A 57,671-nucleotide genomic window follows, 5' to 3' on the forward strand; every position below is an offset into this window, starting at 1 on the left:
GTGGATCCGGCCGGGCTTCGCATAGGCATCAGCTTCGATTTCAACAATTAATAGTAGTAAGGGGAAATAAAGTTTGCCCCTTTAAAAGAGTCCTAACAAAAAGCACTGATATTTCTTTTGAAATATCAGTACTTTTCAGTTAAAACATATATACTTCTCAGATGGAACATCAATACCTTTTTCAATAGAGACTCCGAATATCCGGATACAGTTATAGATGAGACAAAAGCATGAATAAATATTTTCATCCTTTCTGATTCGTTCCACGCAGACAAAACTCTATAAGCGTGTTGCTTATACCACAAATCATCATGCCGATCTAAACTATCGGACTGAAATGCAGAATAAAGTTCATTATCTAAAAACTCAAAAAAAAACGCTTCTTCGCACAACTGTGCAAAGAAGCGTTGATACCCGAAAAGGAGTTACTCTATTTACCTAAAGTGAAAGAGATCTGCCCAATTATAGCACCATCCGAGAAAAAGTCTGCCCTGTAACGTCCCTCCAAGAGGGTTTCATTCACATTCCAAAAAAGAGAGACCGGCAATGTTTCTCCGCCATACTCAATCTCTCGCGAAGCCGTAGCAGTAAGAGTCGTTCCTTCAAATTTAAACTGCTCTCCCTGAGGACCGGCGATAGGCTGATCATAGGGGTTAAGGATACGCATATAGATGCGCCTTGCACCTGGCTCTGCTGTAATATTCTTACCAATTATCAGATCAAATCGGAGCGTAGCAATCCGGTTGATTCGTCTTGTAGTCTTACCATGCCGGTCAAGTGTAGCACAGCTTAATTGAGTGGCCTCCAAACGGGCTGCACGGGTAACCTGCTCGCTAAGTTTTCCTTTTTCTGCTTTGAGTTGATTTGCCTTCTGCTCAGAAGCTACATACTGAGTTCTTATTTCTTCGTTTTCTCTTCTTAGGGAGGCGTTAAGTTGCTGCAAGGAGTCTACTTGTACTATATAGCTTCGTAGCACTTTGCGTAGCGATGTTATCTCACTGCTAAGCTCTTTTATTCTCTTGTTATCAGTTGCTTTGGTTTGACGAAGCTCATCAGCAAGTCGCTCTACACGAGCTCTTTCACGAGAGAGTTGCACCATGAGAGAGTCACTGGATAGATGCATAAACTGCTCTCCGTAGCTCATTTCATCTTGTATCTTATCCATCTGAGCTCCATAGTCAGCCTGTAGTTGCTCAAGCTCTTCCTCCATTCGCTCCTTCTCAAGGGCTGCAAAGTCTGCACGCTCTTTTGTAAAGCGGCTGCGCTCTAAATGAAGAAAAATACCGCCTGCCGCTAAAATGAGTAAAACAGCAGCACCTATAATTATCAATAGTTTGGTTTGCTTAGTCATAGTGCTTTTCTATTATTTTACCTGCTTAAATGCTCTTCTTTTCCATTTATATACCACCCTATCCCCTGAATTTACAAGTCCTTCATAACTATCCCGAAGTTGACTATTTGTGCACTCTTCCGGGTGGGCGGTGATAATCATTAATTTTTCTTTTTCATTCCACGAGAGAGCCAAGGGAAGACTGACTCGTAACGACTCTTCGGCATCAGGAAGAAATATACTACCATCCAATTCCGGCAATCCCAAACTTTCCTTGATAGGCGCTCCCTTTGCATCATAAAAACCCACCACTCCAATTCCTTGAGCAGTTGAAATAAGCATGAGTATGGGACGTCTTCTAAACTTCAATTTAGCAAACTGAATTTTCGTAGAAGAGCCTTTATATCGTACCGCAAGCTGGTTCTCTGTGCGTGCCTCTACTATCAATTCTCCGGTTCCCCTAGGAAAGTCGATAGAAGCACCTACAGGCTTCTCAAAAAGCTGTGCCAGTACCCCATCAGCAGAAATAAAAGGTATTTCTCCTTGAGGAAGCTGCGCCATCATCTCCCTAAGATTCTGCGCCTGAAGAAAAAGAGGGGAAAAGAGCATACAGCCTATCAGAATAGGTAAGTGTACCCAACGGAAATATGACTTGTTCATCACATTGCTAAAGCCTTATCACTCATACAAAGATAATGAAATCACCCCGAAAGGAAACGCTTACGGGGTGACACATTTATAAATGAAAGCAATAGGTCTATTTGGAGTATATACGGTGAAGATGAATAGTAGCTCCCTGTATGTGTGCCTTAAAAGGAGGAGTCACCTTCGTTACATCAATCTCTGCCTCTTTTACTTCAGGGGAAAACTCGGCTCCAATACGGGATAGTATCCGACCGGCTAAATGCTCCAAAAGCTTAGAGGGCTGCGCATTCTCTTCTACCACAATTCTGTATAAATCGGCATAGTTAACCGTTGTGGTTACATCGTCTGTAGCTGCGGCTAAAGAGAGATCCAGATAAACCTTAAGTGAGAAGGTAAACCAATTGCCCACCACGCTCTCTTGAGGGAGTACCCCATGATACCCCCTCAGCCGTATATGGTCCAAAGAAATAGAGTCCACTACTCTTCAGGCGCAAACATAGGATCCCAAGGCGGAAGCATAATGGGCTTACGCTTTGTCAGAGCTTTTGCCTTCTCCGTAAGGAAACGCTTCTCCACAACAATACGGAAGGTATATTCATCAAACCATTCGTCAGTCATTATGAGATGCCCCTTGTAACCGGATTCTGCGCCCCAACTATTTTCTACCATCCACTTCGTAGGCTTACCATTAGCATCCAGATCCACGGCGACTAAGGTCATCGCATGGGTGGAGCCGCTTGCCCCTGTGAGAATACGCTCTCTTTTGTCCATATTAAGCGGCATTCCTGCCATAGAGGAATAATCAAAGTTATCCATTGACAAAATACCCGTCTTACGATCCAACTGCTTACCCACATCACAAGAATAGTAGAGCATTCTATTCTCTTTCAGTGAGGCAATAGCCATTTCTTTAAGTTCTTCAATCGGGAGATTCAAATAAGTCCAATTCTCACCATCATAGACATGTCTATCATATTCGATTTCATAGCACTGATTGAATTCCTTAGAGGGATCGTTCATTATCATTACATACTCCTTGCATAAGTCACGCCCGATCAGATCATGATAAAACGACTGCGGAGTGTACTCCTTAGAGGCAATAACTTTCCCTGAGGCATCTTTGAGTGTGTAATTAAACTTAAGGGGAGGCTCACCCAAGTTAAGTACGAGAATACGGTAAACGGCTTTCAGAAGCTCTTTTTTGGTATCCATTAGCTGCTGCTGAGAAGCCCCCTTTGAAGCAGCATCGCGCATACGTATTCCGCCTTGACGCAGTATGGTTGCAATCAAAGAGGACATGCGAGATGTATTATTGCTGGCTGCTGTTTCAGGCATTACATCAGAAGGTACAACCCCATACTTCATAATATTGTCTGAAACACCGGTGAACTGTCCGCCATCTCCAATCGGATGATTAAACAGCCAAATAACTGTTTGGTCACTCATAGGCTTGCTCCTTGTATCAATAATAGCTTGCAAGAAAAGATTTGCTTTCTCAAGCTGATCATAGAAGAAGGAGTAACAATGCGAAAAATAAAAAGGAGTAGCTAAATCATGCTTAATCACCGCCTCACTACGAAGCACATTTAGACCGGTAAACAACCAACAACGTCCCGACTGCTTTTGATCAGTAATACCTACTTGCGGCACACGATAGGTAAAGACATCGTTGGGTTTAGCTCCTCGAACAGCATTGTCAAAGGTCATTCCATTGACTACCAGTATATTTTGTAAAGCTCGATCCGTAGAGCTTAAGGAAGCTGTTTGACGGAGTTCCTTGAGTAATGCGTCATCTATTCCCCCATGCTGGGCACTCAGACTACAAATCGAGAGTACTAAGCACAGAGCAAAAGATGAAATCAGGGTTATTCGTTTCATATTATTTCTATTAATTAATGATCGTCATTTTGATATAATGTGGCATCTTAGTTTCCGGGTCGTACAGTGCAATCAAATAGACTCCAGACGGCAGGCGCTCTCCATTATCTCCTCTCGCATTAAACTTGTAAGAAGCCCCATTGGATACCGCAGAGTGAAGAAGCCTACCTGACACATCTGTAACCTTTATCTCCATTCCTGCAGTAAGCCCCACTATGGTGATTAGATCAGGATCTTCAGGACGAAGAGGATTGGGATATACATGCATCTCACTACGCTTCTCTTTGTCAAAGCGACGACTCCCTGTTTGATACGTGACCAATCCCACATCAGTGCCAATGAAAAGCAGACCGGTCTCATTGTCTATATCAAGGGTATTGACCGCATTGGAGGGTAAGATACTATTCTCTGCCGTAAAGTGCTCTAATATCTCAGAAGCATCCTCATTGACCAAATAAATACCCTCTCCTTCAGTAGCGAACCACTTGTTATTATTTTTATCAATTGCGATATCTATAATGGGAACATTGTCGAGCATGTAATATAAGTTTGGCTCGACTCCGCCAATAGGACGAACTGCTACAGGTATAGTATTTCCCTTAACAGCTGCTTGATAGTTGTTGATAAGAAGTGGTCCCTTATTAGAACCGATCCACAGTCCTCCTGCGTTATCCAACTTCATGCAGTAGTAGCGCGTAGCCTCAATCAGCTTACCATTACGATCAGAAAACTGACTGATATAATTGGTAAAATCATCACTGAGATCATTGGGTGTTCCCTTGTCATCAAATATGAATATACCCTGCGAACCATCTATTCCACCACCTCGGCGATTGATACATGTCCACTTGCTGCCTCCGGGTAGAATTACTGTAGACAGGAAGCTATTAACTCCGGCAATGGGTTTACTGAAATAATTATGCCACTTCTTATCCTTATCGTAATAGTAAATATTATTTTGCACACCACCCTGCATCATCCACAGGCCACCCTTTTCATCAAAAACCAAGCTCCCTACACGAACGTATCGGTTCAAATGCTCGGTATCATCCGGCAAGGCAGATTGTAAGGGGCTATTTAACGTATTATAGAGGGCGACGAATTGATAAGAATTAAATTCATACAAGCCCTCTCCCCATGCTCCGGCGTATATATGCATCGGGTCGTTAGGGTCAGGAACTACCGAGACTAAGTCATAAAAAGAGTGGCGAAACTCTTCCGGCAATTCGCGATAGGTAATGGAGTGCCAAACCCCATTCGGTTCACGAACCTTTACGCTTCCGGGTGTCCAATAGCGATCAATTCCGCGGCCACCTCCAACAGCATAGTAATAGCCCTTATAGAGCATAGCATCAAAGAAGTGATTGTCTGCCGGTCCGTTCCAGGAGGGTACAGAAGTGCTAATAGAGCCATCCTCAGAATCAAGATGAAGCGTCAAGACAATAGAATCTCTCACTCCATAAAAGAGGTGTGATTCGTTATTCACCGAACCATCCAAGAGTGCATCGCCTTCAAAAGAGAAACGCTTGACACCCTCATTTGGACTATACCGAACTATTTCATTGTTTTTGAGTAGGACAAGACTCGTACCATTAGCAATGCCTCTTTCCACATACCACTCCCGTGGTTGCAGTGTATGTGTTTCGTACGCATATTCATGGAGCGTCTTCTCTTTATCTAAGAGCATCAACACGCCATCTGAGGAAAAAATATTGGTAAAGCTATTCGCTTCGATACTTGTCTTGAAGCTCACTGTCGTCCAAGCTTCAGGATCTTGCAAATTAGCATTCAGAGAAGCTACGATGAGCTCTCCCTTCTGCTTGAGTGCATAAATACGATCCCCACATATAGCAATGTCCATAATTGGGGTCATCATCATATAGGTAGCCACAATAGAGGCGTTGGCAACGTCTAACTCTAATATGCCAAAGTGCGTGGAAAGAAAAGTTCTCCCGTTGTCAAATACCATATGTGTAATGGCACGATCTTGAATAACAAGATTCTCATAGACTGCAGAGATGTTTCGCACCTTTCCATCTGCATTAATAATATCAATATTACCAGATTTGTAGTAGACGATAAGCGAAGAGGTAGCTCGATCGTAGCCTATTTGCAATATGTTGGTATCCGAGAGTCCTTTCTCCTTACCAATAGAGACTACTTGCTCCAAAGACTCTGGACTAAGGAGAAAAAGCCCACCCTCAGAGAGAATATACACACCACCCGGAGTATCCTCTACAGAGGTTATATCCCCTAAAGCAGGCATAGACTGCCACAAATCTTCCTGAGAGGAGACAAGAGATACAAAAGAAACCGATAGTAATAGTAAATAGAAGAGTTTCTTCATTGCAGAAGGAAAGACTTAAATTGAGCTAAAGCACGAGCACGATGACTAACAAAATTTTTTTCGATGTCGGTCATCTCCGCAAACGTTGTGCTATATCCGTCCGGTACAAATAAAGCATCATAACCAAACCCATTTGTTCCCCTCTCCTCGTTAATGATCCTTCCTTCCACTATTCCTTCGAAAAGATGCTCCTCACCCTTAGGGTCAATGTATGCGATGACTGTTCGGAATCGCGCAACATGTGGCTGATCAAAAGTACTGAGCTCAGCTAATAGCTTCTGCCGATTAGCTTTATCATCATGATCTAACCCTGCAAAACGAGCCGAATGAACGCCTGGTGCTCCATTCAACTGCATTACCTCTAAGGCTGTATCATCTGCAAAACAAGGCAGGCCGCACTGTTCATACCCATGACGTGCTTTTATAAGCGCATTTCCCTCTACCGTATCGGCATTTTCTTCGGGAGAATCTTTATAATTAACCTCCGAAGGCGAAATAAGGGTTATCACAGGCGCCAAAATAGCAGCTGCTTCCTCCTGCTTGTGACGATTGAATGTGGCGAACAAAAGTTTATGCATACAGTATCGATGGTGCTAATACTCTAAGTTGGTAATGGAGCCATATGGAGGCAAGTAAGCAAAGGCATCTTCCAGAGAAGCGCCTAATACAATACTACGTGCGCAATTAATCACTCCCCCATGACAAAAGACTAGAATTTGTCCATAACCTTTCCTCTTTTGGTCATCTAAAAAACTCTTAACCCTATTCTTCTGGTCGGTCAACGACTCTCCGTTCGGGGTAGGCTGATCAATATAGGATCTAAAAAAACAGGAAATGTCATTTGTAGTAAGTATTTCACTCCATGGTTTCATCTCCCAATCGCCAAAATCCATTTCTTTTAAACGGTTATCTTCTACAGCTGTAACATAACCGCAGTGATGTGCCAAACGCTTAGCACGAAGTAAAGGACTGGTAAAGATTACGTCCGAGTTCCTTGCTATCGGAGCTACCTCAAGAGATACAAGTGCTGCCTCTTCCTCAAAAGTATCGCGCAAGCCTACATCAGTCACCCCATAGCAAACAGTTACTACGTCCTTGACGACCGCTGTATGACGCACTAAACTAACCCTCATTGATTTCCCGAGCGTCTTCCACCGTCCTGCTTATTACCCCCTCTACGGTTGGCTCCATGATCATCATGATTGCGGTTTACAGTGCGATAGCCACTACGATGATCATCGTTAGAGCGTGCATTACGACTACGTCGCTCTTCACTTCCTCGATAGGGATTAGAAGATCGGCGACCGCCCTCTTCATCATGAGAATAACGGTTATTCCTATACTTATTGTTTTTACGAGCTATATCTGTTTTTCCTTCGTCTGAAAAGGACTCTTTATTTCGTCTACTATGATCGGTTGGTGCGTATCCGCTCTTTTCCTTGTAGCGATAGGAATCAGCTTGTCGTTCCCTCCTTTGGAAAGTGGTTTTTCTATCCCCACCAACGTTTTCCCTCCTATCAGAAGTATGATCGCTGTAGTCAGAGTCATATGTTTGAATCTCGCTATCAAACTGAGCTCTTCGAGGACGCTTGGAAGGTTTAGAGGGCGAGGAATCTCTGCGCCTCCTTCCTCCGTAGGAATTCATGGATTCCTCCTCATTGAGAAACTTCTTGAATTTAGCCGGTTCTGACGAGCGTCTTGCTTCTCCGCCTCGCTTAAAAGAAGAAGCACGGCCTCTCCTTGGGCTATCCTCATAATCTTCATCATCAAAGTAGTCTTCGCCTGCAATACGTAGCCCTACCGTTTGCTCATAGAGCAACTGCTTCTGCTCTGCATTGTACTGCGCAATCAGCTCGGCTACAGGGAGATCTCCACCATTGACGGTTACTTCATCGTCTGGCTCAACCAGATCGGAGAGCTCAGCTTGTATACCGTTTATTTTAACCTGCCCCGAGACAATCAACTCTTCTACCTCGCGTCGTGAACCAAGCCCGGCATTGGCCAAGAGCTTATTTATTCTCATATTCATCTATTTGTTTACTGAGGCTTCAAGGCCTCTGAAAGGAGTTAATATATAGCTTTCTATTTGTTCTTTTTCTTGTGGCATCTCATGCAAATAAACAACAGGGACACCTACTAACTGAGCCATTTGAAGGCGTGAACTATCTACTCCAACTACCATTCGCAAACGGCTTAGCATACTCAATTCTTCATAAAATGAGACATAAGGATACACGTCTTCACGCAGGGGATCCGTAGTTCTTATCTTTTCAGAAAGGGACTTATCTAACCCTATGACAACACTATTCAAAGAAAAAGATTCCTTTAGAATAGCCTTAGTACGCAAAGCGGCATCTAAATTAGCCACCGAGTGATCCGCTTTACTAAAAGGGACTAAACCTATTTCATAGTGAGCATCCTCTCTGCCCAAATAGATCGGTACTTGCATCACAGCCTCATGGTAAGAAAGGCTTTCTTGTAGCAATCCGGCTTTTTGGAAACAGGCTTCAAAAGCGTGTAAGTAACGCTCACTCTCTACAAAAGAAATATGGTCACCACTCTGCCTATGCAAAGCCTCCGGACGACTTATACGATAAGTCTTTACTCTCCCATAAGTACGCAATACATGTGTAATATAACGGCTCCGCTTACTCCGTTCCAAATCTATCACCCCGGAAAAGCGTTCATAGAGAAGTTTACGCGAGAAACGAAATAGCCCTACAATGCTCTTGTCCGTATTATCCAGATCTATCACCATAGCCTCCAAATTGGATGGAGCATTGACTAAGATGCCGGTTATAGAGGGTTTCATCAAGAAAGTGAATCGAACATGCGGATTCATACGCACCATAGGATATACCACCCGTAAAGAGAGTGCTACATCAGCTAAAGAAGATGTGCGTATAATTAAGAAATGAGGCCGTTTCTTCATTATCCCATGCGTATTAGTATGGTAGCCCTTATTCGTTACTTCTCTTTAGAATAACTCCATGTGTACGCTTTTATGGTATTCATCATGAGAGAAACAATGGTCATGGGACCTACCCCACCGGGTACAGGGGTTATATAAGAGCACTTAGGCGCAACTCTATCAAAGTCTACATCTCCGGTGAGCTTGTAGCCACTTTTCCTTGTTGAATCAGGTACGCGCGTAGTTCCCACATCAATTACCACAGCCCCTTCCTTAACCATATCTTCCTTCAGGAACTCCGGTTTACCCAAAGCTGCTACGATCAGATCTGCACTCTGACAAATCTCCTTCATATTCTTGGTAGCACTATGACATACCGTTACCGTACAGTTACCGGGCTGCGCCTTGCGCATCAAGAGCGTAGCTATAGGCTTTCCTACTATATTACTACGCCCGATTACGACCGCATGCATTCCATTCGTATCGATATGATAACGATTAAGTAACTCAAGGATTCCTTGAGGGGTAGCAGAAAGAAAAGAAGGTAACCCTATCGAGGTTCGACCTACATTAATGGGATGAAAGCCATCCACATCTTTTCTAAAATCAATTCTCTCCATCACCTTCTGCTCATCAATATGCTTAGGCAACGGAAGCTGTACTATATACCCGTCTATATCAGGATTATTGTTGAGGCGATCTACTTCTTGTAGTAATTGCTCTTCTGTGATATTCTCATCAAAGCTAATCAGTGAAGATGCAAAACCCACCTCTTCACATGCTTTTACTTTTGAAGCAACATAAGTCTCGCTGCCACCATCATGTCCTACTAAAACAGCAGCCAAATGAGGTCTGCGTCCTCCTTTAGCAACTATTTCTGCTACACGCTGGCGAATTTCTTCTTTTATTTCAGACGATACTTTTCGTCCATCCAATATCTGGTACATATGTATTGTTCGTATAGTTTATCTCCTCCTGGCTTGCTTACGCTTATTCTTTTTCTCCGCTTTGACACTCATAGTTTGAACCTGCTTCATCATCTTACGCATTTGATCAAATTGATGCATCAAGCGGTTCACCTCTTGCTGGGAAGTTCCACTTCCCTTGGCAATACGTTCTTTACGAGAACCATTAATGACTGAGGGTTTAGTACGCTCTTCAGGGGTCATTGAATATATAATGGCCTCAATTCCCTTAAAGGCATCATCGCTTATATCAATATCCTTTATAGCCTTACCAACGCCCGGGATCATAGATGCAAGTTCTTTCAGATTACCCATACGTTTAATCTGATGAATTTGTTTTAGGAAGTCGTTGAAATCAAACTGATTTTTTGCAATTCGTCTCTCCAGACGCCTTGCCTCATCCTCATCAATTTGCTGCTGGGCTCGCTCAACAAGAGAGACGATATCGCCCATGCCCAAGATTCGGTCAGCCATACGGGAAGGATGGAATTGATCCAACGCTTCCATTTTTTCTCCGGTACCGACAAACTTAATAGGTTTATCAACTACCGCTCTCACACTCAATGCTGCACCGCCTCGGGTATCCCCATCCAGCTTAGTGAGTACGACTCCACCAAAATTGAGCCTATCATTAAATGCTTTTGCAGTATTTACTGCATCCTGACCGGTCATTGAGTCTACCACAAAGAGTATTTCCCCAGGATTGACAGCTTCTTTTATTGCAGCTATTTCCTGCATCATTTCTTCGTCTACTGCAAGACGACCGGCGGTATCTATTATTACTGTATCGTACCCATGTTGGCGAGCGTAATCTACTGCATGCTGTGCTATTTCTACAGGCTGTTGGTTTCCCTCCTCTGTATAAACAGGCACAGAGAGCATTTCTCCAAGTACTTTCAACTGGTCAATAGCAGCAGGTCGATATACGTCGCAAGCCACTAACAAGGGTTTACGATTACGCTGAGTTTTGAGCCATTTGGCAAGTTTGCCGGAGAAGGTTGTCTTACCACTTCCCTGTAGACCGCTCATCAAAATGATGGCAGGCTCTCCTTCTAATGTAATATCTACGGCCTCACTACCCATGAGTTTTGTAAGCTCCTCATGGACTATTTTGACCATCATTTCGGAGGGCTTTACGGCAGTCAATACATTTCTACCCAAAGCCTCCTCTTTTACTTTTTCTGTAAACTGTTTCGCTACATTGTAATTAACGTCCGCATCAAGCAAAGCTCGACGCACATCTTTCATTGTCTCAGCAACGTTAATTTCAGTGATACGACCCTCCCCTTTTAGTGTCTTAAAGGATCGTTCAAGGCGTTCGCTTAGATTCTCAAACATTTAAACTTATACGGAGTCTATTCTATGAAATTAAATGATTGGTAGCTGTATCCGGGAATACGACCTTCGGTTTGAAGGTCATTGCCTCCTCGGGTGTCATTTGAGCATAGGTCATAACAATAATCACATCTCCTACTTGAGCAAGACGCGCCGCAGCTCCATTAAGGCATACCATACCGCTACCTGCAGGGCCCTCTATAACATAGGTATCAAGGCGTGCTCCATTATTGTTATTGACAATATATACGTGCTCTCCGGGTATGATACCCGCTGCCTCTAAAAGCAACTTGTCAATAGTTATACTACCAATATAATTAAGGTCTGCTTCAGTCACACTAAGGCGGTGTAGCTTTGACTTTAGTACTTCAACGAGCATAACAAATCAGTAAATTCTAACCAAGGCAGTGTAAAGTGCCTACATTTACATACATCTTTGTACAATTTGTATCGTGTTGTCAATATCTATCAACGTAGATCTATAACCTCTGCTGTAGGATAATCAACTGCTCGCTGAACAAAGTCTTTACGAGTAAGCTCGCGGGCAATTTGCTCCTTCGTAATGGACACAACTGTCGTGATCCCATCTTTAGAAACAGACTCAATTCGGGTAGGCAGTACTCTTCCTTGCTCAAAGGTAACAATAAAACGTCTTACCGAACTCTCTTTATCGAGTGTTGACAAAGCATAAACTTGCTTTCCTCCTTTAGAGGAGATCTTTTTTCGTGGATAAAGATTCCACGATGAGAGTATCAGGATAGGGTTCATATCTGATATGCGCTCCTTTTTACCATCAAAAAGCACATAACTATTATTCTTGCTATCGTAATAGGTGTAGCTCCTCTCTCCGTCAAAATTGACATCTAATGCATCAAAGCGGAGCCTAAAACTACGATCCAACAACTTCACACTTCCTGTAGTGTAATACAAAACCTCGCCTTTGTTATTTATAGTCTCGCTTTTAAAGTCAACGATTACACCGTTGCGTATACGCTGCAAAGCACCCTCAAAGAGAGCCTTTTCATCGGACTTATTCTGAGCGGATACAGGTAGCCCAAGCAGGACAAATAGGGTACCCAATAAGAACTGCCGTAGCGTCAACATAGTCTGATTCATCATTATCCAATCTCCAACAACTACTCCGAGAGCATCTTATTCAAAGCGTATAAATCCGGCACCAGCACATCTCTGGGGCGACTTCCCTTTTGCTCAGATACTATACCCGCCCGCTCTAACTGGTCCATAATACGACCGGCTCTATTAAAGCCAACCTCAAAATTACGCTGTACATCACTTGTAGAGGCCCGTTGCTTTTCTACTATCATCTCGGCAACTTGCCTAAAGAGAGGATCGAGAGGGCCGGAAGAAGCATCGGCACGAAGTGTGCCATCAGATGAAGTTTGCTCTGCATCCGGCAACTCATAAGGCGTAAAAGGAAATTGCTGAGCTCCCACAAAGTCTACTATTCGCTTCGTTTCCGGAGTATCAATAAAGGCACACTGCAAGCGCTGCATCTCTTTGCCTTGATAAAAGAGCATATCCCCACTACCCACTAATTGATTGGCACCGGTAGTATCCAATATGGTGCGGGAATCGATTTGAGAGAATACCCTAAAAGCGATTCGCGAAGGAAAATTAGCTTTAATCGTACCGGTAATCACATCTGTAGAAGGACGCTGCGTAGCTAATACCATGTGAATGCCGGCAGCTCGTGCCTTCTGCGCTATTCGGGTAATCGGCTTTTCTACCTCCTTACCAAGTTGCATGATAAGATCTGCGAACTCATCCACAATGAGCACGATATAAGGGAGTTGCCGGTTTTCTTCGCCCTTTTCGGTTAGACGCGGCAAACGCCCTGATTGATACATTTTATTGTATTCCTTTATATTACGCACTTTAGCCTCTGATAGAAGCTCGTAGCGTACATCCATTTCCTGACAAAGAGACAGAAGCACAGGGACTACCCTTTCCATCTCAACAATTATGGCACTACCTTTATCCGGCAATGACGCAAAGAAGAGACGCTCAATAGGCTTGTAGATAGAAAACTCGAGCATCTTCGGGTCTATCATGATAAACTTCAGCTGCGAGGGTTCCTTACAATAAAGCAGTGAAGTAATCAACACATTGAGCCCAACACTTTTCCCCTGTCCTGTAGCACCGGCTAACAAAAGATGAGGGGTTTTGGTGAGGTCAAACATAAATACATCGTTCGTAATGGTTCTACCCATTGCGACCGGAAGACTCATCGTGCTTTCATTATACTTACGCGATGCCAGCAGCGAGTGAATACGCACGATTTGTGACTTTTTGTTGGGCACTTCAATCCCGATAGTACCCTTACCGGGTATCGGGGCAATGATACGAATACCGCCTACTGACTTTAAGTTGAGGGCAATATCATCTTCCAAATTACGGATACGAGATATCTTAACTCCTGCATCGGGCTGTATTTCATAGAGGGTTACGGTAGGACCCACAGTAGCCTTAATAGGGACGGCTCTTATTTTGAAGCTCTCAAGTGTCTCTATAATCTTTTGTTCTTTAGCCTTAATATCCTCCATATCAGGCCCCTCTTCCACAGCATCAACTTGATCCAATAGGTCTAACGAAGGAAACTCATAGCCACTGCTCTCAGAGGCTTCTTTCGGCACCTGACTTTCCACGGCAGCAGAAAGGGCATCCCCTTTAGCTTGCTCCACTACTAAGCATGACTCGGTTGTATTGGGTGAGGGGGTTGTCGTAGCTACCTGAATAGGTTGATCCGACTGTGCGTTTTCTACTGTATCGGAGTTAGGTTGAGTATTCTCTTTAGTGGTCTCGTTCTTCTCAACGCTCTTAGCCTTACGTTTCCAGCGAAAAATACTCTTTACAGGCACCTCGTCACCGGGAGTAAAGCTTTCTTCTTCGGCCGCTTCTTCCTGCTTATCAGTTGTTAACTGTTCACGAATAGACTCTAATGCTCCTGTGGCTGAATTCTCCTGCTGTGGCTCCTCAGGAATAGATGGATCCTGCTTCTCCTTTCTGCGCCCCAGAGAGAAAACCTTACGAAACCAAACTACCGAACGAGGGTCATAAATAACCACTATCGAAACAGCTCCAAATAGGAGAAAAAACACAACACCCACTATACCAATATTAAGCATAAGTGCATCACGGAGCCAATCTCCATGTAAGCCTCCTATTCGAAAAGTCATTTGCGAGGGATCGAAAAGAAGCGATATAGAGGAAGCAAATAATGAGATCCAAATTGCTGACAAAGCCGCAACAATGAATAGGTGCCAGGCATTTCCTTTTTTTACCACCTTCATTAACTTGAGTGATAGGTAACCGGCATAAAAAAGCAAAACAAAGCTCCCCACTCCCAAAAAGCAGTCAATCAATCCGTCTGCTATAAAGGCCCCTCTTAAACCAAGTGGATTGAGCGCAGAAGTGCCATTTCCCATTACGGTACTAAAGGAGCTGCTTTTCACAATACTGTAGTCACTCCCGGCAGTAAACAAATAACCGGCAGAAGCGATTGTAATCACAATTACAATAACGAATAACAATAAGCTCAGTAAAAAACTGATCCAATCCTTACGCACTGCCGAAGTAAGCTGCCCTGCGACCTTAAAACTCTTATTGGTAGCGTTTTGGCTCTTACCTTTTGATGAGTGCTTATAATGCAGACGTTTCTTGTTTTCTGCCATTATAATACATTGATTAATTCAAAGTCCATTCCGTTGCAAAGGTAACCAATCTGCTTTATATCGGTAAAAAATATTCGCTTCTTTTATTGGTCAATTCATGAGATGCTAAAGGGGGATACATTTTATCCCTATCTTTTACTTGAAAGATCAGAACCTTTCAGCAGAAACATCTATACCTTTTAGATAAAACATCTGTACCTTTCTAAAACAGCTCATTCTACGACTCCCCCCCCTTTTTAGCGGAAAAGAGAGCTTTTGTACTTCAAATTCCGACTAGCTTATTTGGAAAGAATTGCCGACATTTTATTTGGATTATTCAGTAGCGCCACCGCTGCTTTTATCTGTGTATCCTGAGGCAACATATGAGCATAGAAGCCTTTTCGATAAGCTCTTCGCAATACAATCTGTGCCTCAATATACTCCTTGACATCTTTTTTATTACGCTCTAATTCCGTTTTAATGTCAGGGGTAATGCGCTTGCGGAAAGCGCTAAGCGCTTCCTTATTATACTCAATAGACCCCTCAGAGGTAAGCACTTTCTCTAACATATCGAGCACATACATGCTGTAGGGTTTATAGTTATAGGCCCTCTCTATAAGCATCTTTCCGAAGGAATTATACTCATCCTCAGTTAGGGAAAATGAACCGGGCACGATAGGTCGAGTAGCCTCTTTTTCGTATTGCACAATCCAATCAAAGACCAATGTATCGGCTGCCAAATAACCCACGAACGCCTTTAAGGAATCCGCCACAAGGGAAATATCCGGCGTAATACCTCCTGAAGAGTAAACCTTTCGTCCGGCTAAGGTGAGATAGGGAGCACCAAGCGAATCTGCCTGAGTCAAAATAGAATCACTCTTCCCCAAATGGTCGTATTGGACTTTCTGTATTGAGCGTCCACTGGGCGTATAGTAATGTGCTGTGGTAAGCTTGAGCATTGCATCATCGGGCATGCGAATCGTCGACTGCACTAAGCCCTTACCATAACTTCTTGTTCCCATGATCACAGCCCTGTCCAAATCCTGGAAGGCTCCGGCTACAATTTCAGAAGAGGAGGCTGTTTCCTCATCAATCAATACAACCATGGGTATGTCCGGAGCAACGGGATTAGAGGTAGTCTTATAGACGGCATCTGAAATATTTTCCGCACCTTTCCTCCCTTTTACGGAAACGACAGCGGTGCCACGAGGTACAAACATAGATACCAGTTCAACAGAGCTCTGCAATACTCCACCTCCATTGCCTCTCAAATCCAAAATAAAAGCTTTTGGATGCTCCTTATTGAGAAGGTCTGTAAAGGTTTTCCTAAACTCAGTCCCTGCATCCTGCATAAATGAAGAGAGCCTGATTAAGGCGATTCCATCGTCTATCATACCTGCATAGGCGACCGGCGAGATATAGACCTCCTTTCGCTTAAAGTTAAAGCTAAGAGGCTCTTTTACACCCTTACGCATTACCTCCACATGGATCATTGAGCCTTCCGGTCCACGAAGCGCCTTACTTACCTCGGGAGTAAAAGCATGCGTAAAATTCTTATTGTCAATAGATAGAATTCTATCTCCTGCCTTTATTCCCGCCAAAGCAGCAGGCTGCCCCTCAAAGGGTTCATTGAAGATCACAGTTGTATCGGGGCGTTGGCTGATAATAGCACCCACTCCCCCGTAATTACCCGTAGTACTCTCACTAAAACTCTGTACCTCACTCTTTGTCATGTACTGAGTATAAGGATCTAGTAGCTCCAACATTTTATTGAGAGCTATAGCATTAATCTTCTCTAAGTCAATCGTATCTACAAAGTAACGTTGTAAATTAGAGTAAACTGCACCCGTGGTGCGAATGGCCCGTACAAATTGCTCTTCAGGAGTAATCGGACTCTTTTGCTCCACTGTATCAGTTTGTGCCTGTAGCGTGCCACATAAGCAGGTTACAGACAGCATGATCCATAATGTCTTTTTTATCCACATAATAGCTTCTTTACTACGATGTACAAAAGTAACGATAAATAAAGTTTCTTTTTCCATTCATTCTCTTTCGCTATCTACAAATACAATATAGAAAGAGGTGAATTTAGAGCACCCTATTGAAAAGCATCTTAGTTAGTCTGCTGCTTTTGTAGAGGGACTTGCAGTTTCTTAGAAAGAGAAGAAAAATAGCGTCTACGCAACAGATAGTACTCCATAACCACCGAACCGCGACCCGGAATAAGTGGATTCATTTCATCCTTAGGGGGTTGATAGATTCGACGCATCTTTTTGTATTCACTTCTTGCTTCAAACACTGCTTTACAAGCTCTTTTTTCTCCCTTAAGGTAAAACATGAGTGCTGAGAGCACGTCTAAAAAAGAGCGCACCAATAGCACTTTTCTTGATCGATTACGGGAGAGGTTTTTGTATAGCATCAGCAGGTTGTTTCTGAAATTCAATTTAACCTTCAATGCATCTCCACTCTCCAAAGTGGCCCCCCCGACATGATATACTACGCTTGAAGGAACGCAAAAAAGAGTCTCTCCTCTTCTCTGTATTCTGAGCGCTAGATCAATCTCTTCCATATGCGCAAAGAAAGCTTCATCAAAGCCTCCCACTGCCCAAAAACTTTTGCTCCTGATGAACAAGGCTGCACCGGTAGCCCAGCCGACTGATACCGGTTGCTCGTACTGTCCGCTATCCACCTCCACTGAGTCAAAGAGTCGCCCCCTGCAATAGGGATATCCATAGCGATCGATATACCCTCCGGCAGCACCGGCATATTCAAATTGTTGTGTCTGTTTATAGCTCTTTATCTTTGGCTGAATAGCAGCCACCATAGGATGTGTAGCAAAGAAAGCAAGAGGAGCATCAATCCATCCTTGTGTAACTTCTACATCACTATTCAGTAAGCAGTAAATTTCCGCATTCACATCCCGTAAAGCTCGGTTGTAGCCTCCGGCAAAACCTTTGTTATCAGGATAGGCAAGCACTTGCACTTGAGGATAGTGAACTTTAATATAGTCTATAGAATCATCGGTGGACCCATTATCTGCCACTATAAGATCTACACCCTCATAGTCAGTATAACGACAAAGAGAAGGCAGGAATTGCTCTAATAGGGTCCTTCCATTCCAATTCAAGATTACAACAGCAAGCTTTTTCATAGAGAACGGATTAATCTTTCAGCAAGGTACCCATACATTGTTCCTCATTATGAGGCAGTTGCGTGCCAATATATGCAGGTACAACTTGTGCTATGGCGGTTGGGTCGAAAGGAGCGGCTAATTTGATATAGTTATCCGTAAATCCGTGCATATACCCCTCATGCTCTGTACTCTCCCAAAGAACGGGACGACTCTGTCCACAAAAGCGTTGATAAAAAGCACTGATATGCTGAGAACTAAGTTCTTGGAGAAGATTGGAGCGCATCCGCTTTTTCGCAGGCGTTACTATATGGGGAATAGAAAGTGCATCGGTATCCTTACGCTCACTATAGGTAAAAAGATGAAGTCTTGTGAATGGGGTATCTCGAAGAAAGGAGCGTGACTCCTCAAATAAATCGTCTGTTTCACCACGCATACCGACAATTACATCTAACCCTATAAATGCATCCGGCATCATACGTACAATACGCTCTATACGATCGGTAAAGAGAGCCCGGCGATATCTTCTACGCATCAAGCGCAGCACTTCGTCACTTCCGCTTTGTAAGGGGATATGCCAATGTGGCATAAAATGCTTTGAAGCTGCAACGAGGTCAATTAGTTCATCGCTGATAAGCTCCGGTTCCAACGAGCTTATTCTGTACCGCTCAATACCCTCTACAGCATCTAATGCCTTGACTAAGTCCTCAAGGCGTTCGCCTGTGGTGCGGCCATAGTCCCCTATATTAACTCCGGTAAGCACTATTTCACGCCCTCCGGCTTCCACTACTCTCTCGGCAGCTGCTACCATAGAGGCAATAGAGCCATTACGACTTCTTCCTCGAGCTTTGGGTATAGTACAATAGCTACAAGCGTAGTTACATCCGTCCTGCACTTTCAGGAAGTGACGCGTTCTATCATCTCGGGAGCATCCCTCTTCAAATCTGTGTTGAAGCTCCTGCTCGCCTCCCGTAAAGATCTCTTTTTTACGATAAATCTCTATGCCATTTTGCTCTGCAGTAAGCAGTTCGGTAATATGCTGGGCAATTTCGCCCTTTCTGCCCGACCCAACTACAATAGAGACGCCTTCAATAGCAAGGATCTCCTGTGCGGCAAGCTGCGCATAACAACCGGTAACTACCACTACAGCTCCGGGGTTGGCTCGTACTACTTGCCGTATCAGATTGCGCCCTTTCTTATCAGCCTGAGAGGTGACACTACAAGTATTGATCACGCAGATGTCAGCACACTCTCCCTCCTCGGCTCGCTCTACCCCATAGGCTTCCAAATCTCCCCCCACCGTAGAGGTTTCAGAAAAGTTCAATTTACATCCTAAAGTATAATAAGCTGCCCTCTTCCCTTTGAGCAACCCATAATTAAGTGGTGGCAAAGCCGTTTCATATTGCTGCCTCATACAGATAAGGATTTACATGGGTTGAAAAAATGCGTCGGGAGGCATTTCCGACTCATCACCTATATTCATTCCCATTGAACTTTCACGCTGGATAAATGACCCTGTATTTAGATCTACGAACTTAGTAAATTCACCTAAGAAAGAGAGACGTATATCTCCGGTTGGTCCATTACGGTGCTTAGCCACTATAAAGTCCGCTTTCCCTTGCGTTGAGCTATTGTCATCAGGGAATGTGCGAATTCCGTACTCTTCGGGTCTGTGAATGAAGCAGACTACATCGGCATCTTGCTCAATAGAACCGGATTCGCGCAAGTCAGAAAGCTGAGGACGTTTACTATCCGCATCACCTTGCATTCGCTTGTCCACCTCACGATTGAGCTGAGCAAGCACTATAATAGGCAAATTAAGCTCCTTGGCAAGGGACTTGAGCGAACGCGAAATAAGGGCAATTTCCTGCTCGCGGTTACCAAAATAGGTACCCTCAGCATTCATCAACTGCAAATAGTCAATGACAATAAGCTGTACATTCTTTTCCCTCACCGCTCTACGGGATTTACTTCTTAGCTCAAAGATGGAGAGGCCGGTTGATTCATCCAAGTAAAGTGGTTTATTCTCAAGAAGCAGCATACGCTCTTTAAGTGTTTCCCACTCGTAATTTTCCAATTTACCACTTCTAATATGACTAAGAGGGATCTCACAGAAGTTACTGACCAAACGCTCCATCAAAGACTCATTGGTCATCTCCATGGAAAAGAACAATGTAGGGATATTTTGATCTAAGGAAAGCGTCTTTATCATTGTCATGGCAAAAGCTGTCTTCCCCATACGAGGTCTTGCCCCCACTACAATTAGTTCCCCCCGCTGCCAGCCGTTAGTCATTTTATCTAATTCATACAAGCCGCTCGGCACTCCACTTATACCATCCGGCTTGTTGGCAGCCTCTTGCAAATGATGCTGAAAAGTCTCTATAAGTTCATCGGCACGAACAATATCTTTCCGCATCTTAAACTGTGCCAGCTCAAATAGTGTCGACTCTGCCGCCTGAACTTGCTGATCCACCTCTTCAGTGTCTTCATAGGCACGCGTCATCACGCCGGAAGCGAAGCTGATCAGCCCACGGCTCATTGCCTTATCTGCTACGATATGAGCATGATACTCCAAGTTAGCGGCTCCTGCCACATTGCGAGTCAGCTCGGCCACGGCTGCAGCTCCACCGGCTGTCTCTAATTCATCTCTACGCCGAAGCTCTTCTACCACGGAGAGCATATCGAGAGGTTTATGCTGGGAAGCTAAAGAAATTATTGCATCATAAATAACCTCATGTGCCTTTACATAAAAAGATTTAGCAGATAGCACCTGAGATACCTCGTAGTAGGCCTCGGGCTCCAGCATAATAGCACCCAGCACAGCTCGTTCCATCTCAATTGCCTGAGGTGGTAACATGCCCTCCAGAGAGCCGACAGCAGCTGCGGTCGATGAAGGGGAGCTCTTAGTCTTTCTACTTTTTTTAGGTTCTGCTCCGTCCATGGCTAATCAAGCTTTAATACCGCAAGGAATGCTTTCTGAGGCACTTCAACTGTACCAATCTTCTTCATACGCTTTTTACCCTCTTTCTGCTTTTCCAAGAGTTTACGCTTACGGCTTATATCCCCTCCGTAGCACTTTGCAGTCACATCCTTTCGTACTGCTTTAATTGTTTCGCGCGCAATAATCTTAGCACCGATTGCCGCCTGCACTGCTATATCAAACTGCTGACGTGGAATCAACTCCTTCAACTTTTCACACATTCTTCGCCCAAAGGGCACACTGTTGTCCACATGGGTTAAAGTAGATAGAGCATCCACAGGCTCTCCATTAAGCAGTATATCCAATTTGATCAATTTAGAAGGACGGAAGTCTGTGATGTGATAGTCAAATGAGGCATATCCACGGGACAAACTCTTCAATTTATCATAAAAGTCAATCACAATTTCGCCCAATGGCATATCGAAAAGCAGTTCTACTCGATTTCCCATAATAAAATTTTGAGAAATCAATTCGCCCCGCTTATCCAAGCACAGTGTCATAACGGGACCAATGTACTCGGCATGCGTAATAATAGTTGCACGTATATAAGGCTCTTCAATACGCTCAATATGGGTCACATCCGGTAATCCGGAAGGATTATGTACCTCCTTACAGCCACCTGTACGGTCATACACGAGATAGGAAACGTTGGGCACAGTAGTAATTACATCCATATTGAACTCACGCTCAAGCCGCTCCTGCACAATCTCCATATGTAGCAGTCCAAGGAAGCCACAGCGAAAACCAAATCCCAATGCAGCAGAGCTTTCGGGAGAGAAAGTAAGGGAAGCATCATTTAGTCTAAGCTTATCTAATGAGCTGCGCAAATTCTCAAAATCTTTGGTATCGATTGGATAAACTCCGGCGAAGACCATGGGCTTAACCTCTTCAAAACCATCAATAGCAGCTTCTGCTGGACGCTCAGACTGTGTGATAGTATCGCCCACTCGTACGTCCTTGCTCTCCTTAATGCCGGTAATAATATAGCCCACATCTCCGGCCTTCAGCTCATGACAAGGCTCATGAGTCATTCTTAGTACCCCTATTTCTTCCGCATCATACTCTAATCCGGTAGACATGAAGCGCACGTTATCCTTTTCTCGCAACGTGCCATTCACCACCTTTACATAAGCTATAACTCCTCGGTAAGCATTGTACATAGAGTCAAATACAAGGCACTGTAAGGGGGCTTCCGCATCCCCTACCGGAGCAGGAATTCGATTGATGATTGTCTCCAATATGGTATCTACACCTTCACCGGTTTTTCCACTTGCCCGAAGGATCTCGCTGCGCTCACAACCGAGCAGGTCCATTATCTCATCTTCTACTTCATCCGGTTTAGCACCGGCAAGGTCTATTTTATTAATTACCGGTATAATGACCAGATCATTCTCCAAAGCCAAGTAAAGATTGGAAATGGTTTGCGCCTGAATACCTTGTGTAGCATCAACTAACAGCAAGGCACCTTCACAAGAAGCTATAGAACGTGAAACTTCATAACTAAAATCCACATGCCCCGGTGTATCTACCAAGTTGAGAATATAATCCTTTCCCTTGTACGTGTACTCAAGACGCACCGCATGGCTTTTAATTGTAATACCACGTTCACGCTCTAGATCCATACTATCCAAGACCTGATCCTCTGCCGTTTTTCCTTCTACGGCATGAGTTGCCTCCAGTAAGCGATCCGCCAGCGTACTCTTACCATGGTCAATGTGTGCTATTATACAGAAGTTTCTAATTTCTTTCATCTTTTACGTCTATTTATAGGATAGGCCCCAAGCTCCTTTCTCCATACGCTTAATTGTACAAAGGTAACCAAAAAGCGCATCTATAAGACAAATTAAGGAGCCATAAAATCGATATATAAAGGGTCTATCGCATACTACCGGAAGAAAATAAGCTTTAGATACATAGATTAGCCTCCATACAGAAAAGTCCACATGCGGCTAATAATGATAATTGTAAAAGAAATATAGTATCTTTGTATCTCAGTGATAGTATTACAGCCATACAGAATGATCGAATTGTTTGGTTGGCGCAATAAAGAATTGACTAATAGAAAATAGATAAACAAAATGACTCACATGAAAAGCATTCAACGCATGCTATTGGCGAGTGCTAGCGTACTTCTACTCACATGCAGTAGCCTTTGTGCACAAGAGGTATTTCCGACCACTCTCGTAGTGGTTACTCCGGAAAAGGGTACAGAAACAGCTATTGAGCTAGGTGCAATACAAAAGATTGTATTCACTGAAGGGAAAGTAAAGGTTAGTACAACAGATACAAAGCACCCTGAGTTTCTGTTTCCGCTTGAAAATAAGCTCAAAATGTACTTTTCCAAGCAGCACAAGCCTAACATGGCCGAGTTGGTAATGGACAATGACAGTTTATTGCAGTTAGCACAAGGGCCTGATTGGATTGCACTACACGGCAATGCAAACGACAGCTCATTTGCTCTACGCATCTACAACATGGCGGGCAGGCTTGTCCTCACTAATGGAAACTACCACATTGATGAAAAAGTATCCATCTCAACCTTACCGATGGGAATTTACTTTATTCAAACAGAAAAAGGAACGTACAAATTTATAAAGCAATGAAAAGGATAACTACACTTGCACTATTTACACTCTCCCTATTGTTGTTGGGTGGGGGCTTTTCACTCTCCGCTCAAAACAAAGAGTTGATCATTATCCATCGTAGTGCACAAGCAGGCGGAGATGCCACTTATGATATTAGTACTATTGATAGTATTACTGTAAAAATAATTGAGCCTGAAGATGGAAATTTAAGCTATATGTTTCCCTCATACGAATTTGGAAAACCCTTCAACGAAGGAGGTCCTATTTGGCTGTGGGAAAAAGCAAGAGGATACGATACGGAATACCTAGAGGATATTGAGTGGGGAAATTCTATGAAAGCCACTCCCAACAAGGAAACTCCCGTTGGTCCACTTAAAGTGAATAATATCTTTTACTATGATATTGAGTATGGTGCTGCCAACAACTATATTTACAAGATTAGCATTGTATCATATAGCGAAGCATTTCCCTCTGATCCCGGTGAAGGCAAGATGGCAGAGCTCATGTCGAAGATAGGATTCAAACGTGCGCCTGAAAAAGACTATGTAAGTGGAGTGTCAGGCAAAAAGATCTCTGCCTATATCAATGCAGAAAAGCTGCTGCTTGCAGAGCTTTCGTTGGATAAGGTGGGCAAAGGCGAGCTTGCACTTACTCAGATGAAAGAAGACGAAACACCCTCAACGCCCACAAGTCAGCGCAAACTAATAGAAAGCCTCCGCGCTGCTATAAAGGGTAGCAAATAAGTGCCTCTTTTCCATACTGCTACCTACAAAGCAGTAAGAAAAGATACTATTACAAAGAGGGACCTTTACTTTATGCGAGGGTTCCTCTTTCTTTTTTATAGCGTTACTATTTGCATAAACTGCAATAGAAAAGAGACTTCTACCCATTCTTTTAACAAAGGCGGTGGCTACCCTCTAGAAGTATAACCTCCATGTAATAGGAAAATGCTTACTTTACAACCACAAGGAAAACAGAATAACAAAACTACTAGCATGAATCGAACTTTTTATTATCTCACAAGTCTTGTTGTAGCTTCACTCTTCATGGTGTCATGCAACGACTCCAAAGCTCCTATCCGTAGGGGTATTAGTTTTAAAAGCAATATTCAAAGCGAAATCAACTCCTCTCCACTTCGTGCTTACGACAACCAGTGGGAGGCTAATGATGGCATAGGCGTTTTCATGCTCCGCTCCGGTGAGTCGTTGAGTAATGCCGGTGCTCGTCTCTATAGCAACCGGCAATATACCACTACGACTGGAGGAACTAACGGAATATTTACAGCTGCAAACGGACAAACTATGTTCTTTCCAGAAGATAATTCACAAGCAGTTGACTTCATTGCCTACTACCCCTACAATGCAACATTAAATAATGCACAGAACATAGCAATAAATGTAGCGACTCAACCTGCTATTGACCTCCTTTGGAGCAATAACCTTACAGGAATGAAAGCAGGAGCCACTCAGAGTGAGCTTACACTTCAATTTGCACACATGCTTTCTACAGTACGAATCAATATAAAAGATGCTGCAGGAGTGCCTATTACAAATGCGTCTATAAAGATAGAAGGCCTTTCCACCACAGCCTCATTCGATTTAAGCGATGCCTCTATCTCAAACATAGCAGATATGAATGCCATTACACTTCCTACCGGAAAGAGCGATGCCATTATCATCCCGGAAACACCGACTCAAGCTGTTATTTCGGCTGTTATTTCCGGCAAAACCTATAAATACGAGATTCCCAATAATACAACCTTCCAACGAGGCAAACGCACTACTTTTAATCTAAAGATAGCCCAAGAGGACACACTTGAGATAGAGGGTATTGGAGCTGTTATCACCGATTGGGATGAGGCAGCGCCTATCGATGGCACTCTTGTTCCCGAAGAGCAGCACACAGCTGAGTACGAGGGCGGTGTCGAATGGCTTTTTGAGCAACTTGAAGAAGCCGGCTATGGGGCTCAAGCAACTATCACTGAAGAGAAGAGCATCAGTGTAGTGGTAACCTCTAATCGCAACAATATCAATAGCCTGCGTAATCTATTTGTTTCAAATGACAAACAAGGAATGACTATTCGTTTAGCTGAAAACAATCCGGGATATGACCAAGGAGATGAACTTGTGCTAAACCTCAAAGACAGCAAAATAAGTAGATACATGGACGGTGGAATGACCCTTGAAATAGATAATGCACAAGTGAAAAAGCTTGACACTCCAGCTCATGCCATTACACCGGAAGTAATTGCTTTCAATGAGCTATTCGCAATGGACCCGAATACTTATCAAGTAATGGATTACGATAAATGGCATGGCAGGCTTGTAACGATAACGGGTGTTCAGTTCGTGAATGGTGCGAAGGGCTATGCGCTTTATGACAGCTCTAATGAAAGCGTTACCTTTAATGACCTACAAGATACCAATGCTACCATTGAACCTCCCGTCATGGGGTACAAACTTCCATCTGTAGCTATTAGCAAATATTGCCCCTTTGGGAAAACAAAGATGCCAAGTGGAAATGGAAGTGTAACAGGAGTGCTCTCTTATAACCGTATTGGAGCCATGCAGTTCACCACTGCTGCTATATGGATTCGTAGCGTTGACGACCTTAACATGGAAGCTCCGCGCAAGTAAAGATTTGCTTTGACCGCAAATATAGATACAGTTAGGGGCAGTGCAAAAGCTTTTGCACTGCCCCTTGTTTTTGATCTTACCGTTAATCCTTTTAGCGTTTGATAAAGCCGGCTGAGAGAGACCCGGAGACAACTATATACATACCTTGCGGCAGCTCTGACACATCCACCGAAGCGACCTCTCCATCCTTCAATCTTAGTATCTCTCTTCCTTCCATACTATAAATTACCGTAGGGAATCCACTTTTACTGAAAGCCTGTGAAAGATACAGACGATCCGTGACCTCTGTAGGATATACAAGAGGCTTTTCATTATTATCCGGCACCTCCAAAGAAGCACTTCCACTACCCTCGTATGGGATATATTTTCGCCCATTGAAAGCCAGCACGCTCCAATGCTTCTTAGTAGCTATGCCCACTGCCTCTTTGTTACATACGTTTTTTTCTTTAGAGTAAGTTAAGTCCAGCACCCCTATCTTAGCACCCTTTTTTGCATTCTCCTCTGCTATGGGAAGTGAGCGCATCAAGTCTGTCATATCACGCTCTTTGATGGAATTGCACTCCAAATAGATTGTCTTTACCAAAGGCGACTCTGCAAAAGAAAGTCGCTCAATAGCATTTTCATAACACCTAAGATCTTTTAGCTTAGACAGGCCGGACAAATCCAATTGAGTAAGCTTATTTGCGGAAGCTACAATAGTCTCTAAACGCTCACATCCGGTTAGACGCAGATCAGTTAGGAGGTTATTTTGGCAAGCTAAACCTCGTAAAGAGTGATTCGCTGTGAGATCAAGAGTATTAAGCATATTTCTCGCACAATCAAGCGTTTGAAGAGAGGTTAACTGCTTAATATCCAATACATTCAACTTATTATCTGCACAAACCAATATATTCAGTGACGCATTGTTACTCACATTCAAGCTTTTCAACCTATTCTCTGAACAATTAAACCACTGTAGCTGCTTACATGCCTCTACATTAATGCGCTCTAATTTGTTCTTATGGCAAAACAGCTGTCTCAAGTTCGGTGCCTCAGTAAAATCAAGTTCTGCAAGTTCATTTTGCTCACAATCGATTCGATCTAATACACTCGCATTCTTAAAGACGATCTGAGTAATTCCATTGCTGAATGTCGCTAAAAAGAGGACAGGCCCCCGCACAACGATGGTCTGACTCTTTATCTGATACTTTTTATAATCCTGAGCCAATGTGCTCTCTGAGAGTCCCTCTACACTAACAGGAGCTGCATTTTGCGACACAACTTTAATACGAACTGAATCGCCAATGGCTCGCGAAGTAGTAAGGGTAATCACTTGTTCAGCAGCCCTTTGTGCGGATGCAGGTAGGTACTGGAAGAAAGAGAATAAAGAGAGAAAGGCTATTAGGCAATAGTAATGTCTTTTCATATACCTCAAATTGTACTATTTATACAAACTGTTTTATTGATCTGTACACCAGATGAGTATATCCTGTTTATTCGCTCCCTCTTTGGAGTGGGTAGAGACTACCCTCTTACTTGAGGTTACCTAACATCTTACCGGGCACACAGATTAGTTTACTTTTATGATGATATTCACTTCATTTGGTATGGCTTACCAAATTAGGAAATAAACCCCTATAGGGTATTCTTAAACGGTCTCACACCAAACTTGAATTTATCTGAGTTATAACTGATATAGGCCATTTTAGAAATATACGCGATAGTCCAAACGAAGGTAGATTGAGTCTCATGAGGCGTAGTGGTCCAATAGTAGGCTCCGGCTCCAACAACCTCTTTATTAAACTGAGGGTGATAATAGATAGCACTTGGCAAAATACGAACCACATCAGCTTCGTTATTTGCAGTCCAGAACTCCTCTTTAGCTACATCGTCCATAGAGCCACTAAAATCATCTCCTAAGTGTCTGGCTGTGATCTTCATATGTGCATCCAGATTTCCTTCTGTCATTTGTCCCACGATCTCGTATCTATAGGCTGTGCGAAGTGAATTATCTGTTGCAGCCGGGTAGCCGGCTTCTGCTTCCTTTTCAGCTTTTTGGAAACGAATAGCATAACATACTTTACCACCCGGTGATTTATAATCGTTCAAATACGAAGCCTTCACATCCCCGACTTGAACAGCTTCCAAAGCTCCTAGGGTCTCCTTTTTCGTATCAAACCAGATATAAATCTCATATTTAGGACCAAAGAGAGGGAACAAAACTGCAGCTTCCTGCCGTGTAGGCGTGTGGTAGCCTTTAGGACAAATAGAATTCACCTCTTCAAAGGGAAAATATCCGGAAGCATCATTTTGCTGTGACTCAGCGAAAGTACCCGGAGTCTTTCCTACATTGTATTCTGCCACATACTCAAGCGGTACCATCGGGCTATTCTTTAGAGATTCAAACCGAATACTATCTATTTCACTTAAAGGTACTTGTGTGACCGTTGTCCCCCTATAAATGATTAAATGGGTAGGCTCGTGAGGAGTCTGCGCAAGAAGCAAGCCTGCAAACGCATTGAGCAGGAAGCTGATAAGCATGATACGGTTTAGCTTTAACATAATCTATTGATATTTAGTTTTTACTTTCTGTTATATATGAACCGGGAGTGAGAGTTTTATATATGCATTCTACCATTCACTTAGCTAAGCCTATCTAGAGCTTTCTCGCTTCTGAAATAGGAGTGCCCACTGGAAAGACTCACTTTTCATAATCAAGACACATTCAAGAGAAACATATTGGCACCAAATCTAAGGCATATAAAATAACCCTTTGGTCTTATTTTCCTCACTTCACCGGCATTAAGTAGTATTCTTATTACTTTTTCCTTTCATAAAACTAAGTTAAGCATTTCATTCAAAACACAAAAGAGATTGCTTAACTATAGGCTTTGATATTAACATCAAACCTTTTCTTTACTACAAAATCACTTTTGGTAAAGTAAAAGGGCTGATCTCCAAATTCAGAAATCAGCCCTACCGGCACCTTTTAGCCTACCCTTAATAACATAATCTCACAAGTAGACACATACTAAACTATAATCAGTAAAAACACTGTTATCTACTGTCTTTCCGGCATATAGAATCCTTCTAAAGTTTTATTGGTAGAGGCCGCTTGCTTGATCCATTGGTCAAGAACAAAAGTTTTACTAGGATTCAAATACCCCTTTTTACGAACCAACACCTTACTGAAAAGATTCTTCGAGTTTATTTCCGTGCTGCTGGGCCTAGACACACCTAACATATCAATATCCCCATCACCACTATAGGCGAGAGACACTGCACCAAGACCATCGAATTGGAAGTCCTGCGGCATAAACTTTTTGCCCGGGTATTTTGCTGCGAGATCTCCACCTGAATGGAGGAGTACATATTCTTGTGGTGCCAAGGAAAGACCACAACCCGACAAACTTATTGTCTTTTTGCTAGTACCTGTTTTAGTGTAGACAAAAATTCTGTATTCCTCAAGTGCAATTGTATGATCTGTGGGGTTATATAACTCAATATATCGCTCACTTTTAGTAGTTCCGCAGCAATAGCCCGTGATAATAATATTTGTTCCATAAGTAGTTATTTTTTTTGCAGCTGCTTGGCTCAGCGAAATAGTTTTAGAGGCTGAACCGGCTGTTACTATCAATGAACCCTCCTTAGCTGCATTAGTTGTATTGGCCGAAGCCTCTACTTGAAGTTGTGCAGGGTCAGTACCTTTCTTTGCGGCAAAGCCTTCTCCCTCAACTGTATAGGTCCACTCCGTTCCCAGCGGGGTAACGTTGATAGTTACCTGTTGTATTCCGCCATTTGCAGGGAAAGCGTCTAAAGCAGTGGGCGTTATCTTCAGCTCAATAGGCTGTGCTGCCTTTCCTTCTTGCACTATGCGAAGCACTAAAGAGGCATCTGCTCGCATTGACGTGGTTGCGTTAAGCTTGATCGTAAGTTGCGCTGTACGAGATGTTGTTTGGTCGTTGGCATCGGCTTTTAACTGAAGCGTAGAAGCAGTTGTTGTAAGATGAAGCCAACTGGCTGCTTCTGCATTGACCGAAGCACTCCAAGGTACTCCTCCATTGGTAGTAATATTAAAACTCTTGCTACTTGCTGCTCCTGCAGGAAGTGTTACTTCAGCCCCATTCTTCAAAGGGGTACCTCCACCCTCTTCAGTAATCGATATGGCTTGCTGTTGGGTATTCGTACCGTCAAGTGGCTCGAGTGGGTCGCCGGTTATATGATCCCCTACTCCACGATCCTCGATAGTTGCATTCACCGATTCAGAATAGACAATTTTATCTTTCAGTACCATCACAGAGAAAGTATATTTCTTTCCTTTCTCAAAAGTTTTTCCTTCTTGGCTAATCTCCCACCGGTACTGCTTGCCTTTATATTCAAATATAGCGACTAAAGGCTTCACAAGACCGGGCAGCATCAGGAAAGTCAGATCACTTGCATTTGCCTTTAAATCCGACGGAGTACCGGTTGGCGTTAGGGTGGCATTCATCAAATCAAACGTCGCCTTCTGTGCTACATCGAGAAGCGTCAGATCACTAATGGAAGATGAAGGGATTGGTTGCTCATTTTCATCTTTGAATTGAAATACCAGCTGAGGAAGTATATGACGAAAAGTCAGTGCCACGGCATTACTCTTCTCTACATTGGCAGCTGTCGCATAAAGCAAATCAATATCCTTTGGCTGAGACTGATTACTTACATCCAAAGATAGTGAAGTATTGCCCTCTGAAAGAGACATATAGGGGTAGTATGCCACAAAATCCACATTGCCCGTGTAGGGGAAACGAAGTGCATCAGCCTCAGTAGCCGGAGTGAAGGAAGCCTCTGAGGCATCCCTATCTTTTGTAGTATAGCGGGCATTTGCTTTTCCTAAGGGAGCTGTTTTGCCTGTCTGCATCATATAGACCCCTATAGCATCCTCAGCCTGCCATAGGTTGCCCTGTACACGGCTTTCCGGAGCCGACATATAACTACCGGGAATATTACTATAAAAGGTGATGGGATTTTCCCCTCCACATCTCGGGGTTTCTTCCTTATGACATCCCACAAAGGACATCGCTGCTAAAAGCGTTAGCAGCAAAAAGCTCTTCTTTCTTAACATTTTAAGTCAATAACCATCGGGTTTCTTTTCAACAGCTAAGTTAACAAACTTATTTGTTTTACAAAATCTTTTAAGACAAATTTCCTCCTATAGGTAGTGAGTGATGTTTATTCAGCCTTTCAGGAAAGCAAAAAGAAGAGCGTTTTCCCCTTTGAATATTTTATCAGAAGTGCCTATGAGGCATGACACTGGGGTTTGAAGGCGTCTTACCTCCAAAGCTATTAAATCGGTATATAAAATGTAGCATCACATAGCGACCTAATACATTGGTGTACGTGTCCGTAATTTCGTAGGCTGTGGCATTGCGACTTATACCGGTCGCATTAGCAAGCAAGTCATACGCTTTGAGCCGTATAGTTGCTTTCTTTCCTTTGAGGAAGGAATAAGAGAGAGCTGCGTTCCATATCCACTCTTGCTTTCCCATCTCCCCACTATATAGTTTATTGGTTGACCAACGGAGATCTGTTTCTATTTTTAAGCCCTCTAAGAAATCATAGCTTGCTTCAAAGCCCGAAGAGTAGTTCCATATCGAACGATTACTTATCTTATTTATGCTGTTGCGAACAAAATTTCCTTCTACTCCACCCCTTAACTTCATATAGATGGGTCCCTTTAAAAATCCAAAAGCTAAATTGGGTGTAGCTGTGACCGCATTAGAGACATTACGCATATCGTCGGTAAATCCGATGTTGTGGTTATAGTTCGTATATAAGCCACCGGAGAGCGTAAAAAAGTTGTTGATCACAGGCAGAGAGAAGGATGAGTGTACCCCGAAAGATGCGTTACCATTAACGTTTTGGTAGTAAATCATTCGTTGTCCTGTAGTGCGATCAAATATAACATTTGAAGCCACCCCATTTAGCTCGTATCTACCTCTAATAAATAGATTGAATGCGAAGCGACTCTTCGGTTCATAAAGGCGTACCACTCCCCACATCATATGGGTGAATGAGGGCTTAAGATCAATATTACCCTTAGTAATACGAAGGAGATCTGTAGGGTCAGCTGTGGGATACATTTGTGCCGCATTAGGCATAGATGCCCGACCATAATAGTTGAGGCGAATGGAGGTTTGCTTCGTAGGATTAAAATTAAAGCGCAGAGAAGGCGCTACATTAAAGTAGGAGGCTCTATGATTTTCATTAGAGCCACTTGCATATACGATGTTCATTGTATGCGGTACGAAGCTAACCCCTACAGTAAGATTGTATTTGTCACCCTTTTTCTGAAGGTTTAGATCGCCTTGATAAGTATTAAGGTAGCTATCAAGCAAACTGCTGTATGCCTCTTCTTTTATCGTAAAGTCTCCATTGGCATCAGGCGAAAATAGGTTACGCCTGCTATTACGACCGGTGTAGCGCCATTGAGCTCTTGCTTGCAAGAAAAAGTTTCTACCCAAAGGCTCTACCCAAGAGAGCGCCAAGGAGGAATTGAATTGCTTTACCGCATCTTCTTGATGATAGTTATTCAATGCTTTTTGAGAGGCTGTTACCCCGGAGAGTAAACTCTCTGTTTCACTTTCTTCATCACTACCATCATAGTAAGCACGCATCTGTAAGGTAATATTTCGTCCCTTTGAGCCAAAGCGATGCGTAAGATCTATTTTCCCTCCACCACGAAGATTAGTGTAGTCATTCGTATAGTTAGTAGAAGCAGAGCTTAGGAGGTCCTTATTCATCGAAGAAAGCGTACTTGAGAATCCTGTATTCTTGCCTTGACTCCACATAATCTGCGGACGTGCTACCATCTCCGTTTGTTCAGAAAACTTGTAGGTAATTCGTCCTTCAAAACCTGCGGTATGCTCATTGGAAGTCACATTTTCCTCCGAGGTAGTGAAAAAGGATTCTTTTTCACCGCCAATAACTTCGCTATTAGACCGGCTTCGCACTTGACTATGGTTAAATCCATATCTACCATTACTCTCTAATAGGAATAGGGGACGATCTATAGCTACGTCACCGGCAAGCATGAAAGAGGTTGTAATGCCTCTACTTCCAAATTGATTTCTTCGTCTTCGCCCCATTACTTCCGGAGTGAACTCGCTCATTCCTCTATTATTGGTATTATTGGAGCCAATGATTAAAGTTTGGCGATCTTTACCTGAGAGGCGACTCAAATTAGCTCCCACCTCATAGCGATGTCCCGTCTCACCCTTTGATTCTGTAGGAGCATCCAGTCCATAGCCCCCAAAAGAGGAGCCAAATACACCCTGTTGGTGTGTGTGGCGTAACGACAGATTAAGCACCGTTTCCTCTTCTCCATCACTAAATCCTGTCATGCGCGACTGGTCGCTTTCTTTGTCAAGTAACTCAAGGCGATCAATTGCTTCAGCCGGCAAATTACGGGTCGCTATCTGCGGGTCTCCGGCAAAGAACTCCTTACCATCCACAGTAATCTTCTCTACTTGCTTTCCATTGATGGTAATTTTCCCGTTTGCATCCACTTCTGCACCGGGTAGCCTTTTTATCAAATCTTCCAATGTACTCCCTGCACCCGTCCGGAAAGCCGAAGCATTATAGACCAACGTATCTCCCTTTACAATCATATCAGTGGCTTTACCCTGAACAACTACAGAACCTATTACAGCGGCATCTTCCTGCAATGTGATAGTAGCTAAAGGACTCTTGAGGGGCAGCGTGATATCCATTTCGTAATTCTTGTACCCTACATAAGTAATGAGCAACTTATGTTTCCCGTGCGTATTAGCTTGAAGATGAAAGACTCCTTCCGCGTTCGTCGTCCCCCCTGTAACAATACTACCTTTACTATTAAGGATACGCACATTAGCACCTATTAAGGGCTCTCCATCCTGGTCCGTAACGGTTGTACTAATTTGTGCAGAGTTTTGTGCGAATAGCGTAGTTGTATTTATGAAAAAGAGAAGAAGTAGGCTGCTAAAGATCGTATAGAGCGTAAAAGACTTTCCGGCCATCATATGCTAAGGGACTAGTCAAGGGTTAGTTATGTGGTTATCGTACATTTCCTTATTGTATTCCGTCATAGTTAGAGAAAACAACATGGGAATGGTTTAATTGAGGAAGTATGGGAGTTGAAAGCCAGGAAAGGTCGTATCAAAGAGGTGGCAAATATCTATCTGCAAAAGAACTCAAATTAAGGGAAGGAAACTGTGTCTCAAAAGCAGCATCTGCGTCAAACGAAGCCTATACCAACGCATATAGCACTTTATCCATCCCTATGTGAAAGCAAAGAGGAATTAGGGGGCTTGGTCGTAGGTTACCTTTTCCTTATCAGGATAGACCAACATGAGCAAACGATATATGCGTTCTATACTTTCTTTATCGAATTGAGGCCAACATCATTTACTGAGACTTTTCAAATAGCTTATCATCAAACATCCATAATGAAAAAATAGCATTCCCGCTTATCGGATATTTGACTTTTATGTTTGATCCTATGTAAAGAAAAGGCATTCCCCAGTGACCTAATAGCTCACCATGCAGGTAATAAGCAATGTACAGATAAGATATGTATTCGTGTTTAGAATATTCTTCTCCAAAAAAGCTTGAAGCATTGAGTCTTCTTATCTCGTTAAATATGTTGTATCCTTTATCAGGGCAAGGTGAATACATAGAGGTTACATTGGAAACAAAAAAATCCTCCTCGTTTTTTTCTAAACCTATTAATACGTATTGACCATTTTGAAACAATACTATACCGAAATGATCTTTAGGCTTTTTCATCTTCATAGAGCTGAAAATTATAATCTCTTCCTTTTGAAACAGCTCCTTAAGCCATGGAAGTTCAGATATAGCTTGGATGCTAGAATGGAGATTCTTATCCAAAGAATTCATATAAGAGCCAGCTTGTTGTCCAAAGCAGGTTGAATAAAATATGAATTGTAGGAGACATACAAGTAGTAGGGCGATAAAATTCTTGCTTACTTGAACTTTTGACAAATATGTTTGCATAGTGGTAATCTCATGATTTTAGTATTATTTGCTGATCCAGTTGTTTTTGAAATGGTCTGTCTGGAGCCATAGATACTCCCATCCAGGATGGTAGATATGCCCTTTACTGGAAATGCCGCCTTGCTGACAACAGAAAGTCCGTTGCTCACGGCATCATAGCTGTAGGCATTGTCCATAATGCCACAAAACCTCAGAACGTTAGAGTGTGTGATTGAGTTCATAGTGCTTTTCTACTTAAGGACCAGGAGCTCTGAAATGGTCGTTTTTCTTGATTCTGTATACGTACACTTTGTCTGTTCCTCTTTTGTTCCAAGTTGGGATTAAAGGAGTTCGCTTATCAAAGTATATGTCGTCTTTTTCTTTTGTTAGATATGGGGAGTATTGCAGCTTATTAAGTGTCTTCTGATATGTTATCAGGTAGTCGTATTTCTCAAAGTCAAAACCTTCGGAAAGCTGCCGGACAAAGTCCCGGTCATAGCCCTTTAGCTTTGGATCATCATTCGGAATTCTTTCGTAGAACTCAACCAAATAGAAGTATAACCGATCCACACTTTCCACATAGTCAAATCCAATATACTCCCTTCTATCGAAAGCATCAGTTGGGAGCGGTATTTCTTCAACAAATTCAAAAGAAACTGTTCTAGGATAGAAGTAATAAGCGAATGCTACTATACAAGAAAGCACTATCAAAAATATCTTCTTCATTTTCGCACTTACATAGGAGGCTATCCAACTCCAGGATGTCTCTGAGGCAAAGATTTTGGGTGTATTATGTAATCACAAGAGCTGCACTCCCCGCAGATTTGCTTCAATTCCCACGTGGAAAATCTCAATTCTCTACGTAAAAACAAAAAAAACATCCACGTGGCCATCGAATTAGAGCTTAGAGATGGGTAACGAAGTGTCGGGGCGAACTGTCAGCTCTACTATTTTTTCTCTGATGTCGTATTAATGACATACTCCCACAGCGGATCCGCCTCAAGCTGGGCCGTATCCTTAGTGTAAGGAATAGATTTGTCGGGAACAAGTCTCTTCTCTCCACATCTTGTCTGATCTGGAGGCACAAAAGACTTACTGCTAGTATAACCCTTAAAGCCGCTATTGGGTAGCGTGAATCCGATCACATCTCCATAATGGCAAGGGGCGAAGGCACAAGGTGAGCTAGCATCTTCAAGGACAAGGGCTGCCCCTGCATCCTGTGCTATAGTTGCAAGCATCCCAGCGCTACTGAAGGTCTTCTCTCCAACGAATATGTAGACGTCTCCCTTAAAAGTTCGTCGAGGTGTGTGGCTCTGATCGCGTGATATTTGACTTTGACCATCTGTAAGGATCAAGTCACTAAAAGTCTTTCCATCGATCATCTTCCCAGAGTACGCTTTCGGAATCCTCTCGGACACGGAGGGGTAGTTCCTCCTCCACAACTCAGACACTCGTAGCTGATATGTATAGTGTGATTCGTCCTCTCTTTGCGAAGGTAAATACTGAAGTAGCATATCGCCAAGCATGCTATTTCCTCCTGAATTGTAGCGGAGATCTATGATCAGTGTGTGCGTATGAAGCGAGTCCATCTTTTGAAACATCTGATCAATAAAGTCCGAAAAACGAGGTAGAGAGGATAGGTATGCTTCCTCTTGAGGGGTTAGTGTATATCCACTTGGCTTGGACGTAGTAATGCGACTATACTCGGTCTGATAGTCTTTCATAGCGTTCATCTGGAGGTAAGCAACTCCTGGAGCTGCCATCACGTCATACCAGTACAGAGCTTTGCGTGGAGCAGTAAGTGTGTTGTAATGCATCGCTTTCGGACTGCTATACAATTCCACTCTATCACTCACAGATATGGGCGAGATAAAGATGGAGTCCATATCAGCAAATGTTACTTTCAAAGTATCCAAGCCTAGAGATCTCCAATAGATACAGAATGAGCCCAAAGCACTTACTTGAGAGAGCGAGTACTGCATATTGTCCGCACTCATATAGTGTCTGAGCGTATCGACAACATCTAGAATGGGAATGTCACAGATAGACTTAATCTCCTTTCCTACATAGCTCTGAAGGGTCTTAGGTGCTGCCATGAGACGCACGGTAGGGTACTCTTTGATCCCTAGCCTAATTGGGTAGTAAGTCTTAAACAGAGCGGTGTCAAGAGTCAGCGTAGTGTGACCGTCACCCATCAAACTCGTAAATTGCTGAAGAAGGAGGTACGAATCGGAAGGAGTATCGACGTGCTTGGCTAGCTGATAAAACTTAGCTAGTTCACTATCTAGACTAATCGCAAAGCCCTCCTCAAGCATTTTAGGGTGACTCTCCTTTAGAAGTTTGCCAAGCACTTGTAGATCCCTTTGTGTGGCATTCTCCTCTTGGGTTAGAGTAGCTGGGCTGGGGCTGTTTGCAAATGTGATAACGTCTTGCGCGTAAGTATTGAACGCTAACAGACATAGGCATAACGATGTCAGAAAGCAAAGAAAAAATCTATTCGTCATAAGGGAAGGGCTTTGTGTGATTGATGAATGAATGTACTTGATAGAGTGAATACTAGTGCAAAGGTACGATAATTTTCCTTGTTAGCCTGTAATTACAATGAAAGCAAGCTTACTACCAATGCTTCTATGAGTACAACTATAACCTTGGTTACAGCACCAAGAGCTCCGAAATTTCTAAACCCACAAAAGGATAATAAACGCAATATCATAAACTCCAATAAAAAGCACACAATCAACCCGAGTAAAAATGTCGTTACAATTCTCTTAATTACAAAGGATGGCTCTCTTATCGCAATCAACCAATCTTCTTTTGTGCCAATCCAAAAGTTAAACAACAGGAGCATGAAGAGGAAAGCCACTACAAAAGAGAGGATTGAAGGAAACCTATTTGAAACTTTATTTTGCGCTGCCATTCTCATTACGAATTACAAATCCATTTACCTCTATAGTTTCATCTTACCCCACCATATGTATGATATAAGCAGAGAGAGGATCACTAATTCTCTATTTTGAGTACACTTCCTCGAAGTTATACCCATTGGGAGCTCGACCCAGTTTAAAAAGGTCATATTGAAGCTGATAGGGAAAGCTCCCCCTTATAAACTTTTTATTGAATAAGCATTGTGTATCAACACTGCTATGCAATATTACTCCGTCTTTGAGGTATAATTCTATACTTTCCCCATCAAGCATATGCCTAAAACAGGCAACATCTTTATCAAGAGATCTATCGAAATAATCTACACTATCAGCGTAGAGAATAACATTTTCAGCCGGTATTGATTTATATTTTTGCGTATGATAGGGCTTAATCCGATAGGCTTGTATTGAATTCCCGTTATGGAACCAGATCAAGTTGTAATTATGAAATGCAATCGAATAGACATAGATTGAATCGTTTTCCATAAGAAGTTTATCGACCAATCTATTAGTCCTCTTTTGTAAATATAATTGAGGACTGCAACTAAAGCACAACAATGGCATCAATAAGACAACCACCATGCCTATATAACGACTTTTCATTTTATTTCCTCCTGATTACCCATTCCTACATTGTCATGTATCGACTTTTGTGTGTCACATATTACCGTTCTTTTTATTTTATCCCCTCCGATTTGGAGCATTACCAAAACTTATTACTTTCTTCATTAACAGTGATCTTTGAATTTGACCAAAATAGAAAAGACGCAACAAACAGTAAGATAGCTATATATAACCCTCTTTCAATACCTGAATTACGACAAAACACTCTGTCAAGCAACTCGTCATAATAGAAGGTAGTAGTATTATATCCAATTTGCAATCTTTTTCCGTTGGCTATATTAGTAGTATACTTCTTATTTCGATAAATAACCTCCACTGTAGAGTGTTGCCTTGAGCTATGTCTCATATCTATATTAACTATATTACAAGCTATATTGTATTCATTAGCAGTGATATTTCTTTCTCTTATATAAAGTAGAAACATATACGCCACAAAGAGACCTAAGCCGATATTTATCAAACAAACGATGCTTCTTCTTTTCATTATTGGCTGTTATTTAGGATTACTTTTTGAGTCTTACTACCAGCTGTTTTTGAAATGGTCTGTCTGATGCCATCTATAACGGTAGATATGTCCTTTACTGGAAATGCCGCCTTGCTGATAACAGAAAGAACGTTACACACGGCATCATAGCTGTAGGCATTGTCCATAATGGTGCCTACCTTAGCATTGACCACGAGGTTCTGTAGTCGGCGACGCTGTGGGTCATAGCTGTAGGTGATTGACTTACCTTCTGTCTTCAGATTTTCCGTCTGCTTACTTGTCATATTGCCAAAGGTATCACAAATCTAATAATCACGTTACGGAGAAATAATATCGTAGATTCAAGTAAGAAATGATTGCGCTCTTCATACGAACGTCTCTCCTCCGTTAGGTGATTCGTCAAAGGGCTTGTATACTCTTTCCCGTACAAGAAAGAGAATTATTTGTCGTTCTAAGGAGACGTAATACACCCTAGAGAGATTACTTATATCAAGTCTTAAATCGATAAAACAAGATTTCAATCAAGTAGTCGAGAATGCCCTTCTGTAACGGATATTCAGGACCTTTGAATCCTGGAGTGACAGTTATAGGCAAATTGAACTCGCAGACTTTCTCTCCCTCTTTACAGAGGACAAAATACATATAACTAATTCTCAAGTCGTGTTTATATACTAACGAATCAGTGTTGGAGTATGTAAACCTTCGGGTACATGGATTCTCAGAGAATACCCTTTTCAAAATATCGTCATCTTCCAACCGCTGACTGCTTACTATATTAAAAGTTGCTTTTTTATCCACTTTATCAAACGATTGAGAAAGTCTGTATCTACGATAGTCGCTATCTTTTTTGTGTACAAGCAACAATTCATGGTTCATTATAAAAACAAAATATGTTGCATGTCGAACACTATCACCCAAGACTAATTGAGCTATGGCTTCAGCCCGCTGTATGTTATGAAGATCAACTAACTCAAGTGAGTTTATCAAGCTTGACTGAGCAAAAGCAATGCCGATAGGAAGCAGCATTATTAAAAAAGAGCACAACAGTTTGTTCATTGTTTATAATGAGGTGAGGATTTTTTGCTGTAATAAATATAGATGACTGCCGGAAGGATATTCTTTGTCGTTTAAGATGTCGTATACTGTCTTTCCACCACCATATGTTCCTGACGGGATATGTAATGATACATTTGACGATGATATTAAATAGTCAACTGTCTCTAACTTATTTTGAATTACTGCCTGTTCAATAGGTGATGTATGGTTCACAGTCATAAATGGGTCTGCATTACCTTTTTCAATTAGATATTTTACATATTCAATTGATGTTACCACTGCTGCATTTAGAGCATTTCTTTCCAATCCCATAACAGAATCCGTAGTTATTTTATTGGGATCTGCTCCAAATTGTAGAAGTGCAGTAATATATCTTATATCAGTTTTATAATTTGAGGTTAGATACTTGGAGGCATAAATTAGAGGGCTTGTCCCATCAAAAGCAGTAAAATTAGGATTCGCACCTAAGCGTAACAAAGCTTCAGCGGATTTATAATGCCCATTAAAGATGGACCAAATAAGTAAATTTTTATGATACTTAGCATCCACTTCATCTATATCAACCGTCGGATTTGAATTTACAAACTCCCTCATTTTCACAGTATCTTCGGATTGAACAAGTTTTGCAAGTGTCCAAACGCGAGAGTCTTGGAATGAATCAATACTGTGAAATGTCTTATTCTGACGGCATGATGCCGTCAGAATAAGACAAATAAAGAATATAGCCGGAACTAATTTCATTTAAATAGATGGTTGATTGTCAAAGAACACATCACTTTCTCTTTCTCTTTCATTTGCCTTTATTCCTTTTTATTTCAGCTACCCTATATAAGCGCACACTCTCTACCCATAAGTTCCGCACAGTTCCCCGAGTTTCACAGTTTGGAAATCGTATTGTGCCTTTAAGTGATTAGACTTACGGGCAAAATTATCCTACTAAACGATTTTCGCTACTAACCGTCAAATTTTTTCAGCACACGTCAGCCTGTCATCCCTATCAATTCTGCCCATCCTTTTGCTTATAATTCAAAAGGAACTACTCGTTGAAATTCTCGAAAAATGTCAATATGCTCCGGCGCCTCTGCTCCTACAACTTTCCCATCATAATCAATGAAGTAACTTATTCTGTAATCCAACGACATGTCATTATCCGACTCCACATCCTCAATCATACGTTTATAAGAGTATTTAGTCTCCAGCACCTTTATCTTTTGAGCTTCATACTCATATATTATTGTTGCCTGTGCTGTCTCTCCATAAACAGTAGTAATGCTTTTTGATATTTTCCCATTTACATAATTGACTTTAGCTTCTGCACCCTCACTGCTTAAGCCTTCGATTTTATATATGATTGACTTTTCATTTGTCGCTCTACTCAATTGAAAGTCAGGTATTATATCTTCGGTCAGAATCGGAATAAAGTCATCTTCCGGAAAATTACTTGAGATCAAGCTCAGAGAACGATCCAATCTATAAATTTCTTGTATAGTATCTTGTCCCGGGTAATCTTCTATCTTAGGGATCTTACGAAAGATTTCAATTCTATCATCTCTTAGCTTGTAAAAGATTGTAGGCAAGTCACACCCAACTGAACTGTATACATGGAGCCTGTAGGCTATTTTATCCTCGGATTCGATGTAAGAAGCTATATAGCGATCTATTGAGTAACCATCTGTTATTTCATACATTAATAGCCAATAGTTTCTCGCTTCGACTTTGCAAACAGGATAATAATGTAACCTATATCTACTGTTCGGATTAATAAAGCAATCATTTCTAGTATTGCATAAGTAATCCAAAACAACATTTTCAGGAATTGGCGATACCGGAGGAGCAGGACAAATTACAGAATCAGGAAATACTTCTTTCTTATCCCAATAGTCAAGTATACTATCTTGACCAAACATTAGTGTTGAGCTCGAAACAAGCGCAAGCACTAAAAAACAGATCACTTTCTCTTTCATTTGCCTTTATTCCTTTTTATTTCAGCTACCCTATATAAGCGCACATTTCCTCACCCTACACTTGTTTTCTACACGCCCTTTATAAAACCGACTATCTTGAATGTTAATGCCCATGCGGCAATCTGCATTATCATAATACGAGAAGTAATTTGCCTTCCCATCAAATCCTATTCCTACAATATTAACAAAAAGCCCCGACAAACTGATTATGTGCTATCTTGTCAATTCCATTAGAAAGATAGTCTTTAAAACAAAAATTCTTTCAATCCGAAGGATCAAAAGAATTTATTCAACCGGTCACTCTCTTTTAGTAGTCGGGATGAGAAGACTCGAACTTCCGACCTCCACGTCCCGAACGTGGCGCGCTACCAACTGTGCTACATCCCGTCGCTAAGTGAAGCCGTCTGCCACTTCCTTGTGTGTACAAACGCTGCCTATCACCTAACGCAGGTGCAAAGGTAATCAATTATTCTTATATGCAAAAGCCCTCTTTACTACATCTATCTTTGCCCATCCACTCGTCTTCTTTTAGCGCGTTTCATTATGTTAGGAAGAAAATCTCACCATAATTAATTCCCTTACTCCTCCAAAAAAATATCTAATACCTTTGATTAGAGATAATGATCTTTTTTTGATCTGTAGGGACTCTATTGCTTGGGCATCTCTTTTTGGTGCTTTCAGCTTCCTGCACCAACTGAGCTATTAGTTCGGCTAAATCGGTCGAATCGTTTAACGATTCAGCCAAGGAGCAGCACTCTCCCCCTACCTCTATGAACTGCTTTTGGAGCACTACACCAATATCATATACATTTTCCAAACAGTCCATGAGAAAGCCCGGGCAAGCCACCAGCACCCTTTTGTAATTCAATCTTAGCCATTCCGGCAAAGCTTGCTCTAAATTGGGTTTGAGCCACTTTTTGCCTATAGCGGATTGAAAGTAGAGTCCAGTGGAGGGATGGCCGTCCGGCAAAGCTTGGGCGATGAGTTGCGCTGTTTTTTTACATTGTTGAAAGTAATTGAAGCCGTACCAGCATCCACACCACTGATGTACTAACGGAATACTGTGGAAACTTATGGCAATATGGTCGTATTGCGCTTCTGCTAATCTCTCTTGAATGCGCTTTACAATGGCACTAATGTATCGCTTGTCGCTCCAGTAGGAATGTACGATATGAAGAGTGGTTTCCGGGAAAAAGAATTTAAGCGAGGCTTTAAGAGGCTCTATCGTTGAAATAGAGCTGCTGAACGTATGGTGTGGGTATAGTGAAAAGATGGTTATTTCACTGAAAGGGCCATCTGCTTGAATTTTCTGTATAAAGGGGGTAAGTGTGTCCTTTCCTTCATGTAAAGAGAAGTTGTAGATGCTGTGGGTGTCACCTACTAATTGCTGTAAGCGTAGGCGCAACCGCTCTCCATAGATGCGTAAGGGTAATTCCCCTCCATACAAATCTGATAATGCGGTATAGCGAGCTACTGAATGAGGAAGGTGACCGGGTAAAATACGCTTCTCTATGATACGTCGTCTAATTGGTTGTGGAGCAGAGATTACATGTTTATCCCCAAGGTAGTTACGTATGTAGTCAGCTACTGCCTCGGAAGAGGTATTGCGCGGTGTACCAATGGACGAGAGTATGATCGCTTTCAAGACTATTTCTTAGTTAAAAGCCCACTAAATAGAAAAAACCTGTTCCTCTATGATGAAGGAACAGGCCGAAATGAATTATACCGCACAGACATATCCTACTGACTATACGCACTAGTCACAGTACATGGTGCGATAGATAGGAAATCAATATTCGTCGGATACAGAGAGCTTAGCTCTTCCTTTAGCACGACGTGATGCGAGAACGCGACGTCCGTTGGCTGTGGCCATACGAGTGCGGAATCCGTGTTTGTTTTTCCTTTTCCTATTGTGAGGTTGGAATGTTCTTTTCATGACTATATTATTTCTGGGTCTACTATTACTTACAGGCTACAAAGGTACTAATTATTTTTGACCTGCCAATTCCATAAGTGCTCTGTAGAGGGGATGGACCGGTAATCCCATTACATTATAGAAAGAACCTTCAATACGTTTGATGGCTATATAGCCTATCCACTCCTGTATTCCATAGGATCCGGCTTTGTCGTAGGGAGCATAATGATCTAAATAATAAGCGATCTCTTCACTACTTATATCTGCAAAAGTTACTTTGCTTTCAGCAGAAAAACACTTTGTTTCCTGATGGTAAAGGGTAAGTGCTACTCCGGTAACTACGGTGTGCGTACGGGCGGAAAGTTTACGAAGCATCTCCTCTGCGTTAGTCCGACTATGAGGTTTGCCAAGTACTTCACCTCCAACGATAACGGTTGTATCAGCAGTAATGAGTAAGTCGCTCTCTATTAGTGAAGCTCGGTAAGCATCGGCCTTCTTTTTAGCTATATAAAGAGAAACTTCTTGAGGAGAAAGGATAGTAGGGTAGCTTTCGTCAATGTCGGGTAAGGGACGCACTTCAAAGGGAAAGTTAAGTCCGCTCAGTAGCTCGCGACGTCGGGGAGACTGAGAGCCTAAGATAATATGATATGGGTAAGTAAGCATACTACCAATTTAAATTAATTCCATCCAGATGCCATTTTCCTTGAGCGCGCATTACTTGCTCGATCACATCACGTGCTACACCTTCGCCTCCATTATAGGGGGAAATGTAGTCGGATACTTCCAGGGCTTCATAAGCAGCGTCCCGAGGAGCTACGGCAATACCTGCAAGCTGCATTACACCTACATCCGGCAAGTCATCTCCGATATAGACAACCTCTTCGTAAGAAAGGTGGTATTTGTCGACAAAATGCTTCAGATCGGCAACTTTATTGCGAGACTCTCCATAGTAGTCGGTGATACCAAGATGCCGAGTACGAAGCAAAGTTTGCGGAGAGTAGCCGCCTGTAATGATCGCTACATGGTATCCGTGGGAAATAGCCATACGTAGCGCAAACCCATCCTTAACATTACCAGTGCGAATAGGAACCCCTTCGATATCCAACATCGTAACAGAGCGGCTTAGTACACCGTCTACATCGAAAACAAAGGCTTTAATATGGTCGAGATTAAGAGGAATACTACTCATATTAGATGGGATAATGGTCTTTAATAGAATGGGTCAGTAGATCATAAATAGCGGTTAGGATCTCCGGGTATTCTTTTAGAATTAAATGATGCTTACGTATGGTTTCATCATCATGCCGGCGTGCGGGACCACTTTGAGCCTCTAATGGGGATAGGAAGTCCACTTTGCGAAACGTCTCTCGAAGGAGGGGACGCAGCTCATCGAAAGAGAGCCCCTCCGTATCGCTCAATATTTCATCGGCTATGGTGAGTAGGTGGTTCGTGAAGTTGCATGCAAATACGGCAGCCAAGTGAAGCTTAGTGCGACTTGTAACATCACTTTCTTTGGCTTTCATTCCTAATAGTGCAGCTAAACTCAGTATAGTCTGTTGCGTCTCAAAATTATTGTATTCAATAAAAAGAGGCGTACCTTGTAACTCAATAGGAAATGACCGCGTAAACGTATTAAAAGGATAGAAGAGCCCATAGTCGTTATGGTAGGGTGCGAATAGGTCACTTGAGCGTGCTGCTGCTGTATGAAGCCAGACTCCTTTGGTGGAAGGCATGGCAGAAGCAACTAACGCAATAGCATCATCTTTTAGAGAAAAAAGATAGCAATCGGCATCTGTAGGCAGTTCATTTAATTGGTTAGTGATCAATAGGTCCGATGCGTACTTTTCTTTAAGTTCTTGAGCGCGAGAAATGCTTCTATTGTACAGAGCAATAGGCGTGTTCCCTACTTTTACAAGGGCTGCAAGGATACTCTCAGCTACAGCTCCGGCACCGATTTGTACGATCTTCATCACGTCTATAACTATAATTCTATGCTACAAAGGTAGTGAATAGTAGCCACAGACTCCATTTTGGGGGAGATACTATTTAAGTCACAGATTTGCTTTCTACTTGATTGAACAGTCAAAACAAAAAATTAGACTATAGTAGAGCTTAGGCGAGAGTCTCTTACTCTTACGCATATCCAAGGAACATGAACCGGCACTTCGCCTGAGTAGCACCTTTGTGGTATTAGATGATTTCCACTGTCTGAGATGGCTTTATACTTACTTAGAATACCTCTTGTAAGTCTTCCTCCTTTAGACGTTCAGAACAAGTATATATAAGAGAAGGGGCCGCCTCAAAGAGACAGCCCCTCCATATTAGCATTAACGTTTATCTAATCAATAAAATCACTTATCCAGCGATTCTCTTGCTGAGTAGCTTATATTAAGCGCATCAGCACGCCGCAACTGATATTTAATATCAGAGATAATCTTCATCTTAGTAGTAGCATCACCCTTTATGGAGATGGTCATAAGCTTCTTACGTTCGTCCTGTATCTTGGCTTGCTCTTGCTTTGCATAGTCGTAGACAAGGTCGGCATTCTGCACAATTTTGTCATTGATCTGCACACATGAGTTGTTACCAAATTTAGGGCGCAAAGAGGCTATTGGCTTGCCTACATAGATGTAAGACACAAGTGATTTTTCTTCCAGCTTTGTCAGCTCGGTTGCCCTCGGGAGGTTTTGGTACTCTACTTTAGCTGTTACTTCGCGTATGCTGGTAACCATCATGATAAAGAAGAGGAAGGCAAATATAAGGTCAGGCAACGAAGCCGTATTTAGCTCCGGCATTTCTCGTTTGCCATCTTGTGTGAATCTTCCCATGGTACTTTATCCTCCTTATTAGTGTTTTAAGTCTGACAATGGCATCTCAGAGATGTGCATGGGATATATATCCACTACCATCTTCTGCTGTGCTGCCGGTAAATCATCATAACGACGTGAAAAATGCTTCAGCGCTGTTTCGTTCCATACTTCATTGTATGCCTTGAGCAACTCATTCTGTACATTGATGTACATCTGATAGCTCGTTTCTACCTCACTCTTCAGTGATATAGCATAGCTTGAAGTGGTAGTCTCAACGTTTCCTAACCCCGGAATTTCGCGAACCTCCTTTTCCGGTAGATTCTCACTATTGGCCGGGTTAACGATAAACTCTTTCACGTGATCCTTCAGCTCTTGTAAAGGTATCATACTGATACTTTCACCGGCTGAGGATGTACGCAGTACGGCAATTTGGTCGTTACGATTGACGAGCAACTGTAGTACGTTGCGGTTATTAATCTCTATATCGTTTTGTTGTTCTTCCTTAGGGCTTAATGGCGGTAAACGTCTCTTTAAGCCCTTATCCGTGTCCATTGAAGTAGTAATCAAGAAGAAGATCAGAAGAATAAAAGCGATATCGGCCGTGGATGACCCGTTTATTGCGGGTACTTTACGTTTACTTCTTGCCATATCTTTTACTTGATTTCTTTATTTGGTTATTACTTCGACTTCTTGTTGGATCCAATCTTGGAGAAAGCTCCCCAAACGATAGCAACTATATTGAGTAAGAGCAATACATAGGAGGTGAAAATAACCATGTCGGTGGTTTTAAGCCAGCCGGCTGTGGTGTACTTCTGAAAGTCTTCATTTACCTTTCCCCCTATGGACTCTATATTGGCACTACCTACAGCATAGGTAATCACTAAGATAAGGATAAGTGCGATTAAAGCACCTAAGCCTACCCATGCTTTACGTGGATTGTGCTTGAACCCTTTCAAAAACCCTACAATAGAAAAGACTATTGTAGCAACAAGTGTTATACAGATTAGGAAGTAAGCCCAGTATAGGAACAGATCAGTCAAGTTGTAAGCTTTATTACCGGCTGCGTCTACTGTAGATCCTCCTAAAAAGAGGGCTAAGCAGATCACAATAGAAATAACAAGCAACGTGATGAGCGTCCAACCGGCTATCCTTCTACTTTTTGTTACTGACATAGTAGTAGGCAAGCGTTTTACTTGTTGTTCTTAAGGTTGTATTTAATAACGAGGTCCATCAACGTAATAGAAGCATCTTCCATCTTATTGAGAACGGCTTCCACCTTACTGAGGATGTAGTTGTAGAAAAGCTGAAGAATAAGGGCAACGATCAAACCACCGATAGTGGTAATAAGAGCTACCTTCATACCTCCTGCTACAATCGTCGGGCTGATATCACCAACCTTTTCAATCTTATCGAATGCCATTACCATACCCACAACGGTACCCAAGAACCCGAAGGAGGGAGCCATTGCGATAAATAGGGTAATCCAAGACAAGTTCTTTTCGAGAAGTCCTGCCTGTACACCTCCGTAAGAAGTGATGGAGCGTTCTACGATTTCATCACCCTGCTCGATACGCATAAGGCCTTGGTAAGCAATGGATGCAATAGGACCACGTGTGTTACGGGCTACGCTCTTAGCTCCTTCTACATCACCGCGATTGAGGTGGTCTTCAATATCCCGAAGAAGACGATCGCTGTCGGTATCGGAAAGGTTAAGGTAGATAATTCTTTCTAAGCAAATTGCCAAGCCAATGACAAGGAGGAGTGCAATGATGGACATAAAGTCAGCACCCCCTTCGATGAATTTACGCTTAAGTGCTTGGTGGAAAGAAGTACTTTCTTCAGCAACAGCATTAATTTCTTCATCCGTAGCCTGTTCTTCTTCTGCCACTTCGGTTGTAGTCTCTTGAGGAGCTGCTGCGGGCTGTTCTTCAGCCTCTTGAGCCCAAGAGCGATTCGCAAAGCCTCCTAAGACGAGAGCCATGCATGCGATAGTTGCAATTAGTCTTTTCATTGTACAATCTTTTAGTTGTTCTTCTATGTTTGTTTTTATTCTTTTCAGTCTAACTAACTATTGCGGAGAGGGAGGGTTGTAAACCAAGCCTTCTAACTCCTTATATCGTAGTTGTTTATATTCCTCTAAGATTTAATTGTAGCCAAATTGTAGCCATAGGAGAGTATTTTGAGAATACTCATAGCTATTGCTGTGAGATTTGCTCGCTTGCATTTCTCGGGTTCAAAGGTACGAATAAGTAGAACAACCTCCAAATATCTGAGAATAAAATTACTCTAATTTTCTTGGCTACAATTCCAGTGCACGGTGCAAGCCCTTATATATAGATAAGGCTTGCACCGTGCACTGGCGGTCATTATATGAGATGCTACTCACTTCAGCTTATCTCATTATGACGTTCCCTAAAACAATGAGGGTTATAACCAAAAGATCTATGAAGTGCTATCGCTATGCAGAGAAGTGTGTTGATGCACACACTGGTAGAATATTACCAATGAATGGTGTTTAGATATTCGTCTATAAAGGGCTTTGAATAGGATCTTTGCAGGTGATAATTCAACAGTAGAAGAAACATGAACAAAAATCGACCCGTTAAGCCCGCAAGAGATAGACGATTGTATGTCATTTGCCCAACACTAGATATGATGTTGGCTTCGTGTGACAATGTCAAGCAAATAGCATATGATAGCGGATTAGACTACTCGAACTTTGTAAAGACTTGCAAGTTCCAAAGAGACATTCGCCTCAGTACTTATCAAAGATGTGCTGAAGCTTTTGGTATGGATACGCTCATTCTGCATTTGCCGTTAGGCGCGGTTGAATCTTTCGCCTCTGTGCAAACTCATCATGGTAATCAATGTCTTATAGTGCAGAAAGAGGACCTACTACGTATTCTTCGCCATTTTCACCCGCTTGAAATAGATGACACATTATCCAATATTGAACGTCTCATTGAGATCTTCCTGAAAGAAACCGAACATGAGCTACTGAAGAAGCTACTTCCACTTCTAGCTGAAACCTTTCAAACATTGGCAGAATCCTATGGAAACGTACAACCCTAGCACACTTCTTGATGAAATTCAAGGACTTCGAGAGGAAGTACGCCAAGTTGCAGACTTCATCAAAGAACTCAAAAGAGAGTATAGCGTCCTTGAGGAAAAGATCGAGCTAAATTCATCAGACGTTATGCGTCTATTAGGAATATCAAAAGCTTCTCTTGCTCGATGGCGAGATGCCAATGCTGTCCCATACCGCTATGTATCCTGCAATCACGTCCTTTATCCTTTTAAGGGTCTATATATAGCTGTAAAATCAGGCCGTGCGACGTTCAAAGGGTTTAGACGCATAGAAGCATTGCAACGGTTGAATGCTTACAAGGATGGTATACTGAAAGGCTATTTGGGGGAAGATGCACAAAATCTTTTTGAAGAGCTATGACACTAAAAGAAGAGGTCTTGCAGTTGACCAATCGAGGATTAGAGGTTTTCTACTTCTATATGCCAATTGACTTTGTTCCCAAGCGGAACTTTCGCAATCCTCTCTATGATGACAAACGAGCATCTTGTAATATCTATTTTGATCCTAAGTCAGACTCATATCGAATGAAAGACTTTGGAAATGAAGCATACTCAGGTGATTGCTTCTGGTTTGCTGCAACAATTTTGGGGCTTGACGTCCGATCTGAATTCAAGAAGGTTCTAGTGACTATTATCCAGGATCTAAATCTAAAGATTTCTATTGAATACAGAGGAGACACAAACATGAAAGCAGCCCGTTCCACCTATCCTAGGCAAGCCGTTGAACAGAGTCAAAAGAGGTGTACAGGGTCGATGGATAAAGTAGAATACATAGCAAACAAAAAATCGTTCCGAGTTTATGAGCGCCCCTTTACGCAAAAGGAACTTGCTTTTTGGGAGCAATATGGGATCTCCTTGGAAACATTGGAGCAATACCACGTCAAATCGTTGTCTTGCTACGAATCGGTGAGTAGAGAGGGAAAACCTTTTAAGCTCACCTCATCTTCCGAAGAACCCATTTTCTGTTACGCTCACAACGATTTCGTCAAAATATATCGCCCGAATAGTAAACTGAGGTTTCTATATGGTGGAGAAAAATCGGAAGAGTATGTATTTGGGCTAGCACGACTGCCTAATAAAGGAGATATCCTATTTATTACGGGAGGAGAAAAAGATGTCCTCTCCCTTTCTGCACACCATTTCAATGCTATTTGCTTCAATAGCGAGACTGCACAAATACCAAGAGGTATTATCGAAAGTCTTTCACTTCGCTTCTTACACCTCATCATTTTATACGACTCTGATGAAACAGGGGTCAGAGAGGCACAGAAACAGGTGGAAGCGCTTTCTGAATTTGGAGTACTTAGACTACAACTACCTTTGAGCGGTATCAAAACGGAGAAAGACATCTCTGACTACTTTGCCCTAGGCCATAGTCAGCAGGATTTAAGAGATCTTCTCGCTCGAATGTTTTCCAGCCTATACAGCGAAACAATGATGATATTGCAATCTTGTGAGATTGATTACGACAATCCTCCAGATGTTTCTAAGTCGGTTGTCTCAGTCAATGGAGTCCCTCTTGGCTCTCAGGACAATCTTTTCTGCATTACAGGTGGAGAGGGTACGGGCAAGAGTAATTACATTGGTTCTATCCTTGCAGGCACATTATGTGCTGAAAGGTTAGATTCAGAGCGAACACTAGGATTAGAAATAACTCCCAATCCAAAAGCCTTGGCTGTTTTGCACTATGACACAGAGCAGTCTGAGGCTCAACTATACAAGAATTTGGGAAAGACATTACGGAGAGCCGATGTAGAGACTGTTCCTGACTTTTACCATTCTCTATATCTAGCCTCACTTTCTCGTAAGGATCGTTTGAAACTCATTCGTGAAAGCATGGACTTGTTTCGTCATAAACATGGAGGGATACACTTAGTAGTTATTGATGGGATTGCAGACTTAGTGCGCTCTGCAAATGATGAGACCGAGAGTATCGCTGTCGTAGATGAGCTTTACAGGCTAGCGGGGATTTATAACACCTGCATCATTTGTGTATTACACTTTGTGCCAAACGGGATCAAGCTTCGTGGGCACATAGGCTCAGAATTACAACGTAAGTCAGCAGGAATTCTTTCGATTGAAAAGGATGACAATCCTGAATACTCTGTAGTCAAGGCTTTGAAAGTGAGAGATGGGAGCCCTTTAGATGTTCCTATGATGCTCTTTGGATGGGATAAAGAGCTGGGGATGCATGTCTATCGTGGTGAAAAGTCTAAGGAGGATAAGGAGAAGCGAAAAACAGACGAATTGATCTCAATTGTTACGGAGATCTTTCAAAGCAACCGCCGTCTCTCTTACCAAGAGTTGTGCGATGTTTTAATGCGAGAGCTGGGAGTCAAAGAGCGCACAGCAAAGAAGTATATATCCTATATGAGAGAGCAACGTATCTTGTCTCAAGATACTGCAGGGAATTATCAAAAAGGGGAACTATGTCATACTTAGACTATCTTACAGAAGATCCTTGGCAAAAACGACTGTTTGATAAGCTAGCGAATGTGGAAGAAAAACTAGACCAGTTGCTGGTATTACGAGAGCAAGCCATAGACGCTGCTGTACAGCCACCGCTCAAGCCTGAGTATCTTGACATCATTGATGTGTCTAGATTGCTAAAGGTTGAGCAAAAGACCATCTACAATTGGGTATGGGCGGGTAAGATTCCCTACCTCAAAGCTAATGGTCGCCTATTGTTCCTTCGTGAGGAAATTGATGAGATGCTAAAAAGAAGAGAGGAGTGGTAGATGTTAGGTTTACGCATTAACAGAAATCAGGGCGAAAGAATGAGTCAGTGAATCGTCAAGCTGACTTGAAGGAGGAATTGATAAAGTTGTTTGACAAGAGCAAGAAATACAATGAGGTACACAGCATCATTCTTGAGAAATTGCATTAGTGGGTGGAATGTACGTTCTCTTCCTCCGAGATGAAATAGTTGAAATGCTTCGCAGAAAAGAAGAAGAGTGATCAGCTTTCAGAATGAACGGCATCGTTTTCTTCGGAAAATCTGCACGTGAGTTTGAATTAAAACCAAAATGTCTACTATCGGTTTACATTTCTAAGTGATAATTCAACTACTCCTTTGAGATAACAAGAACTTACTCTATCTTTGCAGTTGGATATTTACTCTAAATGTAAACTGATAGTAGACTTATGGAGAATAAAATAAACTTGCTTCTACAAGGAGCTACTAAAAACGGGCTATTCTTTTCTAGGTGGTTATCTGAGCAAGGATATTCTAGGCAATTACTAAATAAATATCGTTCTTCAGGATGGCTAACATCGCTTTGCAATGGAGTAATGTATCGAACTGGAGAAGAATTATCCGCTTTTGGTGCATTACAGTCCTATAATGAACAACTGCATAAGGAAATGCGAATAGCAGCTCACTCTGCGCTAGAAATATATGGGTTTAATCATTACGTTCCTATGGGGAAACCTCGTTTGATGGTGACCGATAAAGAGAAGTTACCTCAATGGCTCAAGTTTGATCTGTTTGACAAAGAGTTTGAGACTTTCTCAACAACAGCATTTAGCTCACCCGAGGTTGCCACTATAAAGCATTTAGATTGGGAGCTACTCATTTCTGCCCCTGAACAAGCTTTTATGGAATGTCTTTTACTTGCTCCAAAACGATATGATTATATGGACCTATTTTATATCATGGAACAATTGACCACCCTGCGCCCCAAAGTTGTGCAAAATCTTATTGAAACGACTCAGAATTACAGAGTAAAAAGAGTATTCCTATATATGGCAGAAAAGGCAGGACACTATTGGTTTGAAGACTTAGATCTTTCTAAAGTCGACATAGGGACACATAAGTTGCAGTTAGTAAAATCGGGAGTTTACATCAGTAAATATTTAATTACTGTGCCAAAAGAATTGAATTCGTATGAATAATGAAACCTATAAGAGTCAAGTAGCACTACTTGTCCGAATAATGCCGTTGGTTTATCGCATTGAACAATTTGCGGTACATGGCGGCACGGCAATCAATCTCTTTCACAAGAATATGCCACGCTATTCTGTGGATATTGACTTGACCTATATCCCGATTGAGTCTCGAGAAGAGAGTCTCAAACACATCAATGAGCACTTGAAAACGCTAAAAGTCAATATAGAGCGAGCAATACCAGGCATTAGGGTAACACACAAACCTGATGTATGGAAACTACAATGTAGCCTCAATGGTGCTATGGTAAAGATTGAGGTTAACGGCACTAAGCGAGGAGTATTGGGAGAGGTGGAAATCGTCGAGCTTTGCACCAAAGCACAAGAAGAATTTCAAGCTTATTGTAAAGCACGCATAGTACCTTATTCTCAGCTATATGGAGGTAAGATAACGGCAGCATTGAGTAGACAGCATCCAAGAGATCTATTCGATTGTAAATACATGGAGATGCAAAGCATCGAACAAATAAAGGATGGATTCTTCTTGTGTTTATTGGGAAGTGATAAGCCTTTTGTAGAGTCCCTTGCTCCTAATCCTATTGATCAAGAAGATGCATTAGATAATCAGTTCAATGGGATGACCGATATAGAATTTACCTATACAGATTACCAAAAAGCTCGTACAGAGATAATTGGTAAGGTCAATAACTGTTTGACTGAAATAGACAAGGAGTTTCTGCTGTCATTTGAGCAAGGATCACCCAATTGGTCTCTTTGCTGTGCAGGTAATCTAAGCACTTATCCATCGGTTCAGTGGAAACTATTAAACATTAGAAAACTCAAACAACTAAACCCCAAGAAGTTTCAAGCGGGCATTGATAAACTTAGAAATCACTTTGAACCATCCAGGAAACACCTATCTAAGTGAGTAGAGCGAATAAGAACTGAGCATCCTCAAAAAATCTTAATGATCAAGACAGGTATATCAATAATGTCAAGTATAGACCAGATCTTACTTGACATTATTAATATGAACATCACAAAAATGCAGAAATCGCCTTGATGCGACCTTGGAAATATTTGCAAAATGTCCAAGGTGAAGTAGTGATAGCCAATTCATTTTATCTCCACTTAGGGCGATAGCCGTTCTTGGGAGAGTCGTTGTCGGGATTTTGAGATTGACTCTCTTGTGGCTTTATGGTTGCTTGCTCAGAAACTCGGAGCGACTGCGAAGGTTCTTCACTGGCTTGGTTAGACTGTCGCTGTTCATATGCTTCTTCGGACTCAGAAGGTGGAGCAATAGTAAGGGCAATCTTTCTATCCAGCTCGGCAGCTTGGGCTTTGAGAGAACGCAAATCCTCCTCCTTCTTCCACGAGTTATTGGCAATGGCGGTGTAGACCTCCTTATTTGCTGAAACCTTTGCTATCTCCTTCTCGTGAGATTCAATCACCTTGGGAATGCGCTCTAAAGCATTGAAGAAGTTCAGACAAGCCAACTTAGGATCATTTGCCAATTTGCCGTTATTGTAGGTGTAGTAAATACTCCCCTCGCCCTTTACGAAGAAGCGGTTCACCGATAGGTCAAATAAGTTCTGAGAGGAACTTTCCGTCTTGACCATAACAGAGAAGCCATAAAGCTCTCCAATCTTGTTGTACTCACCATTGGTACGAGCCTTTTCTTCTATCTCTTGAAGACGATGAGCAATCTCTTTGATGTCAGAACAATCCTCTACGCCTTTAATTGAAAGTCGATTGAGTGGGTTGCCTTCAGCATCTCGTTCCACTCGTTGCTCAAAGCAAGCTAAGTCTTTCTTCGCCTCTTGTATCTTGCCTGTGTGATAAGAGAGCGAATGATCAATCTCAGCCAACTTACCTACAGCTCCATTTCGCTCACGAAGAAAGTTCTTACGTTCTGATTCTAATGCGGTAATCTTCTTGTCTAGCTTTGCCTTTTCCAAAAGGTCTGTATTGCCCGACAGCACAGCCACATACTCTGAGAAGTTCATACCACTATCTTCATCCATTGAACCTTCATCGATGGTACGCATACCGAGTTGATTGCTCTTCAACTGATTGATGAAAAGCTGCTTGTTGTGTAGCAGGTTGAACTTATAGCTGTCCAACGAACGCTCCACTGCATATATAATCACATCGACCTTGTTGTCGGCAAACTCCTTGGCAACCAAATTGCCCTTTCGGATAGCTCGTCCGTTGCGTTGCTCTAAGTCTGACGGTCTCCAAGGGGTGTCAAGATGATGTATAGCCACAGCTCGTTGCTGGGCATTGACACCCGTGCCCAACATAGATGTAGAGCCGAAGATGATACGTATATCGCCCCTATTCATCGCTTCCACCATCGCTTTCTTCGCTTTCTCATTCTTGCACTCTTGAATGAAGCGAATCTCGTGAGATGGGATGTGATACTCCTCTACCAACTTACGCTTAATCTCCGAGTAAACATTCCACTCGCCTAGCTTGTAAGTACCCAAGTCACTGAAGACAAACTGTGTTCCTTTCTGCTCGTTATACTTCTGATAGTAGTTATTGAGGAGCTTGGCACAGTGGCTGGCTTTGTTGTCTATATGGTCCGAATACTTTTCTAGGTCTATCATTCGCATATCCAAGCTCATCTTCCGGGCATAGTCCGTTGCGATTAGCATCTTGGCTTTCTCTTCCTTTTCCGATAGCTCATCTCGTCCTAAAAGGGTTGCATCCCCTGTCTTGGCGAACTCCATCAACTTGCCGATAAACTCTTCCTGCTCGGGCGTGGGCGGTATGTTATGCAATATCTCGTTCTTCTCTGGACGGTCGATGCCGATATCCTTAGCGGTACGATAGTCACAAATCTCCGCATAGAAGGCTGCCAGCTCTGGAACCTTGATGAAGGTTCTGAAGCGTTCCTTCTGTATGATGTCATTGGTGATGGAGAACTCGTAATCGGTAGACTTCTTCGCAAAGACAGCAGCCCAAGCATCAAAGCTATTGATGCCTTGCTTTTCGAGTGCTTGAGGACGTAGGTACTTGAAGAGCAGATAGAGCTCTGTGAGTGAGTTGCTGATGGTCGTGCCACTGAGAAAAGTAGCTCCTAAGTCTTTACCCGACCGCTCCTGAATGGTACGTATGGCAAAAAGCATATTGAGTGCACGCTGTGACCCTTCTGGATTACCTAAGCCAGAGACTCGGTCGTGACGGGTGTTGAACATCAAGTTCTTAAACTGATGACTCTCGTCCACAAAGAGGTGATCGATACCCATCATTTTGAAGTCCACTGCATCATCCTTACGCTCAGCAATGCTATCTTGAATGCCTTGTAGTTTGGCTTCGAGGGTCTGCTTTCGCTTCTCCAATCCCTTGAGCATCGCTCGGGAAATGTCTGCCCCTTGCTGACGAAGGACTTCTAGGTTTTCCTCTATAGAGTCTTTCTCCTTTTGCAAGATTACCTCTTGTATCTCTAGAGCTTGAGGTATCATCCCAAACTGCTCATGGGTCAATATGATGCAATCCCAATCGTTGTTCTTGAT

The 57,671-nt window shown here is 42.4% G+C and carries 51 protein-coding genes, 1 tRNA gene and 1 pseudogene (2 of these 53 cut by a window edge); 10 read left to right on the forward strand and 43 right to left on the reverse strand.

Features of this window, described 5'->3' with window-relative positions:
• Window positions 1–51, forward strand: partial view of a putative porin gene (locus ACLWMH_RS05060; RefSeq protein ID WP_411915667.1) — the final stretch only. It extends 2,010 nt beyond the left edge of the window; only the last 51 of its 2,061 coding nucleotides appear in the window; its start codon lies beyond the left edge, outside the window; its stop codon occupies window positions 49–51.
• Between the two features lie 379 nt (window positions 52–430).
• Here ACLWMH_RS05060 and ACLWMH_RS05065 read toward each other — a convergent pair whose 3' ends face one another.
• The 19 genes from ACLWMH_RS05065 to lepA all read right to left on the reverse strand — a co-directional run bounded on the left by ACLWMH_RS05065 (window position 431) and on the right by lepA (window position 22,943).
• A complete protein-coding gene (locus ACLWMH_RS05065) occupies window positions 431–1,351 on the reverse strand; it encodes a hypothetical protein (protein ID WP_411915668.1) in 921 nt (306 codons plus the stop codon).
• A gap of 12 nt (window positions 1,352–1,363) precedes the next feature.
• Window positions 1,364–1,990, reverse strand: a complete 627-nt coding sequence (locus ACLWMH_RS05070; protein ID WP_411915669.1) for a hypothetical protein — start codon at window positions 1,988–1,990, stop codon at window positions 1,364–1,366.
• A gap of 97 nt (window positions 1,991–2,087) precedes the next feature.
• Complete coding sequence (gene folB / locus ACLWMH_RS05075) at window positions 2,088–2,453, reverse strand: dihydroneopterin aldolase (RefSeq protein ID WP_411915670.1); 366 nt, start codon at window positions 2,451–2,453, stop codon at window positions 2,088–2,090.
• Complete coding sequence (locus ACLWMH_RS05080) at window positions 2,453–3,853, reverse strand: C1 family peptidase (RefSeq protein ID WP_411915671.1); 1,401 nt, start codon at window positions 3,851–3,853, stop codon at window positions 2,453–2,455. Before ACLWMH_RS05080 ends, folB begins: the two co-directional genes overlap by 1 nt.
• Before the next feature lie 10 nt (window positions 3,854–3,863).
• Entirely contained in the window at window positions 3,864–6,200 is a 2,337-nt protein-coding gene (porZ, locus tag ACLWMH_RS05085; RefSeq protein WP_411915672.1) for a type IX secretion system anionic LPS delivery protein PorZ, read from the reverse strand.
• Window positions 6,197–6,778, reverse strand: a complete 582-nt coding sequence (gene rdgB, locus ACLWMH_RS05090; protein ID WP_411915673.1) for an RdgB/HAM1 family non-canonical purine NTP pyrophosphatase — start codon at window positions 6,776–6,778, stop codon at window positions 6,197–6,199. Before rdgB ends, porZ begins: the two co-directional genes overlap by 4 nt.
• Before the next feature lie 15 nt (window positions 6,779–6,793).
• On the reverse strand, window positions 6,794–7,333 hold the full coding sequence (gene cobC, locus ACLWMH_RS05095; protein WP_411915674.1) for an alpha-ribazole phosphatase family protein: 540 nt from the start codon (window positions 7,331–7,333) through the stop codon (window positions 6,794–6,796).
• Window positions 7,330–8,229 (reverse strand): S4 domain-containing protein, encoded by a 900-nt coding sequence (locus ACLWMH_RS05100; RefSeq protein ID WP_411915675.1) that lies wholly within the window; start codon window positions 8,227–8,229, stop codon window positions 7,330–7,332. The genes cobC and ACLWMH_RS05100 overlap by 4 nt, the downstream gene beginning before the upstream one ends.
• Window positions 8,230–9,132 carry a glycosyltransferase family 9 protein gene (locus ACLWMH_RS05105; RefSeq protein WP_411915676.1) on the reverse strand — a complete coding sequence of 301 codons (903 nt, stop codon included), beginning with the start codon at window positions 9,130–9,132 and terminating at the stop codon, window positions 8,230–8,232.
• A 35-nt stretch (window positions 9,133–9,167) separates the two neighbouring features.
• On the reverse strand, window positions 9,168–10,058 hold the full coding sequence (gene folD, locus ACLWMH_RS05110; RefSeq protein ID WP_411915677.1) for a bifunctional methylenetetrahydrofolate dehydrogenase/methenyltetrahydrofolate cyclohydrolase FolD: 891 nt from the start codon (window positions 10,056–10,058) through the stop codon (window positions 9,168–9,170).
• Window positions 10,059–10,076: 18 nt separating this feature from the next.
• Window positions 10,077–11,414, reverse strand: coding sequence for a signal recognition particle protein (gene ffh, locus ACLWMH_RS05115; protein WP_411915678.1), 1,338 nt, complete (start codon window positions 11,412–11,414; stop codon window positions 10,077–10,079).
• Between the two features lie 22 nt (window positions 11,415–11,436).
• Window positions 11,437–11,790: an aspartate 1-decarboxylase gene (gene panD / locus ACLWMH_RS05120; RefSeq protein ID WP_411915679.1), complete on the reverse strand. Its 354-nt coding sequence runs from the start codon at window positions 11,788–11,790 to the stop codon at window positions 11,437–11,439.
• Window positions 11,791–11,879: 89 nt separating this feature from the next.
• The gene (locus tag ACLWMH_RS05125) at window positions 11,880–12,530 is read right to left on the reverse strand and encodes a LolA family protein (RefSeq protein WP_411915680.1); all 651 of its coding nucleotides are present in this window, start codon (window positions 12,528–12,530) and stop codon (window positions 11,880–11,882) included.
• A gap of 17 nt (window positions 12,531–12,547) precedes the next feature.
• Entirely contained in the window at window positions 12,548–15,103 is a 2,556-nt protein-coding gene (locus ACLWMH_RS05130; RefSeq protein ID WP_411915681.1) for an FtsK/SpoIIIE family DNA translocase, read from the reverse strand.
• Window positions 15,104–15,381: 278 nt separating this feature from the next.
• A complete protein-coding gene (locus ACLWMH_RS05135) occupies window positions 15,382–17,124 on the reverse strand; it encodes a S41 family peptidase (RefSeq protein ID WP_411915682.1) in 1,743 nt (580 codons plus the stop codon).
• A gap of 71 nt (window positions 17,125–17,195) precedes the next feature.
• Window positions 17,196–18,233, reverse strand: a complete 1,038-nt coding sequence (locus tag ACLWMH_RS05140; RefSeq protein WP_411915683.1) for a glycosyltransferase family 2 protein — start codon at window positions 18,231–18,233, stop codon at window positions 17,196–17,198.
• A 10-nt stretch (window positions 18,234–18,243) separates the two neighbouring features.
• A complete protein-coding gene (mtaB, locus tag ACLWMH_RS05145) occupies window positions 18,244–19,626 on the reverse strand; it encodes a tRNA (N(6)-L-threonylcarbamoyladenosine(37)-C(2))-methylthiotransferase MtaB (RefSeq protein ID WP_411915684.1) in 1,383 nt (460 codons plus the stop codon).
• Window positions 19,627–19,638: 12 nt separating this feature from the next.
• A complete protein-coding gene (dnaB, locus tag ACLWMH_RS05150) occupies window positions 19,639–21,153 on the reverse strand; it encodes a replicative DNA helicase (protein WP_411915685.1) in 1,515 nt (504 codons plus the stop codon).
• Between the two features lie 2 nt (window positions 21,154–21,155).
• On the reverse strand, window positions 21,156–22,943 hold the full coding sequence (gene lepA / locus ACLWMH_RS05155; protein WP_411915686.1) for a translation elongation factor 4: 1,788 nt from the start codon (window positions 22,941–22,943) through the stop codon (window positions 21,156–21,158).
• Window positions 22,944–23,279: 336 nt separating this feature from the next.
• Between lepA and ACLWMH_RS05160 the strand changes: the two genes are divergently transcribed.
• The 3 genes from ACLWMH_RS05160 to ACLWMH_RS05170 all read left to right on the forward strand — a co-directional run bounded on the left by ACLWMH_RS05160 (window position 23,280) and on the right by ACLWMH_RS05170 (window position 26,413).
• Window positions 23,280–23,795 carry a T9SS type A sorting domain-containing protein gene (locus ACLWMH_RS05160; RefSeq protein ID WP_411915687.1) on the forward strand — a complete coding sequence of 172 codons (516 nt, stop codon included), beginning with the start codon at window positions 23,280–23,282 and terminating at the stop codon, window positions 23,793–23,795.
• On the forward strand, window positions 23,792–24,520 hold the full coding sequence (locus ACLWMH_RS05165; RefSeq protein ID WP_411915688.1) for a hypothetical protein: 729 nt from the start codon (window positions 23,792–23,794) through the stop codon (window positions 24,518–24,520). Before ACLWMH_RS05160 ends, ACLWMH_RS05165 begins: the two co-directional genes overlap by 4 nt.
• A 252-nt stretch (window positions 24,521–24,772) precedes the next feature.
• The gene (locus ACLWMH_RS05170) at window positions 24,773–26,413 is read left to right on the forward strand and encodes a fimbrillin family protein (protein ID WP_411915689.1); all 1,641 of its coding nucleotides are present in this window, start codon (window positions 24,773–24,775) and stop codon (window positions 26,411–26,413) included.
• 91 nt (window positions 26,414–26,504) lie between these two features.
• Here the strand turns inward: ACLWMH_RS05170 and ACLWMH_RS05175 are convergent, their stop codons facing one another.
• The 23 genes and pseudogenes from ACLWMH_RS05175 to ACLWMH_RS05285 all read right to left on the reverse strand — a co-directional run bounded on the left by ACLWMH_RS05175 (window position 26,505) and on the right by ACLWMH_RS05285 (window position 49,189).
• A complete protein-coding gene (locus ACLWMH_RS05175) occupies window positions 26,505–27,818 on the reverse strand; it encodes a hypothetical protein (RefSeq protein WP_411915690.1) in 1,314 nt (437 codons plus the stop codon).
• A gap of 209 nt (window positions 27,819–28,027) precedes the next feature.
• Entirely contained in the window at window positions 28,028–28,954 is a 927-nt protein-coding gene (locus ACLWMH_RS05180; RefSeq protein ID WP_411915691.1) for a hypothetical protein, read from the reverse strand.
• 499 nt (window positions 28,955–29,453) lie between these two features.
• Complete coding sequence (locus ACLWMH_RS05185) at window positions 29,454–31,493, reverse strand: fimbrillin family protein (RefSeq protein WP_411915692.1); 2,040 nt, start codon at window positions 31,491–31,493, stop codon at window positions 29,454–29,456.
• Window positions 31,494–31,656: 163 nt separating this feature from the next.
• Window positions 31,657–34,428: a TonB-dependent receptor gene (locus tag ACLWMH_RS05190; RefSeq protein WP_411915693.1), complete on the reverse strand. Its 2,772-nt coding sequence runs from the start codon at window positions 34,426–34,428 to the stop codon at window positions 31,657–31,659.
• A gap of 385 nt (window positions 34,429–34,813) precedes the next feature.
• Complete coding sequence (locus ACLWMH_RS05195; protein ID WP_411915694.1) at window positions 34,814–35,305, reverse strand: hypothetical protein; 492 nt, start codon at window positions 35,303–35,305, stop codon at window positions 34,814–34,816.
• 351 nt (window positions 35,306–35,656) lie between these two features.
• Window positions 35,657–36,127 carry a hypothetical protein gene (locus ACLWMH_RS05200; RefSeq protein ID WP_411915695.1) on the reverse strand — a complete coding sequence of 157 codons (471 nt, stop codon included), beginning with the start codon at window positions 36,125–36,127 and terminating at the stop codon, window positions 35,657–35,659.
• Between the two features lie 221 nt (window positions 36,128–36,348).
• Entirely contained in the window at window positions 36,349–37,905 is a 1,557-nt protein-coding gene (locus ACLWMH_RS05205; protein WP_411915696.1) for a S41 family peptidase, read from the reverse strand.
• Window positions 37,906–37,997: 92 nt separating this feature from the next.
• A complete protein-coding gene (locus ACLWMH_RS05210) occupies window positions 37,998–38,318 on the reverse strand; it encodes a hypothetical protein (protein WP_411915697.1) in 321 nt (106 codons plus the stop codon).
• A gap of 710 nt (window positions 38,319–39,028) precedes the next feature.
• Window positions 39,029–39,433, reverse strand: a complete 405-nt coding sequence (locus ACLWMH_RS05215; protein ID WP_411915698.1) for a hypothetical protein — start codon at window positions 39,431–39,433, stop codon at window positions 39,029–39,031.
• Window positions 39,434–39,531: 98 nt separating this feature from the next.
• Window positions 39,532–39,738: pseudogene (locus tag ACLWMH_RS05220) on the reverse strand (hypothetical protein); the annotation flags it as partial.
• Window positions 39,739–39,922: 184 nt separating this feature from the next.
• On the reverse strand, window positions 39,923–40,489 hold the full coding sequence (locus ACLWMH_RS05225; RefSeq protein ID WP_411915699.1) for a hypothetical protein: 567 nt from the start codon (window positions 40,487–40,489) through the stop codon (window positions 39,923–39,925).
• A gap of 3 nt (window positions 40,490–40,492) precedes the next feature.
• Window positions 40,493–41,230: an ankyrin repeat domain-containing protein gene (locus ACLWMH_RS05230; protein ID WP_411915700.1), complete on the reverse strand. Its 738-nt coding sequence runs from the start codon at window positions 41,228–41,230 to the stop codon at window positions 40,493–40,495.
• Between the two features lie 278 nt (window positions 41,231–41,508).
• Entirely contained in the window at window positions 41,509–42,453 is a 945-nt protein-coding gene (locus ACLWMH_RS05235) for a hypothetical protein (protein WP_411915701.1), read from the reverse strand.
• Window positions 42,454–42,767: 314 nt separating this feature from the next.
• Window positions 42,768–42,840: transfer RNA gene (locus ACLWMH_RS05240), tRNA-Pro, on the reverse strand.
• A 211-nt stretch (window positions 42,841–43,051) separates the two neighbouring features.
• Window positions 43,052–44,098 carry a ferrochelatase gene (hemH, locus tag ACLWMH_RS05245; protein WP_411915702.1) on the reverse strand — a complete coding sequence of 349 codons (1,047 nt, stop codon included), beginning with the start codon at window positions 44,096–44,098 and terminating at the stop codon, window positions 43,052–43,054.
• A gap of 144 nt (window positions 44,099–44,242) precedes the next feature.
• Window positions 44,243–44,389: a 50S ribosomal protein L34 gene (rpmH, locus tag ACLWMH_RS05250; RefSeq protein ID WP_411915703.1), complete on the reverse strand. Its 147-nt coding sequence runs from the start codon at window positions 44,387–44,389 to the stop codon at window positions 44,243–44,245.
• Between the two features lie 51 nt (window positions 44,390–44,440).
• Window positions 44,441–45,031 carry a Maf-like protein gene (locus ACLWMH_RS05255; RefSeq protein WP_411915704.1) on the reverse strand — a complete coding sequence of 197 codons (591 nt, stop codon included), beginning with the start codon at window positions 45,029–45,031 and terminating at the stop codon, window positions 44,441–44,443.
• Window position 45,032: 1 nt separating this feature from the next.
• Complete coding sequence (locus ACLWMH_RS05260) at window positions 45,033–45,557, reverse strand: KdsC family phosphatase (RefSeq protein ID WP_411915705.1); 525 nt, start codon at window positions 45,555–45,557, stop codon at window positions 45,033–45,035.
• Between the two features lies 1 nt (window position 45,558).
• Window positions 45,559–46,338 carry a Rossmann-like and DUF2520 domain-containing protein gene (locus ACLWMH_RS05265; protein ID WP_411915706.1) on the reverse strand — a complete coding sequence of 260 codons (780 nt, stop codon included), beginning with the start codon at window positions 46,336–46,338 and terminating at the stop codon, window positions 45,559–45,561.
• A 381-nt stretch (window positions 46,339–46,719) separates the two neighbouring features.
• Complete coding sequence (locus tag ACLWMH_RS05270; RefSeq protein WP_411915707.1) at window positions 46,720–47,196, reverse strand: ExbD/TolR family protein; 477 nt, start codon at window positions 47,194–47,196, stop codon at window positions 46,720–46,722.
• Between the two features lie 18 nt (window positions 47,197–47,214).
• Window positions 47,215–47,826, reverse strand: a complete 612-nt coding sequence (locus ACLWMH_RS05275) for an ExbD/TolR family protein (protein ID WP_411915708.1) — start codon at window positions 47,824–47,826, stop codon at window positions 47,215–47,217.
• A gap of 29 nt (window positions 47,827–47,855) precedes the next feature.
• Window positions 47,856–48,350 carry a hypothetical protein gene (locus ACLWMH_RS05280; protein WP_411915709.1) on the reverse strand — a complete coding sequence of 165 codons (495 nt, stop codon included), beginning with the start codon at window positions 48,348–48,350 and terminating at the stop codon, window positions 47,856–47,858.
• A gap of 17 nt (window positions 48,351–48,367) precedes the next feature.
• Window positions 48,368–49,189: a MotA/TolQ/ExbB proton channel family protein gene (locus ACLWMH_RS05285; RefSeq protein ID WP_411915710.1), complete on the reverse strand. Its 822-nt coding sequence runs from the start codon at window positions 49,187–49,189 to the stop codon at window positions 48,368–48,370.
• 641 nt (window positions 49,190–49,830) lie between these two features.
• Here ACLWMH_RS05285 and ACLWMH_RS05290 point away from each other — a divergent pair.
• The 6 genes from ACLWMH_RS05290 (at window position 49,831) to ACLWMH_RS05315 (ending at window position 55,078) form a co-directional block, all read left to right on the forward strand.
• Window positions 49,831–50,250 carry a P-loop NTPase family protein gene (locus ACLWMH_RS05290; RefSeq protein WP_411914734.1) on the forward strand — a complete coding sequence of 140 codons (420 nt, stop codon included), beginning with the start codon at window positions 49,831–49,833 and terminating at the stop codon, window positions 50,248–50,250.
• Window positions 50,231–50,626 carry a hypothetical protein gene (locus ACLWMH_RS05295; protein WP_025883864.1) on the forward strand — a complete coding sequence of 132 codons (396 nt, stop codon included), beginning with the start codon at window positions 50,231–50,233 and terminating at the stop codon, window positions 50,624–50,626. Before ACLWMH_RS05290 ends, ACLWMH_RS05295 begins: the two co-directional genes overlap by 20 nt.
• The gene (locus ACLWMH_RS05300; protein ID WP_244400373.1) at window positions 50,623–52,707 is read left to right on the forward strand and encodes a bifunctional DNA primase/helicase; all 2,085 of its coding nucleotides are present in this window, start codon (window positions 50,623–50,625) and stop codon (window positions 52,705–52,707) included. The genes ACLWMH_RS05295 and ACLWMH_RS05300 overlap by 4 nt, the downstream gene beginning before the upstream one ends.
• Window positions 52,695–53,003: a helix-turn-helix domain-containing protein gene (locus ACLWMH_RS05305; RefSeq protein ID WP_244400372.1), complete on the forward strand. Its 309-nt coding sequence runs from the start codon at window positions 52,695–52,697 to the stop codon at window positions 53,001–53,003. Before ACLWMH_RS05300 ends, ACLWMH_RS05305 begins: the two co-directional genes overlap by 13 nt.
• Before the next feature lie 406 nt (window positions 53,004–53,409).
• Entirely contained in the window at window positions 53,410–54,159 is a 750-nt protein-coding gene (locus tag ACLWMH_RS05310) for a type IV toxin-antitoxin system AbiEi family antitoxin (RefSeq protein WP_244400371.1), read from the forward strand.
• A complete protein-coding gene (locus ACLWMH_RS05315) occupies window positions 54,152–55,078 on the forward strand; it encodes a nucleotidyl transferase AbiEii/AbiGii toxin family protein (RefSeq protein WP_244400370.1) in 927 nt (308 codons plus the stop codon). Before ACLWMH_RS05310 ends, ACLWMH_RS05315 begins: the two co-directional genes overlap by 8 nt.
• 193 nt (window positions 55,079–55,271) lie before the next feature.
• On the opposite strand, the gene ACLWMH_RS05320 is transcribed toward ACLWMH_RS05315, so the two are convergent.
• Window positions 55,272–57,671 carry the 3' portion of a helicase-related protein gene (locus tag ACLWMH_RS05320; protein ID WP_411915711.1) on the reverse strand. Its footprint extends 3,705 nt past the window's final position, so 2,400 of the gene's 6,105 nt are visible here — the last part of the coding sequence; its start codon lies beyond the right edge, outside the window; it ends in the stop codon at window positions 55,272–55,274.

Source organism: Porphyromonas miyakawae, assembly GCF_045865415.1.
In the GTDB taxonomy this organism is placed as follows: Bacteria; Bacteroidota; Bacteroidia; order Bacteroidales; family Porphyromonadaceae; genus Porphyromonas; species Porphyromonas miyakawae.

Coding starts and splice junctions, on each gene's coding strand:
- lepA (WP_411915686.1), bottom strand. CDS start 22,943: ATGAAAGAAATTAGAAACTTCTGTATAATAGCACACATTGACCATGGT.
- ACLWMH_RS05195 (WP_411915694.1), bottom strand. CDS start 35,305: ATGAATTCTTTGGATAAGAATCTCCATTCTAGCATCCAAGCTATATCT.
- ACLWMH_RS05260 (WP_411915705.1), bottom strand. CDS start 45,557: ATGAGTAGTATTCCTCTTAATCTCGACCATATTAAAGCCTTTGTTTTC.
- rdgB (WP_411915673.1), bottom strand. CDS start 6,778: ATGCATAAACTTTTGTTCGCCACATTCAATCGTCACAAGCAGGAGGAA.
- ACLWMH_RS05160 (WP_411915687.1), top strand. CDS start 23,280: ATGAAAAGCATTCAACGCATGCTATTGGCGAGTGCTAGCGTACTTCTA.
- cobC (WP_411915674.1), bottom strand. CDS start 7,333: ATGAGGGTTAGTTTAGTGCGTCATACAGCGGTCGTCAAGGACGTAGTA.
- ACLWMH_RS05210 (WP_411915697.1), bottom strand. CDS start 38,318: ATGGCAGCGCAAAATAAAGTTTCAAATAGGTTTCCTTCAATCCTCTCT.
- ACLWMH_RS05190 (WP_411915693.1), bottom strand. CDS start 34,428: ATGATGGCCGGAAAGTCTTTTACGCTCTATACGATCTTTAGCAGCCTA.
- ACLWMH_RS05270 (WP_411915707.1), bottom strand. CDS start 47,196: ATGGGAAGATTCACACAAGATGGCAAACGAGAAATGCCGGAGCTAAAT.
- panD (WP_411915679.1), bottom strand. CDS start 11,790: ATGCTCGTTGAAGTACTAAAGTCAAAGCTACACCGCCTTAGTGTGACT.
- ACLWMH_RS05070 (WP_411915669.1), bottom strand. CDS start 1,990: ATGAACAAGTCATATTTCCGTTGGGTACACTTACCTATTCTGATAGGC.
- ACLWMH_RS05165 (WP_411915688.1), top strand. CDS start 23,792: ATGAAAAGGATAACTACACTTGCACTATTTACACTCTCCCTATTGTTG.
- ACLWMH_RS05230 (WP_411915700.1), bottom strand. CDS start 41,230: ATGAAATTAGTTCCGGCTATATTCTTTATTTGTCTTATTCTGACGGCA.
- ACLWMH_RS05185 (WP_411915692.1), bottom strand. CDS start 31,493: ATGTTAAGAAAGAAGAGCTTTTTGCTGCTAACGCTTTTAGCAGCGATG.
- ACLWMH_RS05290 (WP_411914734.1), top strand. CDS start 49,831: ATGATGTTGGCTTCGTGTGACAATGTCAAGCAAATAGCATATGATAGC.
- ACLWMH_RS05130 (WP_411915681.1), bottom strand. CDS start 15,103: ATGGCAGAAAACAAGAAACGTCTGCATTATAAGCACTCATCAAAAGGT.
- ACLWMH_RS05305 (WP_244400372.1), top strand. CDS start 52,695: ATGTCATACTTAGACTATCTTACAGAAGATCCTTGGCAAAAACGACTG.
- ACLWMH_RS05255 (WP_411915704.1), bottom strand. CDS start 45,031: ATGCTTACTTACCCATATCATATTATCTTAGGCTCTCAGTCTCCCCGA.
- rpmH (WP_411915703.1), bottom strand. CDS start 44,389: ATGAAAAGAACATTCCAACCTCACAATAGGAAAAGGAAAAACAAACAC.
- ACLWMH_RS05275 (WP_411915708.1), bottom strand. CDS start 47,826: ATGGCAAGAAGTAAACGTAAAGTACCCGCAATAAACGGGTCATCCACG.
- ACLWMH_RS05280 (WP_411915709.1), bottom strand. CDS start 48,350: ATGTCAGTAACAAAAAGTAGAAGGATAGCCGGTTGGACGCTCATCACG.
- ACLWMH_RS05140 (WP_411915683.1), bottom strand. CDS start 18,233: ATGAAAAAGCTTGCTGTTGTAATCTTGAATTGGAATGGAAGGACCCTA.
- ACLWMH_RS05315 (WP_244400370.1), top strand. CDS start 54,152: ATGAATAATGAAACCTATAAGAGTCAAGTAGCACTACTTGTCCGAATA.
- ACLWMH_RS05300 (WP_244400373.1), top strand. CDS start 50,623: ATGACACTAAAAGAAGAGGTCTTGCAGTTGACCAATCGAGGATTAGAG.
- ACLWMH_RS05180 (WP_411915691.1), bottom strand. CDS start 28,954: ATGTTAAAGCTAAACCGTATCATGCTTATCAGCTTCCTGCTCAATGCG.
- folD (WP_411915677.1), bottom strand. CDS start 10,058: ATGTACCAGATATTGGATGGACGAAAAGTATCGTCTGAAATAAAAGAA.
- ACLWMH_RS05170 (WP_411915689.1), top strand. CDS start 24,773: ATGAATCGAACTTTTTATTATCTCACAAGTCTTGTTGTAGCTTCACTC.
- ffh (WP_411915678.1), bottom strand. CDS start 11,414: ATGTTTGAGAATCTAAGCGAACGCCTTGAACGATCCTTTAAGACACTA.
- mtaB (WP_411915684.1), bottom strand. CDS start 19,626: ATGAGGCAGCAATATGAAACGGCTTTGCCACCACTTAATTATGGGTTG.
- ACLWMH_RS05100 (WP_411915675.1), bottom strand. CDS start 8,229: ATGAATATGAGAATAAATAAGCTCTTGGCCAATGCCGGGCTTGGTTCA.
- ACLWMH_RS05225 (WP_411915699.1), bottom strand. CDS start 40,489: ATGAACAAACTGTTGTGCTCTTTTTTAATAATGCTGCTTCCTATCGGC.
- ACLWMH_RS05175 (WP_411915690.1), bottom strand. CDS start 27,818: ATGAAAAGACATTACTATTGCCTAATAGCCTTTCTCTCTTTATTCTCT.
- ACLWMH_RS05105 (WP_411915676.1), bottom strand. CDS start 9,132: ATGAAGAAACGGCCTCATTTCTTAATTATACGCACATCTTCTTTAGCT.
- ACLWMH_RS05215 (WP_411915698.1), bottom strand. CDS start 39,433: ATGAAAAGAAGAAGCATCGTTTGTTTGATAAATATCGGCTTAGGTCTC.
- ACLWMH_RS05285 (WP_411915710.1), bottom strand. CDS start 49,189: ATGAAAAGACTAATTGCAACTATCGCATGCATGGCTCTCGTCTTAGGA.
- ACLWMH_RS05295 (WP_025883864.1), top strand. CDS start 50,231: ATGGAAACGTACAACCCTAGCACACTTCTTGATGAAATTCAAGGACTT.
- ACLWMH_RS05310 (WP_244400371.1), top strand. CDS start 53,410: ATGGAGAATAAAATAAACTTGCTTCTACAAGGAGCTACTAAAAACGGG.
- ACLWMH_RS05205 (WP_411915696.1), bottom strand. CDS start 37,905: ATGACGAATAGATTTTTTCTTTGCTTTCTGACATCGTTATGCCTATGT.
- ACLWMH_RS05200 (WP_411915695.1), bottom strand. CDS start 36,127: ATGAAGAAGATATTTTTGATAGTGCTTTCTTGTATAGTAGCATTCGCT.
- dnaB (WP_411915685.1), bottom strand. CDS start 21,153: ATGGACGGAGCAGAACCTAAAAAAAGTAGAAAGACTAAGAGCTCCCCT.
- ACLWMH_RS05265 (WP_411915706.1), bottom strand. CDS start 46,338: ATGAAGATCGTACAAATCGGTGCCGGAGCTGTAGCTGAGAGTATCCTT.
- ACLWMH_RS05125 (WP_411915680.1), bottom strand. CDS start 12,530: ATGATGAATCAGACTATGTTGACGCTACGGCAGTTCTTATTGGGTACC.
- porZ (WP_411915672.1), bottom strand. CDS start 6,200: ATGAAGAAACTCTTCTATTTACTATTACTATCGGTTTCTTTTGTATCT.
- ACLWMH_RS05235 (WP_411915701.1), bottom strand. CDS start 42,453: ATGAAAGAGAAAGTGATCTGTTTTTTAGTGCTTGCGCTTGTTTCGAGC.
- ACLWMH_RS05135 (WP_411915682.1), bottom strand. CDS start 17,124: ATGGAAAAAGAAACTTTATTTATCGTTACTTTTGTACATCGTAGTAAA.
- ACLWMH_RS05065 (WP_411915668.1), bottom strand. CDS start 1,351: ATGACTAAGCAAACCAAACTATTGATAATTATAGGTGCTGCTGTTTTA.
- ACLWMH_RS05080 (WP_411915671.1), bottom strand. CDS start 3,853: ATGAAACGAATAACCCTGATTTCATCTTTTGCTCTGTGCTTAGTACTC.